Source organism: Neisseria sp. HMSC065C04 (genome assembly GCF_001815375.1).
GTDB lineage: Bacteria > Pseudomonadota > Gammaproteobacteria > Burkholderiales > Neisseriaceae > Neisseria > Neisseria flavescens_D.
Map to the genome: position 1 here is coordinate 96455 of NZ_KV820419.1, position 41310 is coordinate 137764.

The window sequence follows — 41310 nt, forward strand, 5'->3', positions numbered from 1 at the left end:
AAAAAAAAAGCCGCACTTGCGCTAGAGGTAAACGAAAGTGCGGAAAATTCAGAGAGTTACATTGAAATATGGGTTGGGCCGCTTAACGCTGGCGTGCTTTAAAGCGGGGGTTGCTCTTGCAAATGACGTACACTTTGCCTTTTCGGCGGACAATTTGGCAGTCGCGGTGTCGTTTTTTTGCAGTTTTCAGGGATGAGAGGACTTGCATCATTTATCCTTTCTGAAGGAAGACATCATGGATTGGTAACGTTGGTTGAACTTGCTGGCGCGGCCTTCGATATTGACATTGCGTTGTTTGCCTGTGTACACCGGGTGGGACGCGGAAGAAGTATCAAGCGAAAAGAGGGGATACTCTATTCCGTCCTTCCAAATCATGGTTTTTCCGTGGGTATTGGCGCATGAACGGATGAGCCATCCTTGGTCTGCGCCGCTGTCGTAAAACAGGACGGTACGATAGTTGTCCGGGTGGATATTAGGTTTCATTTCTTTCTCCAGTAAATGTTATGGTATAACATTATACTCCTAGAAAAAGAGCAGGCAAGTGTTTTTTGTTTTTCTTTATCACGGGATTGTGGCATTTTGATAAAATATGCGGTTTCAGGCGGCCTTTTTTATGAGGCCGTCTGAAACATTTTGTTTTCTAATGATAGGAATATGATGTATCTGCATAAGGGTTTCAGATTGGGCGGTGCGGTAAGCAAGGTGATGCCGATTGTCCATGTATTGTCCAAGCTGGGGCTGTTGTTTTCATTACTGTTGGCCGTGCCGACACTGATGTCGTATTTTTATCACGACAGCGCGTTTCTCGTGTTTGCCTATACGGCTGTGACCGTATTGCTGGTGTCGTGTGTAACTTGGGTGCTGACGCTGCGTTTCAACCGTGAATTGAGGCCGCGTGATGGATTTACCCTGGTATTGATGCTGTGGTTGGCCTTTGCCGTCGTGGCGGCGATGCCGATTTATTTCTATATGCCGTCCATGAGTTTTACCGATGCATTTTTTGAAGCGATGTCGGGGCTGACGACGACAGGTGCGACAGTGATTTCTGGCTTGGATACGCTGGCGCCGTCTGTAAACTTTTGGCGACACATGCTCAACTGGCTTGGCGGTATGGGTATTATCGTGCTGGCTGTGGCGATTTTGCCGATGTTGGGCGTGGGGGGCACGCAGCTCTTCAAAGCAGAAATTCCGGGTATGGATAAGGAAAGCAAGATGGCTCCCCGCATTTCGCAAGTGGCCAAACGGTTGTGGTTTGCTTATGCGCTGACAACTGCTGCGGCCTTTGTATCCTTACATATTGCCGGTATGGGCTGGTTTGATGCCTTGTGCCATGCGATGTCGGCAGTGGCCTTGGGCGGTTTTTCGACACATGATGACAGCGTTGCCTATTTTAATTCCGTAGCAGTCGAATGGACGTTGATGTTTTTTACTGTCTGGGGCGGTATCAATTTTGCCAGCCATTTTACTGCGCTGGGCAACCGCTCTTGGCGGGTGTATTGGAAGGATGAAGAATGCCGCACCATGCTGCTGGTTTTGTCGGGCAGTATTTTGATTTCGGCATTGTATCTGTGGCAGCAGGACGTGTACCAAAGCCTTGGCGAAGCTTTGCGTTTTGTCAGCTTCAACTTTGTGTCTATAGGATTGGCCAGCGGTTTCTCCAATACCGACTTTGCACAATGGCCGCTGATTGTGTCGTTATGGATGTTTTTCCTGTCGAACGTCTTGGCAAGCTCAGGCTCTATGGGTGGCGGTATTAAAAACGTGCGTGCGTTGGTATTGTTTAAATTCAGCTTGCGCGAGATGTTGATTTTGCTGCACCCGCGTGCGGTTCGTACGGTAAAGGTCAATAATCGCTCCATTCCGGATCGTATGGCGCTGACCGTTATGTCGTTCATTTTTATTTACTTTATGACGGTCATCGTATTCAGCTTTTTACTGATGGCCGCAGGCTTGGACTTTTTATCCGCCTTCACGGCAGTCATTGCCTGTATTACCAATGCAGGGCCGGGCTTGGGTGCAGTCGGTCCGTCGCATAATTATGCTGCGCTGAGCGATGTGCAGAAATGGCTATGTACGGCTGTGATGTTGTTGGGACGTTTGGAGATTTTCACTGTTTTAATTTTGTTTACTCCGGCGTATTGGAAGAAATAAGTGTATAAAAAGGCCGTCTGAAATTTCAGACGGCCTTTTTATAATGGCTGGGCTTAAGCGTATTGTTTGATCAATTCTTTGAATTGTTCGCCAGTTTCAGGGTGTTTCAAACCATAAGCCACGGTTGCCTCAAGGTAACCCAATTTGCTGCCGCAGTCGTAGCGTTTGCCATCAAACGCATGAGCCAACACAAACTCATGGTCGAGCAGGCGGGCGATACCGTCTGTCAGTTGGATTTCGTTACCGGCGCCTCGGGGCAGGTTGGTCAACAAGTCAAAAATACGCGGAGTCAGGATGTAGCGGCCGACAACTGCAAGGTTGGAAGGCGCTTCTTCCGGTTTTGGTTTTTCAACGATATTGGTGATACGTTGATAGTTTTTCAGCTGTTCAACTTCGACAATACCATAAGAGCCTGTTTGGGAAGGATCAACGTTTTCAACGCCTAAAACGCTGTTACCGCTTTGGTTGTACACATTGACCATTTGTTTTAATGCACCTTTAGGCGCATCAATCAAATCGTCTGCCAAAATAACAGCAAAAGGCTCATCGCCAACGGCAGCTTGAGCGCATAACACGGCATGACCCAAACCCAATGCTTCAGTTTGACGTATGTACAAGCAGGTAATATTCGGAGGAAGGATATCGCGAACGTGTGCCAACAGCTTGTCTTTTTGACGCAATTCCAATTCGGTTTCCAACTCGTATGCTTTGTCGAAGTGATCTTCGATGCTGCGTTTGTTACGGCCAGTGATGAACACCATTTCGGTACAGCCGGCTTCAACCGCTTCTTCAACTGCATATTGAATCAGAGGTTTGTCCACAATAGGCAGCATTTCTTTGGGGCTGGCTTTGGTCGCAGGCAAGAAACGGGTGCCCATACCGGCAACGGGGAAGACGCATTTTTTAATGGGTTTCATATTGGTATCCTATTTTGTCTGAGGGATTAGCCCCCGAAAGTGTAATTGTGTGTAACGATAATACCACATGATAAAGTATCAGGCGGCTCGAAAAAGACTGTATATACTGCCTTATCCCAGCAACGACAGCAATTCCTCTTCGCTCAAGATGGCTACGCCCAAAGTTTGAGCTTTTTCCAATTTACTACCTGCAGCTTCTCCGGCGACAACGTAGTCGGTTTTTTTGGATACGCTGCCGGAAACTTTACCGCCAGCAGCCTCAATTATGGCTTGGGCTTGGTCGCGTTTGAGTGTGGGTAAAGTCCCTGTTAATACAAAGGTTTTACCTGACACGGCTTCATTAATGCCGTCTGAAATCGTTTCATCTTGAAGCTTAGACAGTGTTTGAGCAAAGAAAGTTTTCATATTTTCAAGCAGGGCTGCGTTTTGCGGTTTACTGCGCCATGTCTGCCAATCGGCAGGCAACGCTTTGTCGGTTTGCAAACCTTCTATGCTTTGTCCGGCAAGCTCCCACAAGGCCAGTGCTTTGGTTTCGCTGATTTTAAAATCGGGTAAGCGGGCAATCCAGCGTTGCGGCTCGGCATGGCGTAGAGGTGGGATAGTGACAGCCTGGCTTTGCGGGGCAACACCTACAGCCAGCAGCTCGTCTATCATCGCCTGTTGTGCTTCTTGGGCAAAAAAGTGGGCGATGGAGCGGGCAACCACCGTGCCGATATCGGGCAGGCAGGCGAGGATGGGTTCAGGTGCATGGCGGACATGTTCGAGTGTGCCGAATGCCTGTGCCAGCGTTTTGGCTGTGCGTTCGCCAACGTGACGGATGCCGAGGGCAAAAAGGAAGCGCGCAAGTCCGGGCGTTTTGCTGGCTTCTATGCCTGCGAGGATGTTTTCCGCCCATTTAGTCGGCTGTTTTTTATTGTTTTTGCTAAGCAGAGTATTGCCGGTCTCGCCTTCAAAGTTTTCAATCTTACCATTTGATGGTTCTTCCTCATTAGCTGACGCTTTGTCCGCTGTTTCCTTCATTTTTTGCAGGGTTGAAATATCGAGGCGGTAGAGGTCGGCGAAATGATGAACCAAATCTTGCGCTACCAGTTGCTCGATTTGTTTTTGACCAAGTCCGTCGATATCCATGGCTTTGCGTGAGGCGAAGTGGATTAAACCTTGCGCACGTTGTGCTTGGCAAAGCATACCGCCGCTGCATCGGGCAACCGCTTCGCCTTCTTCACGTTCGATTTCGCTACGGCAGATAGGGCAATGGGTGGGCAGGCGGTAGGGTTTGTGCAGCGGTTTGGCTTGGGTTTTAGAAGGTGTTTCGGCAAACAAATCATCTTGCAGGCCGTCTGAAACGGTAACGTTAGCCTCCTGCATTGGGCGGCGTTCAAAAATTACGCGCACTACCTCAGGAATCACATCTCCGGCGCGGCGCACAACAACTGTGTCACCAACGCGCACGTCTTTACGCGATACTTCGTCCTGATTGTGCAGGGTGGCGTTGGTAACGGTAACGCCGCCGACGAATACAGGTTGCAGGCGGGCAACCGGGGTTACTGCACCGGTGCGCCCGATTTGTACATCAATGGCTTCGACAATGGTCAATGCTTCTTCTGCGGGGAATTTGTGGGCAATGGCCCAGCGCGGTGCGCGTGAGATGAAACCCAGTTTTTCTTGTTGCGCCAAGCTGTTGACTTTGACCACCATGCCGTCGATTTCATAAGGCAAAGTAGGGCGTTTTTGCTGCATTTTCTCGTAAAACGCTAATACTTCATTGATATTTTGGAAACAGCCGAAATTACCATCAGGCAGGCTGAAGCCAAGCTCTTTACAGTAGTTCAGCTCTTGCAGGTGTTCTTCCGCGACAAAACCGCCTTGTTGTCGGGCAATGGAATAGGGAAAGAAATGCAGTTTGCGCTGTGCTGTAATGCGCGAATCGAGTTGGCGCAGACTGCCGGCGGCGGCATTGCGCGGATTGGCGAAAGGTTTTTGTCCGTTTTCAGCTTGTCGTGCGTTTAAAGCGGCAAAATCGGCTTTGAGCATCAGTACTTCGCCGCGTATTTCGATAAGCTCGGGAATATTTTCTCCATGCAGGCGCAGGGGAATGTTGGATACGGTTTTGACGTTTTGGGTAACGTCTTCGCCAGTTGTGCCGTCACCACGGGTTGCCGCTTGAGTCAATACGCCGTCGCGGTACAGCAGGCTGATGGCCAGACCGTCAAATTTAGGTTCGATAACGTATTCCGGTTTTTCTCCGTTTAATCCGCCACGAACGCGCTCATCAAAAGCGTACATTTCGGCATGGTCAAACACGCCGTTTTCATCTTGTGGCGAGAAGGCATTGGTCAGTGACAACATAGGCACTTCATGACGCACTTCATCAAAGCCTGCCAAAGGCTCGCCACCGACACGCTGTGTCGGGCTGTCGGGCAGTTTGAACTCGGGGTAGTTTCGCTCCAATGCCTCGAGCTCGCGGAATAATTTGTCGTATTCGGCGTCGGGTACGCTGGGCGCATCTAGGGTGTAGTATTCGTAGGCGTAGCGGTTGAGGAGGTCGGTCAGGTATTTGATACGTTGTGCGGTCGGATTCATGAGCAATCGAAATAGAGTTTTCAGACGGCCTGATGATAGAGAGGCCGTCTGAAAATCGATGAATATTGAAGATGAAGAGATTTTACCTGAAAAAAAGCGGATATGCCGTCATTGCATATCCGCTTTTTGATTGGGGAATTTTAAGAGAACAGGCGCAGGGCTTGTTTGCTGCCGGGTTTGATGCCGACTTTAAGCATTTCTTCCTGACGGGCCAAAACGTAGTTGCGTACGTCTTTAAGCCATTGGGTGGAAACTTCTTCCATTTGGTCGTTAACCAAATCCAAGCTGAGTTGGCCGGAGAGTTTGACTGCCAAGTCCATAAATTTGTCGAAAGTTTTTTCGCCGGCAGGAACATGCGGAATATCCAAAAGCATGCTGAAGCCGCGGTAGACTTGGTTATCCAGCAAAGGATTGGTAAACGGTTTATTGTCTAAGGTATGGATGGAGAACAATTGAGGGTTGTTGTTGTCGCCGAAGTGGAACGCGCCGTCTTCACCCAGTTTGAAGCCTGTATCTTCCACGGCGGCACGCAACTCTACGCCGCTGATGTTGGAATGGGAAACCAAGTGAATGGCGATGGTTTGGTCAACACGCGCACAGAATTGGTCGAGGGCTTGTGCGACTTCGGTGAACGCGTCCAAGTCGGTATGCAAAACTTTGCCGTCCATCAGTTGGGCAAAAGCATCAACCTGTTGGTCGAAGTGTTGCAACTCTTCACGCGCTGCCAAACCGTTACGGCTAACAGCCTGAAGGCCCATAACGAAGCCTTGGTAGTAAACGCCCGGAATCGGCTCTGCAACACGGAAATGGTCGTCCATGGTGCAACCGATGATTTGGAAGCGGTGTGTGCTGGAAAGGCGCGGCAGTGCGTGCAATTCTTGGGCCTGTTTCAGGGAGATGTAGGCCATGTAGTCGAAGCGCGGGTCAAACCAAGGCAGTTCGACTTGAGACAATTCGTCCAGGCTGATCAATGGTACTTGTGCCACAGGCTCAGCTGCAGTTTCAACCGGAGCAGAAGCGGCTTCGGAAGGGCTTACGGTAATTTCGTTGTTCAAACCGATAACGGTGTGTTGGACTTTTTCTTCTGCGGAAAAGTCGTCTTCCACAGTCAGCTCGACATCGGTTTTAAGTTGGGCAGGGTGAGCCAGTTTGGCTTTTGCCGCGTAGATTTCATCTTGCTCTTGCAGATTACGCAATGCCTCTTCGGTTTTTTTGTTTTTCTTGATAAACAAACCTTGGCCGCCGGTTTCTTTGCTGTCGCGGACGTGCTTGGTTTTGCTGGTCAAAAGTGCATCCTTATCGGAATGGCCGAATTGTTCGCGCACTTGTTTGCGGTATTGGTTTTCCTGGTACATGTTGTAACCGATGACCGCCAAAAGAGCGGCGAGGGCTAAGACGATGAAAATCATGGAGTAATCACTTTTTAAAAAGGCAGCATTCCGTCTTTTTCAGGGTGCGGAATCTTGCTGCGCGGGAAGTTCGTTGGAGCCGGACTTTATGCGTCCGAATGAATAGCTGAATTATAACGAAAATAAACGGTTGTGACAGCATTATGTCTGCCAATCGTTGTTCAGGCCGTCTGAAAGTTATCCGCGCCGGATGGGGAAACCTGCTTTTTGAAGGCGTGGCCAATCGAAGAAATGTCCGGGATCGGTTTTCCTGTCCGGCGCGATGTCCTGATGACCGGTAACGGCCTGAATCGGGTAATGTTCGGAAATAGCGGTCAGCAAGGCTTGCAGGCTGGTGTATTGTGCTTCGGTAAAAGGCTCGAAATCGCAGCCTTCCAACTCGATACCGATGGAGAAGGCATTGCATTTTTCTCTGCCTTGAAATGACGATACGCCGGCATGATAGGCCATGTCGTTGCAGGAAACGAATTGGACGGTTTCACCTTTACGGCTGATGAAAAAATGGCTGGAAACGCGCAAGGTATGGATGATGCTGAAAAAAGGATGCTCGTCAGGGTTGATTTGGTTGGTAAACAATTTTTCCACTGCCCCTGTGTTGTACTCAAAAGGAGGGAGGGAAATATTGTGGAGGACAACCAATGAGACGTCTTCATCCGGTTCGCGCGGGCTGAAATTGGGCGAATGAGTTTGGCGTGCATTCAGCCAACGGCCGTTTTGCCAAGTGTTTTTGGAAGGGGAATTCATGGTTTCAGACGGCCTTTCGGGATAGGAAAACATACGTTGGGGAAGGTGGCAGGCGTGGTGCGCTTGTTTTCGGTTATACTGTCGCCCGACACGTTCACAAACCAAGAATCCTACCATGCTGAAAAAATTGTTGAAATGGCTGGCCGTATTTTTGACGGCATTTGCCGCCGTGGTTGCCGCATTGTTGTTTGTTCCGAAAGACAACGGCAAACCATACCGTATTACCATTACCAAAAACCAAGGTATTTCTTCCGTCAGCCGCAAACTGGCTCAAGACGGCATCGTTTATAACCGTTATGTGCTGGTAGCCGCCGCATATGTGATGGGCGTACACAACCAACTTAATGCCGGCTCTTACCGCCTGTCTGCCAAAGTATCGGCTTGGGACATTTTAAAGCGCATTAAAAAAGGCCGCCCTGATTCGGTCAGCGTGCAAATTCTAGAGGGCGCGCGGTTTGCACAAATGCGCCGTATTATCGACAACACTGCCGATATTGCCCACGACACGCGCGGTTGGAGCGATGAAAAACTGATGGCCGAAGTGGCGCCCGATGCCTTGAGCAGCAATCCTGAAGGACAGTTTTTTCCGGATAGTTACGAAATTGATGCCGGCGGCAGCGATCTTCAAATTTACAAAATCGCCTACCGTAAAATGCGGGAAAACCTGCAAGAAGCATGGGACGACCGTCAAAGCGGCCTGCCTTATAAAAATCCGTACGAAATGCTGATTATGGCGAGTCTGATTGAAAAAGAAACCGCACACGAAGACGACCGCGCCCATGTGGCCGCCGTATTCGTCAACCGCCTGAATATCGGCATGCGCCTGCAAACCGACCCGACCGTTATCTATGGCATGGGCGATGCGTATAAAGGCAGAATCCGCAAAGCCGACCTGCAACGAGATACGCCTTACAATACCTACACACGCAGCGGTTTGACACCAACGCCGATTGCGCTTCCCGGCAAGGCCGCGCTTGAAGCAGCGGGTCATCCGTCTGATGAAAAATATCTGTATTTCGTCTCAAAAATGGATGGTACGGGCCTGAGTGAGTTCAGCCACAATCTTTCTGAACACAACGCTGCTGTACGCAAATATATTTTGAAGAAATAAACCGAATAGGCCGTCTGAAACATTTATAATTCCTGTTTCAGACGGCCTTTAAATTGACGATATCCATATGAAACCCAGATTTATCACCCTTGACGGCATAGACGGCGCCGGAAAATCCACCAACCTCGCTGTAATGAAAGCATGGTTTGAGAAACACCAACTGCCCGTATTGTTTACGCGCGAACCGGGAGGTACACCGGCCGGAGAAGCATTGCGTGAAATCCTGCTCAACCCAGCCACCCAAGTCAGCCTGCGTACCGAAACCCTGTTGATGTTTGCCGCCAGACAGCAACACTTGGAAACGGTCATTCTGCCTGCCCTGAAAAACGGCACGCATGTCGTTTCCGACCGCTTTACCGATGCAACGTTTGCCTATCAAGGCGGTGGACGCGGCGTTCCCTTACAAGATATTGCCACGCTTGAACATTGGGTGCAGGGCGATTTCCGCCCAGATTTGACCTTGCTGTTGGATGTGCCTTTGGAAGTGTCAATGGCACGCATCAACCAAACGCGTGAGAAAGACCGCTTTGAACAAGAAGAAGCCGAGTTTTTCAATCGGGTACGCGAAGTATATCTGCAACGTGCTAACGAACAGCCGGAACGCTATGCCGTCATCGACAGCAGCCAAAGTCTGGATGCGGTAAAAAATCAGATTGAAACCGCGCTAGACAGTCATTTTGGATTGAATGTTTAAGTTTAAATAAAATGCCGTCTGAAAGAAGGGTAGTGTGGCGAAGAAATATTATTACAGAAGTTTTTAGACATAAAACCAAATAAAACGAAATATCAAAACAAATGTAATAAATATCGGTATGCGCCACCAAAAGAACATGATAAAATTACGGTCCCTTACAAAGCCGGTCTGTTAACAACCCGACTTTAGAAATTTTAAACGTCTGAAGCAGCCTGTTTCAGACTTGTTCGCTGTAAAATCTCTCTCGCAAACAGGATCGATAAATGGAAAATTCATTAAAAGAAGCCGCCCTGCAGTTCCACGAATTCCCCGTGCCGGGCAAAATCTCCGTTACCCCAACCAAATCTCTGGCCACGTCTAAAGACTTGGCGTTGGCGTACTCTCCGGGCGTAGCTGCTCCTTGTATGGAAATCCATGCCGATCCGCAAACTGCCTACAAATACACTGCCAAAGGCAATTTGGTTGCCGTGATTTCCAACGGTACAGCAGTGTTGGGTTTGGGCAACATCGGCGCATTGGCCGGTAAACCTGTAATGGAAGGCAAAGGCGTATTGTTCAAAAAATTCGCCGGCGTTGACGTATTCGATATCGAAATCGATGAAAAAGACCCGCAAAAACTGGTAGACATCATCGCTTCTTTGGAACCGACTTTCGGCGGTATCAACCTAGAAGACATCAAAGCGCCTGAGTGCTTCTACATCGAACGCGAATTGCGCAAACGTTGCAAAATCCCTGTATTCCACGACGACCAACACGGTACCGCCATCATTACCGCTGCCGCTGTATTGAACGCTTTGCGTTATACCGGTCGCAAAATTGAAGAAGCAACTTTGGTGTGCTCTGGCGCAGGTGCTGCTGCGATCGCTTGCTTGAACCAATTGCTCGCCGTCGGCCTGAAACGTGAAAACGTGACCGTCTGCGACTCCAAAGGCGTGATTTACAAAACCCGCGAAGACAAAGACTCGATGGACGAATCCAAACAATTCTACGCCATCGAAGACAACGGCCAACGCGTATTGGCTGATGCCGTTAAAGGTAAAGACATCTTCTTGGGTCTGTCCGGTGCCAACCTGCTGACTCCTGAAATGCTGAACACCATGAATGAAAAACCAATCGTGTTTGCTATGGCAAACCCAAATCCGGAAATTCTGCCTCCATTGGCAAAAGAAACCCGTCCGGATGTGGTAATCGGTACCGGTCGCTCAGACTTCCCGAATCAAGTAAACAACGTATTGTGCTTCCCGTTCATCTTCCGTGGCGCATTGGATGTCGGCGCGACCACCATCAACGAAGAAATGAAACGCGCCTGCGTGTATGCACTGGCAGATTTGGCAATGGAAGAGGTAACTGAAGAAGTGGTTGCCGCTTACGGTAAGAAATTTGAATTCGGTGCGGAATACCTGATTCCTACCCCATTCGATTCCCGCCTGTTGCCTCGCGTTGCTACAGCTACTGCTAAAGCAGCAATGGAAAGCGGCGTGGCTACCCGTCCAATCGCTGATTTGGATGCGTATGCTGCTAAACTGGCCGGTTTGAAATTGTAATCTGGTAAGTAGTATTTGATTGAAAATGCCGTCTGAAAGTTGTATTTCAGACGGTATTTTTGTTTATTGGGTATTTTAGAAATAGCTTAATGCAGCAATCGGAATGAAGAACATGATAATCCGCTGCTTCAAAATGGACTTGGGAATATGGATTGCTTTTTAAGATAGGTTTCTATTTTTGAGCAGCTTTGATTTTGCAGGGTTTATACGGGATTAAATACAATATTTTTGCCAGCTTTTTAAACAACATCAGGCCGTCTTAAAACAGGTTTTCAGACGGCCTGAGTTAATGAAACGGTTTATTTTTGCCAATAGGTTTTGACGTTGACGAATTCGTACAGCCCGAATTCTGATAGCTCGCGTCCATAGCCTGAAGCTTTGACGCCGCCAAAGGGAAGGCGCAGGTCGCTGCTGGTGTGGCGGTTGATAAAGACAGAGCCTGCTTGGATTTTTTCGGCGTATTGCCATGCGTTTGCTGTGTCCGCTGTGTAGATACAGGCGCCGAGGCCGAAAGGTGTGTCGTTGGCAAGTGCGACGGCATGATCCGGATTGTCGGCGCGTAAGATCATGGCAACCGGGCCGAAGACTTCTTCGTGCCAAACGCGGCAGTTGGGGTTGACTTGATCCAATACCGTGGCAGGGTAAAACCAGCTTTCTCCCTCAGGGATATGGCCGCCGCTTAAGCATTGCGCACCGTGTGCAACCGCATCTTCAACCTGCTCGTGTACGGTTTGACGCAGGTCTTGGCGGTGAAGTGGGGCAAGGGTGGTGTTCGGGTCTTTGGGATTGCCGGTTTGCAGTTTGGCGCACTCGGCAAGGAAGAGTGGGATAAATTGTTCGGCAATATCTTGGGTAACAACGATGCGTTTAGCGGCATTGCAGGATTGTCCGGCATCGCGAAAGCGCGAATAGCAGGCATCGATGGCTGCACGTTGCAGATCGGCATCAGGCAGGATAATAAACGGATTGCTGCCGCCCAGTTCAAGGACGGTTTTTTTCAGATGTCTGCCCGCATGGGCGGCCAGCAGGCGGCCGGTATGGGTCGAACCGGTAAATGCCATGGCATCGGTATCTTCAATGGCTTTAAGCGTGTCTTCATGGCTTAACCATGCGCCGATAAGCGGCAAACCTTTTGGAACAAGACCGAAGAGGGTTTCGCTGACGCGGGCGACACTGGGCGCAGGTTTGACCGCGCAGGCATTGCCGGCGCACAGGGCAGGGATGGCAAATCGTAAAATCTGCCAAACAGGATAATTCCACGGCATGACCGCCAAAACAACGCCCAAAGGCTCGAAACGGACTTGGCTGAGGCTGGCTTGGGTGGCGATGGTTTTATGGGCAAGCAGTTCGGGGGCAAGGCGGACGTAGTAGCGGATAAGCTCGATGGATTTGCTGATTTCGGCGCGGCATTCGTGCAGGCAGCGTCCGACTTCTTCGCAAACCATTTCGGCGAGGCGTTCTTGGTTTTGGGTAAGGCTGTCGGCAAATTGCTGTAAGAGGGCGGTGCGCTCGGTAATGCTTGATTGTGCGAAGGTTTGCTGAAGGGTTTGGAGGCGGTTTAATTCGTCGGTGAACTCGGTATAGCTTTGCGCCGGTCGGCGGTAAATGGTTTCTCCGGTGAAGACATGGGTGCTGTGAAACATGGTTGGCTCCTTTGTTTTTATGTTTTTATGAGGCCGTCTGAAAATGTTTCAGACGGCCTTTTATTGTGATAATTGTACTTCAAGCGACCAGTTGGGGAAAAATAGATTTTAAGCCGGCAACAATAATCTCTACGGAAATGGCGGCAAGCATCATGCCCATAATGCGGTTGAGGATGGTCAGGCCGGTCGTGCCTAAGCGTTTGCTGATGCGTCCGGCAACGATCAGGATGAGATAGCAAATCAGGCTGACCAGAAAGCCGGAGATGATAATTAGGGCAATATCGCTGTAATTTTTGGCGGCAGAGGAGTAAATAATGACGGTAGAGATACCGCCGGGGCCAATGGTAATCGGAATGGCAATGGGTACGACGGCAATGGCTTTTTCATTGCGGCGGACTTGTTGCTCATGGTGATGCTCTTCTGAATTGGGGTCGATTTTGGGCTTGGCAGGATTATCGTTGCCGTTCATTAAGGAGATGGCAATCAGCAAAACCAGAATACCGCCGCCGACTTGGAAGGAGCCGACGCTGATGCCGAGTACTTTCAACAAGATACCGCCGCCCAGTGCAAAGACGACAATCACGATGAAAACAGCCAATGCGGCAGTACGCGCGATTCTGCGCTTTTCTTTGGTGCTGTGGTTTTGTGTCAGATCAAGATAGATTGAGAGCGCGCTGAAAGGATTAATCAGCACGAGAAATGCCACAAGCAGCTTGCCGATTTCTACACCCAGTTCCATATTATTCCTTGCTTTCAGTTAGGTCATCGTTATCCGCATTACGGCGGCGGAGGTTTTTGTGTTCATTAGCAATACCCATCAGCAGGGCAAGCACTACCATGATGGAAAGCGTAGCCGTACCGCCGTAGCTGACCAAGGGGAGGGGGACGCCTACGACGGGCAAAATGCCGCTGACCATGCCCATGTTGACAAAGGCGTAGCAGAAAAAAGTCATGGTCAACGCGCCTGCCAAAGTACGGCTGTAAAGGGATTGTGCTTGCGCAGCAATCCACAATCCGCGTGCCAGAATGATAAGGTAAACCAGCAGTAAAAGGATATTGCCAATCAGGCCGAACTCTTCGCCGAATACCGCGAAAATAAAGTCAGTCGTTGATTCGGGAATATAGTCCAAATGGGTTTGTGTACCGTTGAGCCAGCCTTTACCCCATACACCGCCCGAGCCGATGGCAATCATGGATTGGATGATGTGGTAGCCTGCGCCTAACGGGTCTTTGGTTGGGTCGAGCAGGGTGAGGACGCGGGTTTTTTGATAGTCGTGCATGCCGTAGTTCCATAAGAGCGGCAAGGCGGCCACAAAGGCAATAATAGCGGCAAAAATGGCCTTCCAAGGTAATCCGGCAAAGAAGATGACAAAAATACCCGAAGCCATAATCAATGCTGCCGTACCGAGGTCGGGCTGCTTCAAAATCAGGGCGACAGGAACAAGAATCAGAACGAGGGCGACAATATAATGTATCCATTTCAGACGGCCTTCATAGCGTTGAAAATACCACGCGACGGTCATGGGAATACCGATTTTCATGATTTCGGAAGGTTGGATACGGGTAAAGCCGAGACTCAGCCAACGGGTTGAGCCGTTGACGGTAACGCCAGCGACTTCAACGCCAATCAGCAGTAATACGCCGACAATGTAAACAGGCAGGGCAACTTTGGCAGCCGTTTGCGGCTTGAATACGGCGATAATCCATAACAGGGCAAAGCCCAAAACGGTATGGATGGTTTTGTTTTCCAATTGGCCGAACTCTTGCCCGTCTGCAGAATAGAGCAGGAATAGGCTCATGATGTAGATGGCAAGCATGGCAAAAAACAGCCAAGGGTCAATCGGGGCTGCAATGGTGGATTTGAAATTTTTCCACGCTGATGTGTTATTCATGATGAACCTCCGGCTGTGAGGCAGGGCTTGTCGGAGTCAGTCCGTAGGCAGATTGGAAAATGCTGGTAATAGGCTGATGCTTGTCCGTTGTTTCAGTTTTGGCCGAATCTGACTCAAGGCCGTCTGAAAACTGTTGCGGCTTGACGTGAAGCATATAAAAATCAGTCATTTCACGAGCCAATGGCGCGGCATACGCACCCCAACCGCCGTTTTCCAAAATAACGGCAATAGCGATTTCAGGTTTTTCCAATGGCGCAAACGAGATAAACCATGCGTGGTCGCGGTGTTGTTCACGCAGGGCTGCGGCATTGTAGCGGCCGCCCTGTTTAATTTGTACGACTTGGGCCGTACCGGTTTTACCGCCCATTGTGTAAGCGAGTCCGCCACCGATACGGTGCGCCGTACCGCCCGGTTTCAATACCTTTTCCATTGCGTGTTTGACGTATTCGAAGTTATCGGCTTTGAACGGAATTTGACGCTCAGGATTAGGATTGATACGGGTAATTTTGCGCGCGCCGAAATCCAATATTTCTTTGACCAAATGCGGCTGATGGACAACACCGTTATTGGCCAGAGATGCTGTCGCATGTGCCATTTGCAAAGGCGTGTAGGCATTGTAGCCTTGGCCGATACTGACGGAAACCATTTCTCCGGCGCGCCATTCTTTGGCAGTCGGGTCGGAAGATTTGGCAAAGCGTTTGGATTTCCATTCGCGGCTGGGCAAAACGCCTGTGTATTCGCTGGGCAGATCAATGCCGGTTTTCTGGCCGAAACCGAATTGCGCCAGATACGGAGAGGCTTTATCGATACCCATTTCGTAACCCAAACGGTAGAAGAAAGTATCTGAGGATACTTGAATGGCTTTGCTCAAGTTGGCCGAGCCGTGACCGCTGCGGACGGAGTCGCGGAAAATATGGCGGCTGCCGGGTATGCTCCATGCGCCGGGGGCTGGGACGATGGTGTTCTGAGTGATTTTGCCGCTTTCCAACAAGGCCATGCCCATAAAGGGTTTGAATGTAGAACCTGGCGGATAAAGGCCTTGGGTAACGCGGTTGATCAAAGGCTTTTTCCAATCGTTATTCAGCATTTTCCAAGTGTCGCTGTCGATGCCGTCAATAAAGAGGTTGGGATCGAAAGAAGGCTTGGAAACAAATGCCAAGACAGTACCGTCTTGCGGATTGATGGCCACCAATGCGCCACGGCGGTCGCCCAAAATTCGGTCGGCTTCCTGCTGCATACGGATATCCATGCCTAGGCGCAAGGTTTGCCCCATTTTGGACGGGACATTTTTCAATACACGGACGATGTTGCCGTAAGCGTCTTTTTCGACTTCCTGATAGCCTGGAATACCATGAAGCTGGTGTTCGTAATATTTTTCCAAGCCGGATTTGCCGATATGTGTACTGCCGCGATAGAGGGCAGTCAGGCCTTCTTCTTCCAGCATTTCTTTGTCTTTATCGCTAATACGGCCGATATAGCCTAAGAAATGGGAAGTCAGCTTGCCGTAAGGATATTCGCGGAATGTGCGTGAGTTGACCTCTACGCCTTTGAATTCGCGCAGATGTACGGACAAGCGTGCAGTCTCTTCATCGGTCAGCCTGAGCTTGAGCGGGATATTTTCAAATTTTCGATAGCTTTCGCGGTATTTTTTGAAGCGTTTTAAATCTGTCGGCGTAATATCGACGTATTTTTTCAATGCTTCAATGACATCTTCCATCTTGCCTTCGATGCGGCTAGGAATAACTTCAAGCGAAAAGACGGGATAGTTTTTGGCCAAAGGAACGCCGTTGATATCGACGATTTCGCCGCGTACGGGCGGCGTTGGAATCAGGGTGATACGGTTGCTTGATGCTTGACCGGAAAACTCATTGTGTTGAGTTACTTGCAGGTAGAAGAACCGCGCCAGTAAGATGGAAAAGAAGATGACAATCAGGATAAAGGCAACGAGCAGGCGCAACAAAGCATCGGCTTGTGCTGCCTGAGCAGAAGGTTTTTTGGTATGTTGACCACCGGAAAGACGGCGTGGAAGAATCGGTTTCATCTTTTCAGTGGGAGCGGTAAATACGGGTCACAATCAGCATCAACTGGCTGAGTATCGGCCAAAGCAGGGCGCCGACAAATGGAGCAACAAAGCCTTGCAAAGTGATGACCTGATGATTAAGGAACAAACGGGCAACAGTTAAGACGGCCTGATTGAGAAGCAGGGCAGCCAATACAGCGGCTAATTGCATAATGTGGCCGTAAAGCATGATTTGGCGGCGGCGGTTTAAAATGAAATAAGTCATCACGACGTAAGACAGGGCGTGCAAGCCCAAAGTTGCGGCGGTTGCGGCATCGACAATCAGACCGATGGCAAAAGCCAGTCCCATGCCTGCACGTTGCGGTTGGTGCAATGTCCAATACAGCAACATCAGTGCCGTCATTTCAGGCAGCCAAAAGAATCCGTCAAAGGAAAATGGCATAAAGTCCAGTATCATCATCACAATGAGACTGGCCGCCATGATGTGCAGCGGTACTGCACGGTAAGAATCGTCAAAATCGTTCATGAAATCAGCGTGGGGAAGAAGGGCCGGAAGAAAGTACCAAGACAAAACGGCTGCTGCGTAAAGCGGCCAAAGGCGTCAGTTGCGTATCGTAATAAGGCGTTCCCGATGCACGGACAACCTTGCTGACGGTTGCAACGGGAATCCCCGCCGGATAAGTACCATCCAAGCCAGAAGTCAGCAGAACATCGCCGGGTTTCAAGTCTGAACCGGTTGGAAAATAGCGTAAATCCAAACTGCTGCCATTACCGTATGCCAAATTGCGTTCACCGGTGCGGCTGACGGCTACGGGGACAATGTTTTGTCCGCTTGAGATCAGTTCAATTTCCGCGCTTTGTGTGTGGACTTGTGTCAACAGGCCGATCAAACCGCTTTGATCGATGACCGCATCACCAACTTTCAAGCCGTCTTGACTGCCTTTGCCGATAATCAGTCTTTCGGAAAGCGGATCTTTGCCATTGGAAATGACTTCCGCGCCGATAACGTTGTGAATGCCTTTTTGTTGCAAACCGTACAGTTTTTTCAATTCGCGTAATTCATCGGTATTGACTTTATCCCGCTGCAAATCGATTTTCAGACGGCCATTTTCTTCCAAAAGCCGGCGGTTTTGTTCCAAAAGCTCGGATTTGGACTGGGAGAGGTCGGCAAAATATTGATAAAGTTGAACGGGTTGATTGGCCAGCCATTGAGCAGGATAGAGCATGGGCATTACTGCCGCACGCACAGGCTGCATCAATGAAAAGTGATAATCGGCTACCATCAGGCCGGCAGCCAGGGCGACATAAACGACAAAACGAGGCAACAGCTTAGGGCCTTTTGCCTCGTCAAAGCGCAAAGAAGAGCGTTCCATAACCATCTACCTTATGGGTTTTCCGTAAACACGGTATCCCATTTGCCGATATAGTCCAAAGCCTTACCGGCACCATAGGCGACGCAGTTCAGAGGCTGGTCGGCGATGCCGACAGGCAGACCGGTTGCATCGGCCAAGACGGTATCGATACCGTGCAGAAGTGCGCCACCGCCTGTCAGCATAATACCGCGGTCGGCAATGTCGCCGGCTAATTCAGGCGGAGCCTGTTCCAAAGCCAGACGAACGGCACGGATGATTTGATTTACCGTTTCACTCAATGCTTCACGGATTTCATTTGAAGTAACCGCCAAGGATTTAGGCGTACCTTCGGCCAGATCGCGGCCTTTAATGCGCATGGCTGTTTCTGTTTCAAAGCCCGATGCAGAGCCGATTTGTTTTTTCAATTCTTCTGCCGTAGCTTCGCCAATCAAGACACCGCGATGGCGGCGCAGGTAATGGATAATGCTTTTATCGAATTCATCGCCGGCTGCGCGGACAGAAGCAGAATAGGCCATACCACCCAGTGAAAGAATGCCGATTTCAGTCGTACCGCCGCCAATATCGACAATCATCGAACCTGCCGCATCTTCAATCGGCAAGCCTGCGCCCAAAGCGGCGGCCATCGGTTCTTCAATCAAATGCACGCTTGCCGCGCCGGCAGCAAACGCTGAATCCAAAATTGCTTTACGTTCCACTTGGGTAGAGCCGCCCGGAACACAGATAACCACACGGGGCGGAACCAAAGACCGTCCTTCGGTGGCTTTTTTAATCAACATACCCAGCATACGCTCGGTAATCACAAAATCGGCAATTACACCGTCTCTCATCGGGCGGACGATTTCGATATTGCGCGGCGCGCGGCCCTGCATTTTTTTGGCTTCTGTACCCACTGCCATAATTTTACTTTTATTGCCTGCGCCGGATTGAATCGCAACCATGGACGGCTCATCCAAAACAATCCCTTTGCCGCGTACAAAAATCAGCGTGTTGGCCGTGCCCAAGTCGATGGCAATATCATTGGAGAGGAAACGAGATAAAAGACGAAACATTAGGATTCCTGAAATTCCGGCCCAGCCCGGATGTGTTTAGCGTTATTTAAAATAAGAAAAACAGGTACACGGTTTTAGACGGATAAATGCGACTTTAAAGGCCGTCTGAATTAAAACACCATGCCAACCTGTTTGGTTTTCGGTTATAATTCTTCGCTTCATAGAAGACGAAATGCAATGATACCCCAAACCCAAGGTGCATTGCTATCAGACAAGGATTTTTTATGGCTTTAAGCTTAAATGATGTGGAAAAAATCGCAAAACTCTCGCGCCTCACTTTAACGGACGAAGAAAAAAACAAAACGCTTGCTGAGTTGAACGACATTTTCGCCATGGTTGAAAACATGCAAAGCGTCAATACCGACGGCATCGAACCCATGGCGCATCCGCACGAAGCCGCTTTGCGCCTGCGCGAAGATAAAGTGACTGAAACCGATCACGCTGCCGAATATCAGGCTGTTGCCCCCGAAGTGCGCAACCGCCTGTATATCGTTCCTCAAGTAATTGAAGAATAAGGTTTCAGACGGCCTTTGCTTATCGGCAAGCCCCTATTGCAAGGCCGTCTGAAAGGATACTTTGTTCAGACGGCCCGATTTATTGATTTAAACGGATGTTTTCAATATCTGTTTTGAAAGCAAAAACTGTTTTATAGAAAGTACGGCACAATGACCGCTTACACGCTCAAACAAGCCAGCAGCCTGCTGCAATCCAAACAAATTTCCGCAGTCGAATTGGCGACCGAATATTTGGCCGCTATTGCTGCGAAAAACCCTGCCATCAACGGCTACGTTACCATCGATCAAGATAAGACCCTTACTGAAGCCAAGGCAGCCGATGCGCGTATCGCGGCCGGCAATGCAACGGCTTTGACCGGTGTGCCAGTTGCTTACAAAGATATTTTCTGCCAAACAGGTTGGCGCAGTGCATGCAGCTCCAAAATGTTGGATAACTTTGTTTCTCCTTATACTGCCACTGTGGTGCAAAACCTGTTGGATGCCGGCATGGTCACTCTCGGCCGTACCAATATGGACGAATTTGCTATGGGTTCGACCAATGAGACTTCGTTCTATGGCGCAACCAAAAACCCATGGAATCTTGAACATGTTCCCGGCGGTTCGTCAGGCGGTTCGGCTGCCGTGATTGCAGCCCGTTTGGCACCGGCTGCGTTGGGTTCGGATACCGGCGGTTCTATCCGTCAGCCTGCATCGCATTGCGGTATTACCGGCATCAAGCCGACTTACGGTACGGTTTCACGCTTCGGTATGGTTGCTTATGCTTCCAGCTTCGACCAAGCCGGCCCTATGGCGCAAACGGCCGAAGACTGCGCGATTTTGTTGAACGCCATGGCCAGCTTTGACGAGCGCGATTCCACCAGTTTGGAACGCGACAAAGAAGACTACACCCGTGATTTGGACAAGCCGCTCAAAGGTTTGAAAATCGGTTTGCCTAAAGAATATTTCGGCGAAGGCGCGGATGCCGATGTTCAGACGGCCTTGCAAAACGTGATTGATTTGCTTAAAGCCCAAGGTGCGGAGACTGTTGAAGTTTCCTTGCCGCAAACATCATTGTCGATTCCTGCTTATTACGTTCTTGCCTCTGCGGAAGCAAGTACCAACTTGTCCCGTTTCGACGGCGTACGTTATGGCCATCGTGCAGCGCAGTTCGGCGATTTGGAAGAAATGTACAGCAACACCCGTGCCGAAGGTTTCGGCAGCGAGGTCAAACGCCGTATCATGATCGGTACTTATGTATTGAGCCATGGTTACTACGATGCTTATTACCTGAAAGCGCAAAAACTGCGCCGTCTGGTTGCCAATGATTTTCAGACGGCCTTTGGTCAATGTGATTTCATTTTGGCGCCGACTGCGCCGACTGCCGCGCCAAAACTTGGCAGTGACATTCATGACCCTGTCCAAATGTACTTGTCCGATATTTACACCATCGCCGTGAACCTTGCCGGTTTGCCTGCATTAACTCTGCCTGCCGGTTTCAGCGCAAACGGCCTGCCGATTGGTGTGCAATTTATCGGCAACTATTTCTCCGAAGCCAAAATTTTGGGTGCCGCACATCAAGTTCAACTGAACAGCGATTGGCACACTAAAGCGCCGGAATAATGTTTTAGGGTCTTGATGATTCAAGGCCGTCTGAAAATAAACCATATAAAAGTGCCTGAATGTATTGAGGTGCTGCATATTGTAGATATTTAAAAATCATGACAGCCACCGACTTCATTCAAATCATTGGGACAGCCGCGTTTGCCATTTCCGGCTATTTGGTCGGTTACAACAAGCGGTTGGATGTACTCGGTGTCGTCATTACTGCGTTACTGACGGCTGTCGGCGGCGGCATGATACGCGATGGCTTGGTCGGCCGGATTCCGCAGGTGTTTTTGCAAACCGATGCGCTGATAGTCGTGTTTGCCACGCTTGCCATTGCATGGTTGATAAGGGTGCAACGTTATCGCAGCACCTATTTGGCCGCTGCTTTTATTATTGCCGATGCCATCGGTTTGGCAGCGTTCAGCATTACCGGCGCACAAATCGGTATGGCTTTGCAGCTCAATCTGTTTGGCGTTATTTCTTTGGCTTTTGTGACTGCCGTTGGCGGCGGGATTGCGCGCGATATTTTGGTCAATGATGTGCCGATGATTTTGCGCACCGACCTTTACGGCAGCGTGGCTATTTTGATTGGCGGACTGATTTATCTGTTCGGGCATTTGGGCTGGATTAATATTTTTACGTTAAACCTGCTCTTTGCCGGCGGATTGTTGTTTCGCCTGACTGCATACCGTTTCCATTGGCAACTGCCTGGTTTCCAACGCCGCAGGAAATAAACTTATCTTACAGACGGCCTGTTATGGTTTTTTATTCAGGCCGCCTGAAAAACGAATCACTCATTTAACCGATTAACTTTTTTTCGACAGAAAGACCCTTATGACTTGGGAAACCGTAATCGGACTGGAAATCCACGTCCAACTCAACACCCAATCCAAAATCTTCAGCGGCGCATCCACTGCATTCGGTGCCGAGCCGAATGCCCACGCCAGCGTGGTTGAGTGTGCGTTGCCGGGCGTATTGCCGGTAATGAACCGCGAAGTCGTCGAAAAAGCCATCAAACTCGGTTTGGCTTTGGATGCGAAAATCAATCAGAAAAACGTGTTCGACCGTAAAAACTATTTTTATCCTGATTTGCCAAAAGGTTATCAAATCAGCCAGTTGGATTTGCCGATTGTTGAGCATGGCAAATTGGAAATCGTAGTGGGCGACGAGGTCAAAACCATCAATGTTACCCGTGCGCACATGGAAGAAGATGCGGGTAAATCCGTGCATGAGGGTTTGAACGGTGCAACCGGTATCGACTTGAACCGTGCCGGTACGCCTTTATTGGAAGTTGTCTCCGAGCCTGAAATGCGTTCCGCAGCCGAAGCCGTGGCATACGCTAAAGCATTGCACGGTTTGGTAACTTGGCTGGATATTTGCGACGGCAATATGGCGGAAGGCTCGTTCCGCGTCGATGCCAACGTTTCCGTACGTCCCAAAGGTCAGGCGGAGTTCGGTACGCGTCGAGAAATCAAAAACCTCAATTCTTTCCGCTTCTTGGAGCAAGCCATCAATTATGAAGTGGAAGCGCAAATCGAAATTTTGGAAGACGGCGGTAAAGTACAGCAGGCAACCATGCTGTTTGACCCTGAAAAAGGCGAAACCCGTGTGATGCGTTTGAAAGAAGATGCGCACGATTACCGCTATTTCCCAGATCCGGATTTGCTGCCGGTCATTATTTCAGACGGCCAGTTGCAAAAAGCCAAAGAGCAAATGCCTGAATTGCCGCATGAAATGGCGGCGCGTTTTGTTGCCGATTACGGTGTGTCTGACTATGATGCGCGCCTGTTGACTGCCAGCCGCGCCCAAGCTGCCTATTTTGAAGAAGCGGCCAAAGCCTGCGGCCAAGGTAAATTGACAGCAAACTGGATGAACGGCGAGCTTGCCGCCACCTTGAACAAAGAAGGCTTGGAATTGGCTGAAAGCCCTATTACAGCTCCACGCCTTGCCGAGTTGGTTGCCAAAGTTGCGGACGGAACATTGAGCAGCAAACTGGCGAAAAAAGCTTTTGAAGCGATGTGGGCCGAGCCTGAAGCAGGTATTGCAGAAATCATCGAAAAACATGGTTTGCAACAAATTACCGACACTGGCGCAATTGAAGCGATGGTGGACGAAGTGTTGGCAAACAATGCGAAAGCCATTGAGCAATTCCGTTCCGGCAATGAAAAAGCCCTAAATGCGATTGTCGGTCAAGTGATGAAAGCAAGTAAAGGCAAGGCCAATCCGGCTCAGGTTCAAGAGCTAATTAAAGCTAAATTAGCTTGATAGATAGGACAGGCCGTCTGAAGAATAGGTCTTATTTTTCAGGCGGCCTTTATTTTTGATTCTAAAATTATTCTAAATACCATGACACATACTATTACCTTATCAGATGAAATCACATTTACGGCAAACGAGGATGAAACCGTTCTTGCCGCTGCAACCCGTCAGAATTTAAATTTGCCCCATTCTTGTAAAAGCGGTGCTTGCGGGCAGTGTAAGGCCGAGTTGATTAGTGGCGAATTTGAAATGGGCAAGCATATTGATAAAGCCATCAGTGAAGAAGAAAAAGCACAGGGCAAAGTGTTATTGTGTTGTACCACTGCGAAGAGCGACCTCAAAATAAATGTGCCAGGTTTTAATCAAAATGCTTTGCCGGTACGCACATTGCCGGCACGTATTGAAAACATTGAAATCAAACACGATGTTGCTTTGCTCAAACTGGCTTTGCCTAAAGCGCCGCCATTTGCATTTTATGCCGGGCAATATATTGATTTGCTGCTTCCCGGCAATATCAGCCGTAGCTATTCAATCGCCAATTCGCCTGATCAAGAAGGCATTTTGGAACTGCATATCCGCAAACGTGAAAACGGCGTATGCTCAGAAATGATTTTTGGTGCCGAGCCTAAAATCAAAGAAAAAGGCATTGTCCGCGTTAAAGGGCCATTAGGTACATTCACTTTGCAACAGGACAGCAATAAACCGATTGTTTTGTTGGCAACGGGTACAGGTTACGCACCTATCCGCAGCATCTTGCTTGATTTGATTCATCAGAATAGCGAACGTCAGGTTCATTTTTACTGGGGAGCACGTCAGCAGGAGGATTTGTACGCATTGGAAGAAGCAGAAGCATTAATAGACCGTCTGAAAAATGCGAAATTCTCGCCTGTTCTTTCTAAGCCTGATTCCGATTGGAAAGGGGAGAATGGGTACGTGCAAAATGTTGCCGCACAAAATTATCCTGATTTGAGCCAATACGAAGTTTATGCTTGTGGGTCACCAGCTATGACCGAGAGTGCGCAAAGTTTGCTGACTCAAAATTGCGCTTTACCGGAAGATGCCTTCTTCTGTGATGCTTTTTCACCGGCATAGGAATATATTTTACGGAATTCATATGTTTGGATAAGGGTATTTAGCATAGGGTTTGACGACAATTCGTTTGAAGAAGAGAGTGTGTTTTTGCACACTCTTTTTTTATACAGTAATTTTCAAAAAATATTTTTATCTTTAAGTAAAGACTATTCTGTTTGTTATCAAACATTAACTTGATTATCTATCATCAAGAAAAAGGCCGTCTGAATCTTTCAGACGGCCTTTGTTTTAAAGATAATATTAGCTACCAATCAGTTTCAAACGTTGACCGGGAGATACGGTACGGGTATTGCGGTTCCAACGGCGGATATCGTTAATATCAACATTGAAACGGCTGGCGATGGTGTTCAGGGTATCGCCTTTACGTACAGTGTAGGAAACGTTTTGAACCGGGTTGCTGCGGACTTTTGCCGGAGTAGCTGTAACACGGAGGATTTGGCCTTTTCTGATATTGTTGCCTTTGATGTTGTTGGCAATAATCAAATCAGCTACGCTCAAGTTGTAACGTTTGGAGATATTAAACAACGTATCACCATCTTCCACACGGTGTGTGCCTGCTGCAAGTGCTGCAGTTTGTGTGTTTTGTTGGCCATTTACACGGGCAAGACGCGCATTGATGCGTTGTTGTTGTTTAGCGGTATTGGCTGCGATACGTGCTGTACGAGCGCTTTCGGCAGTCACAACAGTTTGAACTTGTTTGGCTTCAGAAGTCGCTTCAGCAACAGTCGCTGCAGGTTCCTCCGCAGGTTGGCTTTGTACCAAAGCCATCAGGTCATCATGCTCTTCTTGAACCGGAGCAACAGCAACAGATTCAACTGCTGGAGTAGGGGCTACATCGTTTGCGGCAACAGTCGGTACAGTCAGGTCGGCAGGGATAGCTGCTTTAGGTGTTTCAGCAACATTTGTAGCAGCAGGCTCAGTAACAGTATGGGTCATGGCTGCAACAGGGGTGGCTACATCCATATTTGCAACTTGAGGCTGCGCCTTGGTTTCTGTTACCGCTACGGAAGTAACGTTTTCAGCTTTGCTACGTGCAATAAAGTCAACCGGTTTGCTGGACTGTGGAACAACAGGTGTAACAATATTGGTCACGGTATTTTGAGCGACTTTAACCGGTTCTGCTACGTTGGAAGCAATAATCGGAGACATAGCCGGCATATTGGATTGGTAAGTATCCGGCGTATTGTCTTTGTCGATAAAGTTAATAATATCTTGGCTTTGGGTTGCTGAGTTTTTAGCTACCAAAATGCTGCGGCCTTCAGAAATGGCGCTACCACTCAGGCCGTTGAGGCGTTTGAGTTCGGCTACGCTCATACCGGTATCGTTGGCGATGGCATTAAGTTTTTTGTTGCCCAAAGAAGTATAAATATCCCAAGACATCAGGGTATCTGGATTGGCATTGCGGTAGTTCTTTTCAAATGCGGAAACCGCAGAAACCGGTAACAACAGGCGACGGTTATTTTTAGGGATGAATACCGGGGCATTGAAACCTGGGTTGAGTGCCAACAGTTCGCTTTCGCTGATGTTTGCAAAACGAGCGATTGTGCTGTTATCAATAGGTTTGTCGATGCTGACAGATTTGAAATACGGCTGATTGCTGATTTCGCTGATATTCATACCGAAGGTTTGCGGATTGGCAACGATATTGCGGACGGCCAAAAGTTTGGGAACGTAGTTGCGTGTTTCGTTCGGCATACGCAGGTTTTCGTATGTCGGCTCCAAACCTTGCGCACGGGCGCGGTTTACGGCGCGGCCGACGTTACCTTCGCCCCAGTTGTAAGCGGCAAGGGCCAAAGACCAGTCGCCGAACATGCCGTGCAGGTATTGCAGATAGTTCAGTGCGGCATCGGTAGCGGCGTAAATATCGTGGCGGCCGTCATACAAAGGTGTTTTTTCCAAACCGAAGTGGCGGCCGGTAGCCGGCATAAATTGCCACAGGCCGGATGCGCCGACGTGTGATTTGGCTTTGGTTACGAATGCGCTTTCAATGAAAGGCAGCAAAGCGATTTCAGCGGGCATATTGCGTTTTTTAACTTCATTAGCAATATGGTACATATAAGGTTTGCTGCGAGAGATGGTGCGGTCGAAATATGCACTGTTTGCAGCAAATTTGTTTTCATGGCGGCGAACCAGTTCTGTGTTGACTTCGTTGATGCGGAAGTCTTTACGCAACGATGCCCATAAGCTACCGGAGCCGAAGGTTTGTGCTTTGGCTTGGTCGAGCAGGGCGGAGTTGAGGCGCATCATGGCCATGCCGACTTGGTTGGGCGTAGCGTTTTGCGCATAGGCTGTGGCGGAAACCGCCGACAGGCTTGAAACGGTCAGAGCGATGGTTTTTAGTTTTGCCATAGTAAATAAAGTTATCAAATATATAATAAAATTTCGTCTTTTTGATAGTATCGTTTCAGCATTTAAACGTCAAGTCGAGCAGGGAATTTGCTTGTGTGATGTGGTCGTGGTGTTAAAATTCTGTCACACAAGTCGGGATGCATAGGGGAGCCTTTAATGGAAGTTTTTTTTATGCAAACGCCAATGGGGCAATATCTTGCTCAAAAAGAGGCGGATTTTTTCAGACGGCATTTGCAGTATTTGAATAGGCAGGTGGCGGTTCAATTGGGCGGTGTATGGCAGAGGCCGTCTGAAAATATGATTGTAGTGCCTCGCGATGTGCGGATGGATGCTGAAATGTTGGCATTTGAAACGCATTCCGTGGATGTGTTATTGATGCCACATCTTTTGGAAGTTTCATCTGCAGATTTGGTGTTGCAAGAGGCGTTTAGGATATTAAAACCTGAAGGCAGGTTGATTTTGACGGGGTTCAACCCTAAATCTTTGTGGGGATTGAGCTCGTGGTTTGATGGTAAAAGACTGCCTATGAAATCTCAATGCTTGGCTCTGGCTGAGTTGAAACGAAAAACTGCCGCTATTGGTTTTGAAATGGAATATGGGCAGTTTATGGATTATCTGCCAGCGGTAAATTCGTCATCTGCTTTGAAGTTTTGGCAGTTTATGGAAAAGGTAGGGGATAGGTGGTGGCCGCAATGTGCAGCGGTTTATGGTGTGGTTTTAACGAAACATTTGATTGGTGTTCATCCTTTGCCTGAATTGGAATCTGCATTTTGATGGCAATACGGTTGCTTTAAGTACGGCACGTTTGGCCGAATAGTTTTCAGACGGCCTATATATAATGACGAATTTGGAGAATGATGATGCCTGAATTACCAGAGGTGGAAACGACTTTACGCGGAATTGCGCCGCATATTGATGGCAAAAAGATAGAAAAAGTCATTATTCGCCAGTTTAAATTGAGATGGCCTATTCATCCGAACTTGGCGCAAATTTTGGCCGGGCGCAAAGTTTTGGCATGTAACCGGCGTGCGAAGTATTTGATTATTACTTTTGAAACGGGTATTTTACTTATTCATTTGGGTATGTCTGGCAGTTTGCGGATTTTTACCTCCGATGATGAACGTATCGCTACGCCGGATAAACACGATCATTTGGATTTTGTATTTGATGACGGTACCGTATTGCGTTATCACGATCCGCGTAAATTTGGTGCGGTGTTGTGGTATGAGGGTATTGCCGAACATCATCCGCTTTTAGAAAAGCTGGGGCCGGAGCCGCTCTCGGAGGCGTTTGATGCAAATTATCTGTATCAGAAATTGAAAACGCAGAAGCGTGCGGTCAAATTAGCGCTGATGGATAATGCGGTGGTGGTTGGCGTCGGCAATATTTATGCGAATGAAAGTCTGTTTAAGGCAGGTATTTCGCCATTGCGTCCGGCGAATAAGCTGAGTAAGAAAGAATGCGCATTATTGGTGGAAACCATTAAAGCGGTTCTGCTGAGGGCAATTGAAACGGGCGGCAGTACGCTGCGAGACTTCGTTAATAGCGATGGAAAAAGCGGCTACTTTCAGCAAGAATATACGGTCTATGGCCGTCATAACGAGCCTTGCGTTCAGTGTGACGGGTTGATTTTTAAAGAAACTTTGGGGCAGCGTGGAACATTTTATTGTCCAAATTGCCAGAAATAGTTTCAGACGGCCTTAAATGTCAAAGGCCGTCTGAAAATAATGAATACAATACAGAAGAAATTTTATGTCTAAACAAAAAGCTCCTTTTTTTAAACGACTGGGCAGACTTTGCCGTTTGGCAGCTTGGTTATTCAGAACCGGTCGGGATTTGCGTGCCATCGATGGCAACAATGCAGAGGAACGCAATCACGCTGTTGTTGTTTTGGGAAAGGGTGCGTTGGATGCTTTGGATATCGAATTGGAAATCGGCGTACCGCCTCAAGGAAATGTGAGTGGTACTTTGGTGGTAGCCAATCATGTATCTTGGTTGGATATTTTTGCCATGAGTGCCGTTTATCCGAGCAGTTTTATTGCGAAACAGGAAATCAGCAGTTGGCCGGTTTTGGGGAAAATGGGTAAAAATGCCGGCACGGTGTTTATCAACCGCAATTCCCGCCGAGATATCGAGCCGATTAACCAGGCGATTTGTGCGGCATTGAAAGCAGGGCAGAATGTAAGTTTTTTCCCTGAGGCGCGCACTTCTTCCGGCTTGGGTATTTTGCCGTTTAAAGCAGCCCTGTTTCAATCGGCTATTGATGCGAAAGCACCGATTCAGGCGATAACCTTACGCTATTATGATGGCGAAGGACAACGGACGGATTTGCCATCCTATGCGGAGGTAAACCTGTTTCAATCTTTATGGCGTATTGTTTCGATGAAGAAAATCCGTATCCGTTTGGATTTCTCGCCTCAATACAAACCGACAGATATGCCTGATAAAGACCGCTATGCTTTGAAGGATATTGCGGAAACAGCCATCGGCGAAATTGTGGCTTCGGATTCTTCCGTTCAGCCCTTACCTAAAAAATAATTTCAGTCAGGCACTTGTTTTATTCCAGATAGCCTTCATTTAGAAGAACAGCTGTTTTCGGTTTAATTGAATTGATAGTTTGATGTAATTAATATTATTTGAACTATAAATTATACAAATCGATAGGCCTGCATTAAAATGCAAGCATTGATTCATTTCTCTAACCCGAATTTTTAAAGGAGCTTAAAAATGGCTTTGCAAGATCGTACCGGTCAAAAAGTACCTTCCGTAGTATTCCACACTCGCGTTGGCGACACTTGGAAAGATGTTTCTACTGATGATTTGTTCAAAGGCAAAAAAGTAGTCGTGTTCTCTCTGCCTGGCGCATTTACTCCAACTTGCTCTTCTTCTCACCTGCCACGCTACAACGAATTGTTTGGTGCGTTCAAAGAAAACGGTGTTGACGCAATCTACTGCGTATCTGTAAACGACACTTTCGTAATGAACGCTTGGGCTGCTGAAGAAGAAGCCGACAACATCTACATGATCCCTGATGGCAACGGTGAATTCACTGAAGGCATGGGCATGTTGGTTGACAAAGAAGACTTGGGCTTCGGTAAACGCTCTTGGCGTTACTCCATGCTGGTTAACGACGGCGTGGTTGAAAAAATGTTTATCGAACCTGAAGAACCAGGCGATCCTTTCAAAGTGTCTGACGCTGACACTATGTTGAAATACATTGCTCCTGACTGGAAAGCTCAAGAGTCTGTTGCCATCTTCACCAAACCTGGCTGCCAATTCTGTGCTAAAGCTAAAAAAGCTCTGCAAGACAAAGGCTTGTCTTACGAAGAAATCGTATTGGGCAAAGATGCAACTGTTACTTCCGTACGCGCTATTACCGGCAAGATGACTGCTCCTCAAGTATTCATCGGCGGCAAATATATCGGCGGCAGCGAAGACTTGGAAGCTTACTTGGCTAAAAACTAATTGCCTGTATGCTTGAGACGGCTTGAAAAGGCCGTCTGAAAGACCCAAATATAGAGTTATTCAGACGACGTTTACAAATCGGCGTTCTGAATAACTCTATATTTACAAGTAGAATTTGAGATTATTGTTTTAAATCGATATTTAGGTATTGGCTATTAATTTTTAAATTTTGATAGTTTATGAAGTTTAGGCCGTCTGAAAACGGATAACCTGATGGCAATATCGGTTTGGATATAGACAGTAAGGATAAAATATGAAAAAAATTCAAGCAGATGTGGTAGTACTGGGTGGCGGTACAGCCGGTATGGGCGCATTTCGCAATGCCCGACTTCATACAGACAATGTTTACCTGATTGAAAACAATGTATTCGGAACAACTTGTGCGCGTGTCGGCTGCATGCCGTCCAAATTGCTGATTGCGGCTGCGGAGGCGCGCCATCATGCTCTGCATACCGATCCGTTTGGCGTGCATTTGGATAAAGACAGCGTAACGGTAAATGGCGAAGAAGTCATGCACCGCGTGAAGTCCGAACGCGACCGTTTTGTCGGTTTTGTAGTTAGCGATGTAGAAGAGTGGCCTGCCGACAAGCGCATTATGGGTACGGCAAAATTTGTTGACGAACACACCGTCCAAATCGATGATCACACTCAAATCACTGCAAAAAGTTTTGTGATTGCTACCGGTTCGCGCCCTGTGATTTTTCCTCAGTGGGAAGTTTTGGGCGATCGCTTGATTGTGAACGATGATGTTTTCTCTTGGGATACCCTGCCTAAGAGTGTGGCCGTATTCGGTCCTGGCGTAATCGGCTTAGAGTTGGGCCAGGCTTTGCACCGTTTGGGCGTAAAAGTTGAAATTTTTGGCGTAGCAGGCGCGATTGGCGGTATTTCTGACCCTGTTGTCGCTGAAGAAGCCAAAACCGTTTTTGGTGAAGAATTGACTTTGCATTTGGATGCCAAAACCGAAGTTAAATTGGATGCAGAGGGCAATGTTGAAGTTCATTGGGAACAAGATGGCGAAAAAGGTGTGTTCCATGCTGAATATGCTTTGGCTGCCGCCGGTCGCCGTCCGAATGTGGACAATATCGGTTTGGAAAACCTGAATATCGAAAAAGATGCACGTGGCGTGCCTGTTGCCGATCCGCTGACCATGCAAACCAGCATTCCGCATATCTTTATCGCCGGCGATGCGTCCAATCAATTGCCTCTGCTGCATGAAGCTTCCGATCAAGGCAAAATTGCCGGTCACAATGCCGCTATTTTCCCGAATATTGAGGGCGGTTTGCGCCGTAGCGTAATCGGCGTGGTATTTACCAGTCCGCAAATTGCCACTATCGGCTTGAAATACGCGCAAGTTGCAGCGAAATATCAACCTGACGAGTTTGTAATCGGCGAAGTCTCCTTCCGAAACCAAGGCCGCAGCCGCGTTATGTTGGTAAACAAAGGCCATATGCGTTTGTATGCTGAGAAAGCGACCGGCCGTTTCATTGGTGCGGAAGTTGTCGGCCCTGCTGCCGAACATTTGGCACACTTGATGGCTTGGGCACATCAAATGAAGATGACGATTCCGCAAATGCTGGATATGCCGTTCTACCATCCGGTTATCGAGGAAGGTTTGCGCACTGCATTGCGTGATGCCGATGCAAAATTGAAACAGGCTTGATTATTTGATGGAATAAAGGCCGTCTGAAACTCGTAGTAAGGTTTCAGACGGCCTTTTCTATGCTTTGAAGCTTTTACTTTTAAATCAATTCTAAATCTGGACCGGCATTTTGCGCACGACGGCTTCGTAATTGAATGTCTAAGCGCAAGTCATGGGCGGAGTCGGCATTTTTAATAGCGTCTTGATAGCTGATATCGCCGTTTTCATACAAATCATATAATGCTTGGTCAAAAGTAATCATGCCCATGCCAGTTGATTTTTTCATCATCTCTTTGATGTTGTGGACTTCGCCTTTTCGAATCAAGTCGGCAATAATGGGCGAATTGAGCAAAACCTCGACAGCCGCTACGCGTCCCCGTCCGCCTTCACGGGGAATCAGGCGTTGCGAAATAAAGGCTTGCAGGTTGAGCGATAAATCGGTTAGCAACTGGTTACGGCGCTCTTCGGGGAAGAAGTTGATGATGCGGTCCAGCGCTTGGTTGGTACTGTTGGCGTGCAGTGTCGCCATACACAAATGGCCGGTTTCCGCGAAGGAAATGGCGTAGTCCATGGTCTCGCGGTCTCGGATTTCACCAATCAGGATAACATCCGGCGCTTGGCGCAGGGTATTTTTCAATGCAATCGGCCAATTTTCTGTATCTACACCGATTTCACGTTGGGTGATGATGCAGTTTTTGTGTTGGTGGATAAACTCAATCGGGTCTTCGATGGTAATAATGTGGTCGAAGCTGTTTTCGTTTCGATAGTCGATAAGGGAGGCGAGGGAAGTGGACTTGCCCGAACCTGTACCGCCGACAAAAATAACCAAACCGCGTTTTCTGAGGGCGATGTCTTTTAGAATCGGTGGCAGATTGAGCGTTTCAAATTTAGGGATATTGCTGGTAATGGAGCGGAATACCAAAGCTGTTGCTCCGCGTTGAACCATGGCATTGACACGGAAGCGGCTGGTATCGGGCAGGCTGATGGCAAAGTTGCATTCGTTGGTGGATGAAAATTCTTCGATTTGTTTGGAAGACATAATCGAAAAAGCGATTTCCATACATTTTTCAGCACTTAGCGGCTCATCGCTCAGTCGCGTGATTTTGCCGTCCACTTTCATGGCAGGCGGGAAATTGGTGGTAATGAAAAGGTCGGATCCTTTGTATTTGTTCATATGGCGTAGCCAAGTGAACAACTCTTCTTTTGCGCCCGGAGTATTTTCGTCAAACATAAGAATTTAGGTATTTAAAATAGAGTTATTTTATTGAGAATAATTATAACAGAAGCAATCATTATTTGCTGTTTTGCCAGCTAGAGCGGTAATCTGTTTTAAATTGAGTGTCGTGCTGGGAATATAGCAGATTTTTCAGTATCCCTGTGATTTTAAATTCTGCTGTTATAATGTTGTCCGATTAGTGAATGGAAAGGTGGTAACGAGATGTCAGTACAAACAATTGCCGTGGTCGGCGCAATGGAACAGGAAATCGAGCTTTTGCGTGAAAGCATGGTCAATGTCAAGCATGTGTCCTTCGGTAAATTCTCGGCATATGAAGGCGAATTGGCCGGAAAACGCATGATATTGGTTTTGAGTGGTATCGGTAAGGTTAATGCAGCGGTTTCGACTTCTTGGGTTATTCATCAGTTTGCACCGGATTGTGTCATCAATACCGGCAGTGCAGGCGGTTTGGGCAAGGGTCTGAAGGTCGGCGATGTGGTCATCGGCGAAACTGTGGCGCATCATGATGTTGACGTAACGGCTTTTGGTTATGTTTGGGGGCAAGTACCGCAACTTCCTGCCGTGTTCGCATCGGATTCAAACTTGATTCGCCAAGCAGAAAAGGCAGCGCAAGTGTTTGAAGGTGCAGCCGTAACGCAAGGCCTGATTGTCAGTGGCGATTGTTTTGTGCACAGCAGCGAAGGTGTCGCGGAAATTTGTAGTCATTTTCCTGACGTAAAAGCAGTTGAAATGGAAGCTGCGGCGATTGCGCAAACCTGTCACCAGTTGGAAGTGCCGTTTGTGATTATTCGCGCCGTATCCGATTCGGCAGATGAGAAAGCGGACATCAGCTTTGAAGAGTTTTTGAAAACGGCTGCCGTCAGCTCGGCGAAGATGGTAACCGAGATTGTCAAATCGCTATAAAATCATGCAGAAACGTTGAATTTCCGTTAGAATACGGAACGATTCAACCTTATTCTAAGGCCGTCTGAAAACCGAATCCCTGTTTTTTCAGACGGCCTTTCAGCCTTTAATTGCATTTATCTTAATAACAATATGAAAAACATACGGAATTTCTCCATTATTGCCCACATCGACCACGGTAAATCGACGCTTGCCGACCGTTTTATCCAATACTGCGGCGGTTTGGATTTGCGCGAAATGAGTACGCAGGTGCTCGATTCCATGGACATTGAAAAAGAACGCGGCATTACCATTAAAGCGCAAACCGCCGCGCTCAACTATAAAGCACGCGACGGGCAGGTGTATCAGCTCAATCTGATTGATACTCCGGGACACGTCGACTTCTCTTATGAAGTATCCCGTTCGCTGTCGGCTTGCGAAGGCGCGCTTTTGGTGGTCGATGCGTCTCAAGGTGTAGAAGCGCAAACCGTGGCGAACTGCTATACCGCGATTGATTTGGGCGTGGAAGTTGTGCCTGTTTTGAATAAAATCGACTTGCCTGCCGCAGAACCTGAACGCGTGGAGCAGGAAATTGAAGACATCATCGGCATTGATGCCATTGGTGCGGTGCAATGTTCTGCAAAAAGCGGTATTGGCGTGGAAGACGTTTTGGAAGAAATCGTTGCCAAAATCCCTGCGCCGACCGGCGATGAAAATGCGCCGTTGCAAGCGGTTATTGTCGATTCGTGGTTTGACAACTACGTCGGCGTGGTCATGCTGATTCGTGTGAAAAACGGTACCATCAAGCTGAAAGACAAAGTACGCTTTATGAGCACCAAGGCGGAAACTCAGGTTGAGCAGCTGGGCGTATTCACACCGAAATCAGTTCAAAAACAAGAACTCAAAGCCGGCGAAGTGGGCTTTTTGATTACCGGCGTGAAAGAATTGGGTCAGGCGAAAGTCGGCGATACGGTGACTTTGGTTGCCAACCCCGCTTCTGAGCCGCTGCCCGGCTTCCAAGAAGTACAAAGCCAAGTATTTGCAGGCCTTTATCCCGTGGAAAGCCACGACTACGAAGCTCTACGCGATGCTTTGGAAAAATTGCAGCTTAACGATGCTTCGTTGAAATTTGAGCCTGAGGTTTCCCAAGCATTGGGCTTCGGCTTCCGTTGCGGCTTCTTGGGCCTGTTGCACTTGGAAATCGTTCAGGAACGTTTGGAGCGCGAGTTCGACATGGACTTGATTACCACCGCGCCGACGGTAGTTTACGAAGTCGTGTTGAAAAGCGGCGAGAAAATCGAAGTTGAAAACCCTTCCAAACTGCCCGACATCGGCAGCATCGAAACCATTCTCGAACCGATTATTACCGCGACCATCCTCGTGCCGCAGGAGTATGTCGGCAACGTCATGACTTTGTGTAACCAAAAGCGCGGCGTGCAGGTCAATATGCAGTACATGGGCCGTCAAGTCATGCTGACTTACGATTTGCCGATGAACGAAGTCGTGATGGACTTTTTCGACAAACTCAAATCCACTTCGCGTGGTTATGCTTCGTTGGACTACCATTTCAAAGAGTTCCAACCGTCTGATTTGATTAAGCTCGACATTATGGTCAACGGCGAAAAAGTCGATGCATTGAGCCTGATTGTGCACCGTCAAAGCGCCGTTCACCGCGGTCGAGAGCTGGCATCAAAAATGCGCGAACTGATTCCGCGCCAAATGTTCGACATCGCCGTCCAAGCCGCCATCGGCAGCCAGATTATCGCCCGTGAGAACGTCAAAGCCCTGCGTAAAAACGTTTTGGCGAAATGTTACGGCGGCGATATTACGCGTAAGAAAAAACTTCTTGAAAAACAAAAAGCAGGTAAGCGCCGCATGAAACAAGTGGGCAATGTGGAAATCCCGCAAAGCGCGTTCTTGGCGATTCTGCAAGTGAGTGATAAATAATGAGTATAAATCTGACTTTAGGCGCAATCGTTGTACTACTGGCCAGCTTGGTCCTCAACTTCAAAAGCAGCAAAGAGCGTCAGGAAAACGGCGAATGGAGCTCCGGCCTGCAATGGAGTTATCTCTTGTGCATGGTCGGCGTATTCGGCATTTTGTCCGAATTTATGAGCTTTACCGCCGTATTGCTGGTGTTTGTCGTGTTCACCGGTATTGTTTGGGCAATCCATAAAGGCCGTCTGAAAAAAAGCGAGACCGGCGAAGACAATGCGCATTTTACCGACTACATGGGCGGCTTTTTCCCCATCATCTTGGTTATCTTTGTGTTGCGCAGCTTTATTGCCGAACCGTTCCAAATTCCGTCCAGCTCCATGCGTCCGGGCTTGGTCAAAGGCGATTTTATCTTGGTGAACAAATTTTCTTACGGTATCCGCCTGCCGATTTTGAATAAGGTCATTATCCCTGTCGGCAAAATTGCCCGAGGAGATGTCGTGGTGTTCAATTACCCACTTCAGCCTGAGATGAATTACATCAAACGTATCGTCGGTATTCCGGGCGACGTTGTGGAATACCGTGATAAGGTTTTGACTGTTAACGGTGAAATTATTTCCGAAAAACCAAACGGTAATTATCAATACGCAGATGATACCGATCCGTCTATGATTCATACGCTTGAGCGTTTTCAGACGGCCTTGAACGGCAAAAACTTTGATGTGGTCAAAGAAGCCGGTCAGCCTTCCGTATCTATTGCCGTATTGAACAAATATACTTCCGAAGTAATGCCTGAAAGCAATTACTCGCTTGAAACAAGCGGTTTGGAAAATTGCGAATACGCAGAAGACGGCAATGGCTTTATCTGTAAAGTTCCTGAAGGTCGTTATTTCGCAATGGGCGACAACCGCGACAACAGTGCCGACTCCCGTTATTGGGGATTTGTCGATGACAAACTGATTGTCGGTAAAGCCTTCTTTGTTTGGATGAACTTTGGTGAACTCAGTCGTATCGGTACCAGCATCCAATAAGCAATAAACAGATTAAAAGGCCACCTGAAATTTTTCAGACGGCCTTTTTTATGGCAATTTAAAATTTGTGTCTTAGATGAATATTAAATTTAATATTAAAAAAGGCTTGAAATATTATTAACTCAAGAGATGGTTAGGAATATGATAATCATAAATTAGCCAGAAAGAGTAAATTTTCAAAAATTAACAAATATTAATTAAGTAAAGCTGTTTGTATTCGTTTATACTATTACAATAGTATAAGTATTGTTTATATTCGGTTTTTCAATTAGCAAATAATCTAGTTGTTTTAAGTAAAGTTACTTTCAGTTAATGAGGATTATATTTATGTTTACTCAGAAGAAATCACCTATTACTCATTTTGTATTAACAGGCATATGTGCGGCAGTTTTAGCTGCATGTGCTAGCTCGAATGGAGAACCGGGTTCACCGACAAGTCCATCTGTGGCACCTAATGATATTAGTAATAATACCAACAAAGGTAATTCCAATAAGGAAAATACAAATAAACCCAATACCGGTAAGGACAACGCCGGTAAGGACAACGCAACCAAACCCACTACCGGTAAAGATAACTCCGGGAAAGACAATGCAACCAAGCCGAATACCGCCGGCAAGGATAATGTAAACAAGCCCACTACCGGTAAGGATAACACCGGTAAGGATAATGCAACTAAACCCACTACCGGTAAGGATAACGCCGGTCAGGACAATGCAAACAAACCTAATACCGGTAAAGATAACGCGGGCAAGGACAATGCAACCAAGCCCAATACCGGTAAAGATAACACCGGCAAGGACAATGCAAACAAGCCTAATACCGGTAAAGATAATTTAGCTCAAGTTAATGAGCAAATTTCTAAAAATATTCAGAATAAATTAGTAACTCTTCGATTGAGTGATGTAGTAAAAACAGAAGAATTTAGTCAAGCTGAAGTAGATACAGGTTTTATTGCAAATAACTTTGCTGCAAACCCATTGTTGGAGAAAGCTTCCGAGAATACTTTTGTTTATGATAGTGCACATATTATCGAAACTTCTGGGGGGATTGGCAAATATAAACTTTTACGTCCCCAAACGGTTATATTGGGAGGTGTGGCAACACGTTATAAAGTAAATAAAATCGATGGATATATTAAGAGAGAGTATGGTTATGAGGAATTTGATACACCATTAAATTCAAAAAATTTAATTGGTGTAGATAAGCGTAATGCAAATGGTATTTTAATTAAACAGGGTAGTAGCGTTAATATCTTAGACCAAGCAGCCAGTAAATTCGAGTTGGATAGTGTAGGGGGTAGCCGTTATACACAATGGTTTAATAATTTTGAAACTAATGCAGATAATAAAACTTCTTTAGATAAAGGGCGCCGTGTATTAGCTGACGTAGAATATAAGTTAGATGATAAGGGTAATCCGATATGGAACATATCTACAAAACCTAGTAAGGGTTATCAATATGCACATTCTTTGAATAATTATTTTGATAATAATCCGGATGACGAATTATATGTTAATCAAAATGGTGAATATGCATATCGCTTTACTTTGAATAAAACTACTACATTTAAAGTTAGCTCGGAAGCAGCAAAAGTAAATCCAGAGCGCGCAGATGCGCTTAAAGCTTTGGGTTGGGTTGCGGATAAACAATATACTTACCCTGCTGGTAGCTATTTTCTTGTAACACAAAAAGATGGTAGGTTGAAGATTGTAGCTGATAAAGGGCAAATGACCGAAGTGTCATTATATTCAATTCATACCGGTATTGATAATAATAAGGCATTAGGCGCATTTCAAAATAAACGTGTAATTGCAGAAATGTTTAGTGCATTGCACTATGGAAAGGTAAATGAAGTTCGTGCGATTTATACTTATGATGTTGGACAAGCCAATGGTTTTAACCAACAATATCTCTCATTAACTGCATGGCGTTATAAAAATGGCGATGGTACTTATGGGGTTAATACTCCGTTTAACATCGGCATTTTTGACCGAGTTATTACTGAGAATGGTATGGTTGCCAATGTCTATGATATGAAGACTAAAAAAGGATTATCTGCTAAATATACAGGTGTTGCTTATTCTAGCAGAGACGGTAAACAAGACGGCGTGATGAATATGACTGCGCAGTTCCATGAACCAAACATGGCTTACAATACTGTTTTAAGTAATAATGTTACCTTTAATGGAGCGATTACCAATCGTCGCTTAGATGACAAACGTAATGTATATTTCGCTAGTGGTAATGTAAAAACAGAAAGTGGAATGCCTTCTGCAACTGCAGGTCAAAAAGTCTCTCTAGTGGGAAGCAAACAACTTGCTAACGATATCACTGTTTGGATGAAAGGACAAAATCCAGGTGAAAATAAAGTGATTTATGGTAAAGGTGACATACGTTTTGCTGGCCCAAATGCTGAAGAAGTGGGTGGTGTGTTAAAAATTACGACCAGCCATGGTGAAAATAATATTGGTTTTATTGGCAAGCGTTAATACGCTGATTAAACAATAAGCAGCAGGAGCTTAGCATCTGCTGCTTATTGTTTTTAAGATGAAAAATACCAATAGATAAAATTTTAATTCAACTATTATTACTTAAATTTTTAATTTTAAGAAATAGATTTATGAAGTCTTATTCATTCATTTTTATACTGGGAACGTTAGTTCCTTCAATGGCTTCTGCTGAAATTATGACGAATCCTGAAACTGTAGCTGATCGACAGGTAGAAAAAATTCAGGAGATGGCTATTCCTAAAGTATCAGAGCAAGGTAAATTATTTTCAGACAATGACGGTACTTCTCTAGAAGAGTCTAGCCAAACGTTGACATTAGATGATTTATCCAAGCAACCAGAGTTGACAGAGCCATTATTAAATCAGGCTTTACAAATGCGAAATTATGTTTCAGCAGCGCAGCTCTTGCCTATATATCGCAAATGGAGCGGGCACGATCCTATTTTATTAGCTTATGCACAAGGCGCAATTTGGCGATCTGAAGGAAAATATAAAAAGGCTATCAAACTTTATCGTTCTATTCTTGCTCAAAATTCTGATCTTGTTACTGTCCGTTTAGATTTAGCTGCTATGCTTTATGAGGATAGACAGACTCGCAATGCGAAACATGAATTTAATGTGGCCAAGGAGCAGGGGCTTCCTGAAGATGTACTTCCGACTATCGCACTTTATGAAGATGCTATGAAGAAAAAGAAATGGCAAATTTCAGGTAGTCTAAGTTATATCCAAGACAGCAATATCAATAATGTTTCAACAGAACGTGAAATTCATCTTCCTCAATTTGGTAATTTAGCATTTGAAAAGAATCCTGACTATTTGCCGCAAAAAGGACATGGGTTTAATTATTCGTTATCTATTAATCGTGATGATAATATCAAAGATAACCATTACTTAGCTATGTCGGGTGATATAGATGGTGTGACTTATTGGGATAATCATGCTTATGATGATCAAGTAGTAAGAATAAGCCTGGGTTATAAAAATAAAAGTTTTAAAACAGATGGCTATGTTATGCCATTTTTAGAAAAACGTCGTTATGGAAATCATCCTTATTACACACGTGCAGGCGTGGATTTAGGTATTTCAAATTGGATAACGCCAAATTTACGTTTGTCTGCCAACAGTACAATAGCAAAAAAAGATTATGCATATACTGAACGACGAGGGAAAGATTATCAAATCGGAGTAGGTGCTACTTACCTTTTAAACAATGATACTTATTTTTTAGGTGGTTTAAACTATGCTCGTGATAAAGTAAAACATTATGCTGGTAGTAGCTCTAAACGTATAGGTGGGTATATTGGTTGGGGGCAGACTTGGGGTAAAGACCTGAATAGCAGACTTATAATCAATCACTATCACGAACGTTTTGATGGAAAGCATTATATTTTTACTGATCGTCATCGCAAAGATAATGTAACTATTACTAATTTAAGTATTTGGCACAATAAATTAAGCGTGATGGGTGTTACTCCAAGGTTGAATTGGCGATATATAAAAAATAACAGTAATATTGGTGAGCTTAATAGTTATTCTAAAAATCGTGTATTCATAGATTTTGAAAAAACATTTTAAAAAATCATTTAATGGATTCATATAACTTAAACTAATTCGGTTAAATTTGATTTGAGTCTAAGTATTTCATTATACCAAAAAGGCCGTCTGAAATTTTTCAGACGGCCTTT

The 41310-nt window shown here is 47.0% G+C and carries 33 protein-coding genes and 1 pseudogene; 19 read left to right on the forward strand and 15 right to left on the reverse strand.

The window, feature by feature from the left end:
• Positions 1 to 82: 82 nt before the first annotated feature.
• Both ykgO and HMPREF3022_RS07235 read right to left on the reverse strand, forming a co-directional pair.
• Positions 83 to 208 (reverse strand): type B 50S ribosomal protein L36, encoded by a 126-nt coding sequence (gene ykgO / locus HMPREF3022_RS07230; RefSeq protein ID WP_003685279.1) that lies wholly within the window; start codon positions 206 to 208, stop codon positions 83 to 85.
• Positions 208 to 483, reverse strand: a complete 276-nt coding sequence (locus HMPREF3022_RS07235; RefSeq protein WP_049331444.1) for a type B 50S ribosomal protein L31 — start codon at positions 481 to 483, stop codon at positions 208 to 210. The genes ykgO and HMPREF3022_RS07235 overlap by 1 nt, the downstream gene beginning before the upstream one ends.
• Positions 484 to 654: 171 nt before the next feature.
• Here HMPREF3022_RS07235 and HMPREF3022_RS07240 point away from each other — a divergent pair, with 171 nt between their 5' ends.
• A complete protein-coding gene (locus HMPREF3022_RS07240) occupies positions 655 to 2151 on the forward strand; it encodes a TrkH family potassium uptake protein (RefSeq protein WP_049331447.1) in 1497 nt (498 codons plus the stop codon).
• A gap of 53 nt (positions 2152 to 2204) precedes the next feature.
• Here the strand turns inward: HMPREF3022_RS07240 and galU are convergent, their stop codons facing one another.
• The 4 genes from galU to ampD form a co-directional block, all read right to left on the reverse strand.
• Positions 2205 to 3068: a UTP--glucose-1-phosphate uridylyltransferase GalU gene (gene galU, locus HMPREF3022_RS07245; RefSeq protein ID WP_049331450.1), complete on the reverse strand. Its 864-nt coding sequence runs from the start codon at positions 3066 to 3068 to the stop codon at positions 2205 to 2207.
• A gap of 111 nt (positions 3069 to 3179) precedes the next feature.
• The gene (ligA, locus tag HMPREF3022_RS07250; protein WP_070765381.1) at positions 3180 to 5648 is read right to left on the reverse strand and encodes an NAD-dependent DNA ligase LigA; all 2469 of its coding nucleotides are present in this window, start codon (positions 5646 to 5648) and stop codon (positions 3180 to 3182) included.
• Positions 5649 to 5788: 140 nt separating this feature from the next.
• Entirely contained in the window at positions 5789 to 7057 is a 1269-nt protein-coding gene (locus HMPREF3022_RS07255) for a cell division protein ZipA C-terminal FtsZ-binding domain-containing protein (protein ID WP_049331455.1), read from the reverse strand.
• Positions 7058 to 7234: 177 nt separating this feature from the next.
• Positions 7235 to 7801 carry a 1,6-anhydro-N-acetylmuramyl-L-alanine amidase AmpD gene (gene ampD, locus HMPREF3022_RS07260; RefSeq protein WP_049331458.1) on the reverse strand — a complete coding sequence of 189 codons (567 nt, stop codon included), beginning with the start codon at positions 7799 to 7801 and terminating at the stop codon, positions 7235 to 7237.
• A gap of 115 nt (positions 7802 to 7916) precedes the next feature.
• On the opposite strand from ampD, the gene mltG reads away from it, so the two are divergent.
• From mltG to HMPREF3022_RS07275, 3 genes are all read left to right on the forward strand, one after another.
• Positions 7917 to 8912 carry an endolytic transglycosylase MltG gene (mltG, locus tag HMPREF3022_RS07265; protein WP_049331460.1) on the forward strand — a complete coding sequence of 332 codons (996 nt, stop codon included), beginning with the start codon at positions 7917 to 7919 and terminating at the stop codon, positions 8910 to 8912.
• Between the two features lie 67 nt (positions 8913 to 8979).
• Entirely contained in the window at positions 8980 to 9606 is a 627-nt protein-coding gene (gene tmk, locus HMPREF3022_RS07270; RefSeq protein WP_049331462.1) for a dTMP kinase, read from the forward strand.
• Positions 9607 to 9869: 263 nt separating this feature from the next.
• Entirely contained in the window at positions 9870 to 11150 is a 1281-nt protein-coding gene (locus tag HMPREF3022_RS07275) for a malic enzyme-like NAD(P)-binding protein (RefSeq protein WP_079454229.1), read from the forward strand.
• A 299-nt stretch (positions 11151 to 11449) separates the two neighbouring features.
• Here the strand turns inward: HMPREF3022_RS07275 and HMPREF3022_RS07280 are convergent, their stop codons facing one another.
• The 7 genes from HMPREF3022_RS07280 to HMPREF3022_RS07310 all read right to left on the reverse strand — a co-directional run bounded on the left by HMPREF3022_RS07280 (position 11450) and on the right by HMPREF3022_RS07310 (position 19127).
• The gene (locus HMPREF3022_RS07280) at positions 11450 to 12793 is read right to left on the reverse strand and encodes an aldehyde dehydrogenase family protein (RefSeq protein ID WP_049331465.1); all 1344 of its coding nucleotides are present in this window, start codon (positions 12791 to 12793) and stop codon (positions 11450 to 11452) included.
• 79 nt (positions 12794 to 12872) lie between these two features.
• Complete coding sequence (locus tag HMPREF3022_RS07285; RefSeq protein WP_049331467.1) at positions 12873 to 13532, reverse strand: MarC family protein; 660 nt, start codon at positions 13530 to 13532, stop codon at positions 12873 to 12875.
• Between the two features lies 1 nt (position 13533).
• On the reverse strand, positions 13534 to 14685 hold the full coding sequence (rodA, locus tag HMPREF3022_RS07290; protein WP_049331470.1) for a rod shape-determining protein RodA: 1152 nt from the start codon (positions 14683 to 14685) through the stop codon (positions 13534 to 13536).
• On the reverse strand, positions 14678 to 16726 hold the full coding sequence (mrdA, locus tag HMPREF3022_RS07295) for a penicillin-binding protein 2 (RefSeq protein ID WP_049331473.1): 2049 nt from the start codon (positions 16724 to 16726) through the stop codon (positions 14678 to 14680). The genes rodA and mrdA overlap by 8 nt, the downstream gene beginning before the upstream one ends.
• Before the next feature lie 4 nt (positions 16727 to 16730).
• Entirely contained in the window at positions 16731 to 17231 is a 501-nt protein-coding gene (gene mreD, locus HMPREF3022_RS07300; protein ID WP_063075403.1) for a rod shape-determining protein MreD, read from the reverse strand.
• A gap of 4 nt (positions 17232 to 17235) precedes the next feature.
• Positions 17236 to 18078 carry a rod shape-determining protein MreC gene (mreC, locus tag HMPREF3022_RS07305; protein ID WP_070765382.1) on the reverse strand — a complete coding sequence of 281 codons (843 nt, stop codon included), beginning with the start codon at positions 18076 to 18078 and terminating at the stop codon, positions 17236 to 17238.
• Positions 18079 to 18089: 11 nt separating this feature from the next.
• On the reverse strand, positions 18090 to 19127 hold the full coding sequence (locus HMPREF3022_RS07310; protein WP_039862245.1) for a rod shape-determining protein: 1038 nt from the start codon (positions 19125 to 19127) through the stop codon (positions 18090 to 18092).
• A 224-nt stretch (positions 19128 to 19351) separates the two neighbouring features.
• On the opposite strand from HMPREF3022_RS07310, the gene gatC reads away from it, so the two are divergent.
• The 5 genes from gatC to HMPREF3022_RS07335 all read left to right on the forward strand — a co-directional run bounded on the left by gatC (position 19352) and on the right by HMPREF3022_RS07335 (position 24577).
• Positions 19352 to 19642, forward strand: a complete 291-nt coding sequence (gene gatC, locus HMPREF3022_RS07315) for an Asp-tRNA(Asn)/Glu-tRNA(Gln) amidotransferase subunit GatC (protein ID WP_003685110.1) — start codon at positions 19352 to 19354, stop codon at positions 19640 to 19642.
• A gap of 150 nt (positions 19643 to 19792) precedes the next feature.
• The gene (gatA, locus tag HMPREF3022_RS07320) at positions 19793 to 21241 is read left to right on the forward strand and encodes an Asp-tRNA(Asn)/Glu-tRNA(Gln) amidotransferase subunit GatA (RefSeq protein WP_049331482.1); all 1449 of its coding nucleotides are present in this window, start codon (positions 19793 to 19795) and stop codon (positions 21239 to 21241) included.
• Between the two features lie 98 nt (positions 21242 to 21339).
• A complete protein-coding gene (locus HMPREF3022_RS07325) occupies positions 21340 to 21960 on the forward strand; it encodes a trimeric intracellular cation channel family protein (RefSeq protein ID WP_049331484.1) in 621 nt (206 codons plus the stop codon).
• Between the two features lie 100 nt (positions 21961 to 22060).
• On the forward strand, positions 22061 to 23491 hold the full coding sequence (gatB, locus tag HMPREF3022_RS07330) for an Asp-tRNA(Asn)/Glu-tRNA(Gln) amidotransferase subunit GatB (protein ID WP_003685244.1): 1431 nt from the start codon (positions 22061 to 22063) through the stop codon (positions 23489 to 23491).
• Positions 23492 to 23572: 81 nt separating this feature from the next.
• Positions 23573 to 24577, forward strand: a complete 1005-nt coding sequence (locus tag HMPREF3022_RS07335; RefSeq protein ID WP_049331486.1) for a 2Fe-2S iron-sulfur cluster-binding protein — start codon at positions 23573 to 23575, stop codon at positions 24575 to 24577.
• Between the two features lie 240 nt (positions 24578 to 24817).
• Here HMPREF3022_RS07335 and HMPREF3022_RS07340 read toward each other — a convergent pair whose 3' ends face one another.
• Positions 24818 to 26926, reverse strand: a complete 2109-nt coding sequence (locus HMPREF3022_RS07340; RefSeq protein WP_049331489.1) for a LysM peptidoglycan-binding domain-containing protein — start codon at positions 26924 to 26926, stop codon at positions 24818 to 24820.
• Positions 26927 to 27082: 156 nt separating this feature from the next.
• Between HMPREF3022_RS07340 and HMPREF3022_RS07345 the strand changes: the two are divergent.
• From HMPREF3022_RS07345 to HMPREF3022_RS07365, 5 genes and pseudogenes are all read left to right on the forward strand, one after another.
• Positions 27083 to 27743, forward strand: a pseudogene (locus HMPREF3022_RS07345) (methyltransferase domain-containing protein).
• Between the two features lie 43 nt (positions 27744 to 27786).
• On the forward strand, positions 27787 to 28614 hold the full coding sequence (gene mutM / locus HMPREF3022_RS07350) for a bifunctional DNA-formamidopyrimidine glycosylase/DNA-(apurinic or apyrimidinic site) lyase (RefSeq protein WP_049331551.1): 828 nt from the start codon (positions 27787 to 27789) through the stop codon (positions 28612 to 28614).
• Between the two features lie 64 nt (positions 28615 to 28678).
• Positions 28679 to 29464, forward strand: a complete 786-nt coding sequence (locus HMPREF3022_RS07355; protein WP_049331490.1) for a 1-acylglycerol-3-phosphate O-acyltransferase — start codon at positions 28679 to 28681, stop codon at positions 29462 to 29464.
• A 189-nt stretch (positions 29465 to 29653) separates the two neighbouring features.
• Entirely contained in the window at positions 29654 to 30391 is a 738-nt protein-coding gene (locus HMPREF3022_RS07360; RefSeq protein ID WP_004520136.1) for a redoxin family protein, read from the forward strand.
• A 253-nt stretch (positions 30392 to 30644) separates the two neighbouring features.
• Positions 30645 to 32051, forward strand: coding sequence for a dihydrolipoyl dehydrogenase (locus HMPREF3022_RS07365; protein WP_049331494.1), 1407 nt, complete (start codon positions 30645 to 30647; stop codon positions 32049 to 32051).
• A 79-nt stretch (positions 32052 to 32130) separates the two neighbouring features.
• Here HMPREF3022_RS07365 and HMPREF3022_RS07370 read toward each other — a convergent pair whose 3' ends face one another.
• Positions 32131 to 33261, reverse strand: a complete 1131-nt coding sequence (locus HMPREF3022_RS07370; RefSeq protein ID WP_049331496.1) for a PilT/PilU family type 4a pilus ATPase — start codon at positions 33259 to 33261, stop codon at positions 32131 to 32133.
• A 207-nt stretch (positions 33262 to 33468) separates the two neighbouring features.
• Here HMPREF3022_RS07370 and HMPREF3022_RS07375 point away from each other — a divergent pair, with 207 nt between their 5' ends.
• The 5 genes from HMPREF3022_RS07375 to HMPREF3022_RS07395 all read left to right on the forward strand — a co-directional run bounded on the left by HMPREF3022_RS07375 (position 33469) and on the right by HMPREF3022_RS07395 (position 41200).
• Positions 33469 to 34170 carry a 5'-methylthioadenosine/adenosylhomocysteine nucleosidase gene (locus HMPREF3022_RS07375; protein WP_049331498.1) on the forward strand — a complete coding sequence of 234 codons (702 nt, stop codon included), beginning with the start codon at positions 33469 to 33471 and terminating at the stop codon, positions 34168 to 34170.
• Positions 34171 to 34302: 132 nt separating this feature from the next.
• The gene (gene lepA / locus HMPREF3022_RS07380; RefSeq protein ID WP_049331501.1) at positions 34303 to 36096 is read left to right on the forward strand and encodes a translation elongation factor 4; all 1794 of its coding nucleotides are present in this window, start codon (positions 34303 to 34305) and stop codon (positions 36094 to 36096) included.
• The gene (gene lepB / locus HMPREF3022_RS07385; RefSeq protein WP_049331503.1) at positions 36096 to 37115 is read left to right on the forward strand and encodes a signal peptidase I; all 1020 of its coding nucleotides are present in this window, start codon (positions 36096 to 36098) and stop codon (positions 37113 to 37115) included. Before lepA ends, lepB begins: the two co-directional genes overlap by 1 nt.
• A 327-nt stretch (positions 37116 to 37442) precedes the next feature.
• Positions 37443 to 39605 (forward strand): hypothetical protein, encoded by a 2163-nt coding sequence (locus HMPREF3022_RS11910; RefSeq protein WP_283119063.1) that lies wholly within the window; start codon positions 37443 to 37445, stop codon positions 39603 to 39605.
• 131 nt (positions 39606 to 39736) lie between these two features.
• Positions 39737 to 41200 (forward strand): surface lipoprotein assembly modifier, encoded by a 1464-nt coding sequence (locus tag HMPREF3022_RS07395; RefSeq protein ID WP_049331507.1) that lies wholly within the window; start codon positions 39737 to 39739, stop codon positions 41198 to 41200.
• The last annotated feature ends 110 nt before the right edge of the window (positions 41201 to 41310 follow it).

Excerpts from the sequence above, each read along its gene's own strand:
- HMPREF3022_RS07365 (WP_049331494.1), top strand. The coding sequence starts at position 30,645 with ATGAAAAAAATTCAAGCAGATGTGGTAGTACTGGGTGGCGGTACAGCC.
- HMPREF3022_RS07310 (WP_039862245.1), bottom strand. The coding sequence starts at position 19,127 with ATGTTTCGTCTTTTATCTCGTTTCCTCTCCAATGATATTGCCATCGAC.
- HMPREF3022_RS07355 (WP_049331490.1), top strand. The coding sequence starts at position 28,679 with ATGTCTAAACAAAAAGCTCCTTTTTTTAAACGACTGGGCAGACTTTGC.
- HMPREF3022_RS07395 (WP_049331507.1), top strand. The coding sequence starts at position 39,737 with ATGAAGTCTTATTCATTCATTTTTATACTGGGAACGTTAGTTCCTTCA.
- mutM (WP_049331551.1), top strand. The coding sequence starts at position 27,787 with ATGCCTGAATTACCAGAGGTGGAAACGACTTTACGCGGAATTGCGCCG.
- lepA (WP_049331501.1), top strand. The coding sequence starts at position 34,303 with ATGAAAAACATACGGAATTTCTCCATTATTGCCCACATCGACCACGGT.
- tmk (WP_049331462.1), top strand. The coding sequence starts at position 8,980 with ATGAAACCCAGATTTATCACCCTTGACGGCATAGACGGCGCCGGAAAA.
- lepB (WP_049331503.1), top strand. The coding sequence starts at position 36,096 with ATGAGTATAAATCTGACTTTAGGCGCAATCGTTGTACTACTGGCCAGC.
- mrdA (WP_049331473.1), bottom strand. The coding sequence starts at position 16,726 with ATGAAACCGATTCTTCCACGCCGTCTTTCCGGTGGTCAACATACCAAA.
- rodA (WP_049331470.1), bottom strand. The coding sequence starts at position 14,685 with ATGAATAACACATCAGCGTGGAAAAATTTCAAATCCACCATTGCAGCC.
- HMPREF3022_RS07325 (WP_049331484.1), top strand. The coding sequence starts at position 21,340 with ATGACAGCCACCGACTTCATTCAAATCATTGGGACAGCCGCGTTTGCC.
- ampD (WP_049331458.1), bottom strand. The coding sequence starts at position 7,801 with ATGAATTCCCCTTCCAAAAACACTTGGCAAAACGGCCGTTGGCTGAAT.
- HMPREF3022_RS07275 (WP_079454229.1), top strand. The coding sequence starts at position 9,870 with ATGGAAAATTCATTAAAAGAAGCCGCCCTGCAGTTCCACGAATTCCCC.
- mreD (WP_063075403.1), bottom strand. The coding sequence starts at position 17,231 with ATGAACGATTTTGACGATTCTTACCGTGCAGTACCGCTGCACATCATG.
- gatA (WP_049331482.1), top strand. The coding sequence starts at position 19,793 with ATGACCGCTTACACGCTCAAACAAGCCAGCAGCCTGCTGCAATCCAAA.
- HMPREF3022_RS07375 (WP_049331498.1), top strand. The coding sequence starts at position 33,469 with ATGTCAGTACAAACAATTGCCGTGGTCGGCGCAATGGAACAGGAAATC.
- HMPREF3022_RS07285 (WP_049331467.1), bottom strand. The coding sequence starts at position 13,532 with ATGGAACTGGGTGTAGAAATCGGCAAGCTGCTTGTGGCATTTCTCGTG.
- mreC (WP_070765382.1), bottom strand. The coding sequence starts at position 18,078 with ATGGAACGCTCTTCTTTGCGCTTTGACGAGGCAAAAGGCCCTAAGCTG.
- HMPREF3022_RS07335 (WP_049331486.1), top strand. The coding sequence starts at position 23,573 with ATGACACATACTATTACCTTATCAGATGAAATCACATTTACGGCAAAC.
- HMPREF3022_RS07360 (WP_004520136.1), top strand. The coding sequence starts at position 29,654 with ATGGCTTTGCAAGATCGTACCGGTCAAAAAGTACCTTCCGTAGTATTC.
- HMPREF3022_RS07340 (WP_049331489.1), bottom strand. The coding sequence starts at position 26,926 with ATGGCAAAACTAAAAACCATCGCTCTGACCGTTTCAAGCCTGTCGGCG.
- HMPREF3022_RS07370 (WP_049331496.1), bottom strand. The coding sequence starts at position 33,261 with ATGTTTGACGAAAATACTCCGGGCGCAAAAGAAGAGTTGTTCACTTGG.
- gatB (WP_003685244.1), top strand. The coding sequence starts at position 22,061 with ATGACTTGGGAAACCGTAATCGGACTGGAAATCCACGTCCAACTCAAC.
- gatC (WP_003685110.1), top strand. The coding sequence starts at position 19,352 with ATGGCTTTAAGCTTAAATGATGTGGAAAAAATCGCAAAACTCTCGCGC.
- HMPREF3022_RS07255 (WP_049331455.1), bottom strand. The coding sequence starts at position 7,057 with ATGATTTTCATCGTCTTAGCCCTCGCCGCTCTTTTGGCGGTCATCGGT.
- HMPREF3022_RS07280 (WP_049331465.1), bottom strand. The coding sequence starts at position 12,793 with ATGTTTCACAGCACCCATGTCTTCACCGGAGAAACCATTTACCGCCGA.
- ligA (WP_070765381.1), bottom strand. The coding sequence starts at position 5,648 with ATGAATCCGACCGCACAACGTATCAAATACCTGACCGACCTCCTCAAC.
- mltG (WP_049331460.1), top strand. The coding sequence starts at position 7,917 with ATGCTGAAAAAATTGTTGAAATGGCTGGCCGTATTTTTGACGGCATTT.
- ykgO (WP_003685279.1), bottom strand. The coding sequence starts at position 208 with ATGCAAGTCCTCTCATCCCTGAAAACTGCAAAAAAACGACACCGCGAC.
- HMPREF3022_RS11910 (WP_283119063.1), top strand. The coding sequence starts at position 37,443 with ATGTTTACTCAGAAGAAATCACCTATTACTCATTTTGTATTAACAGGC.
- HMPREF3022_RS07235 (WP_049331444.1), bottom strand. The coding sequence starts at position 483 with ATGAAACCTAATATCCACCCGGACAACTATCGTACCGTCCTGTTTTAC.
- galU (WP_049331450.1), bottom strand. The coding sequence starts at position 3,068 with ATGAAACCCATTAAAAAATGCGTCTTCCCCGTTGCCGGTATGGGCACC.
- HMPREF3022_RS07240 (WP_049331447.1), top strand. The coding sequence starts at position 655 with ATGATGTATCTGCATAAGGGTTTCAGATTGGGCGGTGCGGTAAGCAAG.